The 44,629-nt window shown below is 65.5% G+C and carries 16 protein-coding genes and 2 pseudogenes; 7 read left to right on the top strand and 11 right to left on the bottom strand.

What is annotated here, in order from left to right:
- Positions 1 to 76 precede the first annotated feature (76 nt).
- Positions 77 to 664: a hypothetical protein gene (locus ACIBG0_RS39720; protein WP_397040395.1), complete on the bottom strand. Its 588-nt coding sequence runs from the start codon at positions 662 to 664 to the stop codon at positions 77 to 79.
- A 558-nt stretch (positions 665 to 1,222) separates the two neighbouring features.
- Positions 1,223 to 2,080 carry a DUF4253 domain-containing protein gene (locus tag ACIBG0_RS39715; protein WP_397040393.1) on the bottom strand — a complete coding sequence of 286 codons (858 nt, stop codon included), beginning with the start codon at positions 2,078 to 2,080 and terminating at the stop codon, positions 1,223 to 1,225.
- A gap of 983 nt (positions 2,081 to 3,063) precedes the next feature.
- Between ACIBG0_RS39715 and ACIBG0_RS39710 the strand changes: the two genes are divergently transcribed.
- Positions 3,064 to 3,438: a nuclear transport factor 2 family protein gene (locus tag ACIBG0_RS39710; protein WP_397040391.1), complete on the top strand. Its 375-nt coding sequence runs from the start codon at positions 3,064 to 3,066 to the stop codon at positions 3,436 to 3,438.
- 369 nt (positions 3,439 to 3,807) lie between these two features.
- Positions 3,808 to 9,834 (top strand): MobF family relaxase, encoded by a 6,027-nt coding sequence (mobF, locus tag ACIBG0_RS39705; protein ID WP_397040388.1) that lies wholly within the window; start codon positions 3,808 to 3,810, stop codon positions 9,832 to 9,834.
- Between the two features lie 193 nt (positions 9,835 to 10,027).
- On the opposite strand, the gene ACIBG0_RS39700 is transcribed toward mobF, so the two are convergent.
- From ACIBG0_RS39700 to ACIBG0_RS39685, 4 genes and pseudogenes are all read right to left on the bottom strand, one after another.
- Complete coding sequence (locus tag ACIBG0_RS39700; protein ID WP_397040386.1) at positions 10,028 to 11,131, bottom strand: hypothetical protein; 1,104 nt, start codon at positions 11,129 to 11,131, stop codon at positions 10,028 to 10,030.
- Positions 11,132 to 11,236: 105 nt separating this feature from the next.
- On the bottom strand, positions 11,237 to 12,160 hold the full coding sequence (locus tag ACIBG0_RS39695; RefSeq protein WP_397040384.1) for an IS3 family transposase: 924 nt from the start codon (positions 12,158 to 12,160) through the stop codon (positions 11,237 to 11,239).
- Positions 12,094 to 12,405: a transposase gene (locus tag ACIBG0_RS39690; protein WP_397040382.1), complete on the bottom strand. Its 312-nt coding sequence runs from the start codon at positions 12,403 to 12,405 to the stop codon at positions 12,094 to 12,096. The genes ACIBG0_RS39695 and ACIBG0_RS39690 overlap by 67 nt, the downstream gene beginning before the upstream one ends.
- 86 nt (positions 12,406 to 12,491) lie before the next feature.
- Positions 12,492 to 12,851: pseudogene (locus ACIBG0_RS39685) on the bottom strand (integrase core domain-containing protein); the annotation flags it as partial.
- A 44-nt stretch (positions 12,852 to 12,895) separates the two neighbouring features.
- Here ACIBG0_RS39685 and ACIBG0_RS39680 point away from each other — a divergent pair.
- From ACIBG0_RS39680 to ACIBG0_RS39660, 5 genes and pseudogenes are all read left to right on the top strand, one after another.
- Positions 12,896 to 13,165, top strand: a pseudogene (locus tag ACIBG0_RS39680) (transposase); the annotation flags it as partial.
- A gap of 635 nt (positions 13,166 to 13,800) precedes the next feature.
- Positions 13,801 to 14,451, top strand: coding sequence for a hypothetical protein (locus tag ACIBG0_RS39675; RefSeq protein WP_397040379.1), 651 nt, complete (start codon positions 13,801 to 13,803; stop codon positions 14,449 to 14,451).
- A gap of 32 nt (positions 14,452 to 14,483) precedes the next feature.
- Entirely contained in the window at positions 14,484 to 35,600 is a 21,117-nt protein-coding gene (locus ACIBG0_RS39670; protein ID WP_397040377.1) for a UvrD-helicase domain-containing protein, read from the top strand.
- 127 nt (positions 35,601 to 35,727) lie between these two features.
- A complete protein-coding gene (locus tag ACIBG0_RS39665) occupies positions 35,728 to 36,021 on the top strand; it encodes a hypothetical protein (protein ID WP_397040375.1) in 294 nt (97 codons plus the stop codon).
- Between the two features lie 262 nt (positions 36,022 to 36,283).
- Positions 36,284 to 37,801 carry a S8 family peptidase gene (locus ACIBG0_RS39660; RefSeq protein WP_397040373.1) on the top strand — a complete coding sequence of 506 codons (1,518 nt, stop codon included), beginning with the start codon at positions 36,284 to 36,286 and terminating at the stop codon, positions 37,799 to 37,801.
- 467 nt (positions 37,802 to 38,268) lie between these two features.
- On the opposite strand, the gene ACIBG0_RS39655 is transcribed toward ACIBG0_RS39660, so the two are convergent.
- The 5 genes from ACIBG0_RS39655 to ACIBG0_RS39635 form a co-directional block, all read right to left on the bottom strand.
- Positions 38,269 to 40,944: a LuxR C-terminal-related transcriptional regulator gene (locus ACIBG0_RS39655; RefSeq protein ID WP_397040371.1), complete on the bottom strand. Its 2,676-nt coding sequence runs from the start codon at positions 40,942 to 40,944 to the stop codon at positions 38,269 to 38,271.
- Positions 40,941 to 41,132, bottom strand: coding sequence for a hypothetical protein (locus ACIBG0_RS39650; RefSeq protein ID WP_397040368.1), 192 nt, complete (start codon positions 41,130 to 41,132; stop codon positions 40,941 to 40,943). The genes ACIBG0_RS39655 and ACIBG0_RS39650 overlap by 4 nt, the downstream gene beginning before the upstream one ends.
- 224 nt (positions 41,133 to 41,356) lie before the next feature.
- Positions 41,357 to 41,767 carry a hypothetical protein gene (locus ACIBG0_RS39645; protein ID WP_397040366.1) on the bottom strand — a complete coding sequence of 137 codons (411 nt, stop codon included), beginning with the start codon at positions 41,765 to 41,767 and terminating at the stop codon, positions 41,357 to 41,359.
- Positions 41,768 to 42,263: 496 nt separating this feature from the next.
- Complete coding sequence (locus tag ACIBG0_RS39640) at positions 42,264 to 42,497, bottom strand: hypothetical protein (protein WP_397040364.1); 234 nt, start codon at positions 42,495 to 42,497, stop codon at positions 42,264 to 42,266.
- A 399-nt stretch (positions 42,498 to 42,896) separates the two neighbouring features.
- Positions 42,897 to 44,309 carry a radical SAM protein gene (locus ACIBG0_RS39635; RefSeq protein WP_397040362.1) on the bottom strand — a complete coding sequence of 471 codons (1,413 nt, stop codon included), beginning with the start codon at positions 44,307 to 44,309 and terminating at the stop codon, positions 42,897 to 42,899.
- Positions 44,310 to 44,629 lie beyond the last annotated feature (320 nt).

Raw genomic sequence — 44,629 nt, 5'->3', positions numbered from 1 at the left:
CAGAGATCCAGATGTCCGCCGATCCGGAGAAATCATGTCCGCCAGCCCGGAGCCAAATGTCCGCCCAGCCGGATTATCACGTGTCCGCTAGCACGGGAGTCGGATCCCATGTGTCATCGGCCACCGTGGGCCGCTGCTTGATCAGTCGAGACACCCGCGCGGCCGACAGCGTTGTCGCGGCGGCGATATCAGCAATACTCATACCCCGACTCCGTAACTGGTACAAAGCGTGGCCCTGTTGACCGCGGGCCCCTGCGGTGGTGGCCGCCCGCCGCGCCGCCGCCGCGAGCGCGGCTGCACGCTGGGCCGCGGCCGCCTGGTCGAGAGCGTCACCGAACGCCGCGATGCTCGACTGCTCCGTCACAACGTCTCGGCGCCCCTTCCTGCCGGTCGCATTTGTCGCCCCCTGATCGAGCGCGCTTCGGAACTCGGAGACGGCCGTGGTGAAGTCGCGGTCGTACTGCCGCGCTGCGCGTGTCAGATCGGCCGTCAACGTTTCGTCTGCGGTGTCGATAACGCGTTGACACTCGACGAAGGCGGCCAAGTCGGTTTCGTCGGCCTGCATGTGTGCCCGCTGCTCGGCCAACTGTTGCGCGTGTCGTTGCGCGAGGAGAGCTTTGGCGCTCTGCCGAGCCGCCACCGCGGGCTTCCTGGTCCCTGCCATCACGGTTCCTCCTCCGCTCACATCGTCTGGAATCCACCGTACGCGCGGAATACAACACAATCAGGCAACGATGCGACCCACCGAAAACCCTTCACCCGCTAGAGATTCATGCACAGTAAGTGCCGCATGTCGGTCCCGGACGAAGGTGGCGGGCATCCGCGTGGCCGAGCCGCGGTTGGCCAGGTCTTGCTAATGGCCCGGACGCCGGGCTGTTCGGAGATACGTGGCGAAGTCCGTGCCAGGTGGTGCAGATACCGGTCTGTCGTGCAGACGCGAGTTCCGTTCGGCCAGATCAACTCTCACTCTTCGCCATCTATGTCTGTACTTCGCCAACCTCTCGCCAACTATCTTCGAACTTCGCCACCTATCTCCGAATACACAAGCAGCTGTCTGTTCCGCGCGAACCCTTCGGATCGAGCCACACCTGATCTGCGGCGCGCAGGGTTGACCGATCCGTTCGGCGGCGCGGGTGTTCGGATCTACTTTGCGGATTTCGGCAGACTGACGATGACTGTCGTACGCCACTGACCACGTTTCTCGACGAGGCACTGATCCGGATCAGTACCAATGGAAAATCCAGAACTTGTTGTTGATGAGCGTTTCGGCATATTCCGCGAGGACCGTACCCGAGCAGGGCACTATCTCGTTGTTGATGAGCGCGACGGTCGTTGACCAGGTGTCTTCCGGGCAGAACGCGTAGTGCTCTGCCGCGACACGAAGGGCCTCGTCGCGTTTACCGGGTGGCGCGGACACACTCAGGTGCAGGCTGCCATCGTCGATCGCCACGACGCGGGTCCCATAACGCCGCTCCCAATCCCGCAACACCGCCGAAATCTCGGCGATGTCAGTGGTGTGGTTGGCAACCTCCCGCCAGCCGATCGCGGCAACGGAATCGGCGGAACTCGCTGCGACCAAACCGAGTCGCCACCGCGACGGGTCGTCGTAGAGCAGTGTGGCGCCGAAGGTTTCAGCATGGCGGCCAGGATCGGACCGCTGCAGCGTAGCCGGTGCTCGACCGGCGGGCCAGTGCGCGCCGAACGGAGCCGTATCGACGGGGCCGGGTACGACGTAGCGGTACCACCACTCCTGCAGCACGGCCTCCGGATCGTGGTCCGCAGGAGAAGTCACACCCTCGAACGAAACTTCGCCCGTGGCCCACGGATCGCCTTCGCCATCGAGGCCCAGCAGCAGCGGCCAGAACCCGGTCTGCTCATGCTCGGCCAGCAACCGCTTCCAGAGGAAATAGTCGGCCGGACCGTCGCTGAGCCAGAACGCCGGCTCGCCAGCGCCCTTGTCCGACACCACCAACCGCCCCGGTTGCAGGGCAACGGGAAGGGTTCGACCTGTTCCATCACCACCCGGCAGCAGCGGATGCAGGTCCCAGGGCAGCGAGTAGGGCGGCGGGAACCCATCCATACGCGGTACCTCAACCATCTGTTTCGTATCAAGCACGAGAAACGCCCCACTTCGCCCGGCCGGGCAGTCACCCGCAGCCACCGACCCGCACGCCGAATCGGCGGGTCATGCCTCGGGTACTGGAGGTGGAGGGAGTCCCACTTCGTATGCCGTCACCACACGGCCGAGATGGCGGCTCAACACTTCGAGCAGCAGAGCAGGAGCAGGCGGCCTGGGTGGGGCTCCGTTCATCCAGCGTCTGACAGTCGTGACGTCGTAAACCGCTGGCAGACCCTGCTCTGCGGCCATAGTCCTCAGCATTTGCGCGAGCTGTGCAGGCGACAACCCCCCAGCCTGCATGAGCTTTTGAAGCCGGGCATTGGGCATACGTGGCACAGACACCTCATTCGCCGATCGGGACTCTTGAAAAGTACCGCCACAGCCTCGTTCGGCGCTTCCATCACGGGGGAACCCGTTGAGGATCGCGTCAGGAGCGGCAAACAAGCGTTTCCGGGGTGTGCGTGCTGTGTGCGGTGGAGCTTCCGCCGTGGCCCAGCAGGCTGGATGAGCACCAGCTGATCGACCGCCGGATACAGGCTGGGAGTGACTCGGAGCTACCTCACGCTCGAAGGCCCGGCGGAGTGGTCGTGACCACGAGCGGCGAGGATGACCTCCCCGAACCTGTCGCCCGGCCGCACGACTGCGGTTTTCCCAGCCCAACCTGCTGACACCCTCGTGCGGTCTCGCATATAGCCCCCGCCAACTATCGCCGAACACCGCAAGGTACGTCCGAACAGGACAACAACTGTCCGTTCCGGTCGAACTTTGCGGACGTCGAGTAGCTGACCTGCGACCCGAAAGGTTGCGCGGATGGTTCAGGCCGCCGAAGTGTTGGGACCTACTTTGCGGATTTTGGGGGACATCGGTGCCGGGTCTCGAAGACGAACGACGACACGACGGCGTCATTCGTCCCGGCGCGGGGAACTCGGGTTACCGTCCCCAGTATGGACATCGCCCTTGAGCCGCCCATGGCGGTGGTGCTCCAATACGTCGATGCCTTCAACAACGGTGACTCGAAGGCGATGGCTGCGCTGTGCGCTGACCCGATGCAGATACTCGACGGTATGTCGCCGCATGTGTGGCAGGGACCGACAGCCAGCGAGGGCTGGTGGAGGGACGTGCGTAGGGAGGGCGAGCACGCAGGAGCGTCGGACTACCATATTGCGCTCGGCGAGCCACGGCACGTCGACGTCACCGGCGACCACGCGTATGTCGTTGTTCCCGCCACCATGACGGTCACTCTGCAGGGCAAGCAGGCAACGCAACCCGTTCAACCTTCACCGTCGCGCTCGGCAAGGTGGGGACAGTGTGGCGGCTGACGGCCTGGGCTTGGACAAAAGGTGCCTGACAGGTCGGCTCGACGACGCTCGGGGTCATGTGTATCCCGTCGACGTCTCCTCCTGTAGGTCAGCTCGAACTCCCCTGCGGCGACGGTGCGCCGCCGAAAGATCATGCTCGGGCTCGGCACGGCCACGCAGACTGCCCGCCACAGCGGTCCCATGCCCTCAGAACCCGCAACCTACGTCCGAACTCCGCAACATCCCCCGAAAACTAACTCCGAACACCGAAAGGTTCACCCGAACAGGACAACACAAGCAGCAGCCCGTCAACTAGTCCTTCTTTTGCATACCCCCACTCACAACATATCTCTTGCATTCTGGCCGTTCACTTCCGGTACCGTCGAAAGAGTGGGAGGCAACCTCCACAAACTCAGCGCGGGTGACGGCTACACCTACCTCACCAAACAAGTAGCCGCGATGGACTCCAGCGAGCGCGGAACCGCCACCTTATCGGACTACTACTCGATGAAGGGCGAAAACCCCGGCCACTGGCTGGGATCCGGATTGGCTGCCTTCGACGACATCAATGTCGGCGACGTCGTCACCGAAGCACAGATGAAGGCATTGTTCGGCCTCGGACGCCACCCCAACGCCGACGCCATCGAAGCCGCCAAGATCGAAGAACTTGTCCCGCAGCACTTCCAGCGCTATCGCGCCCGCGGTTTGAGTGCTCGCACCGCGGCGGCTCGCGCTGCCGAACGCGCCGCCACCGAAGCGCTCGCATACAGTCGCCTCGGCTGCCCGTTCAAGGTGTACTCACAGGCGTCAGAATTTCGGCAGGCCCTGGCCTCCGCGTTCAGCGACCACAACATCGAGCGCGGCCTGAAGTGGAACACCGCGTTGCCCAAGGAGATACGCGCCACGATCCGCACCGACCTCGGGCGGACCATGTTCACCGAAGAGTTCGCCCGCCCACCGTTGGACGAGCGTGAACTGTCGTCGTGGATCGCCCGCAATTCTCGCCAACGCACCCAAGCCTGCGCCGGCTACGACTGGACCCTCTACCCCGAAGACAAATCCATCTCCGCGCTCTGGGCATTGGCGAAGAAACCGACCTCCGACATCATCGCGCAAGCCCACCTCGACGCCACCGCCTACACCGTGGCCTTCTTCGAACAGCACGCGGTGTTCACCCGCACCGGCACCAACGGCGTCGCCCAAGTCGACGTCACCGGTGTGGTCGCGACCCTGTTCACCCACCGCGACTCCCGCGCGGGTGACCCATATCTGCACTCCCACATCGCGATATCCAACAAGGTGCAAACCCTCGACGGGCGATGGCTGGCCCTGGACGGACGCACGCTCTACAAGTTCGCGGTGTGGGCCAGCGAGGTGTACAACACGCGCATCGAAACCCTGCTGCGGCAACGACTCGGGCTGCGATTCGTCGAGCGCCCCAACAAGAATCCGACCAAGCGCGGCACCCGGGCAGTCGTCGGGATCTCGGAGTCGCTGTGTGAGTTGTGGTCTTCCCGCAATGCCGCGATCGAGGTCCGCCGCGGTGAACTCGTCCGCGAATTCCAGCAGAAGTATGGGCGTGAACCGTCACCGCGAGAGGCCTACGAACTCGCCGACCTCGCCTCGGTGCAAACCCGGCAGGTCAAACACGAACCTCGCTCCGAAGCCGAGCAGCTCGCCACCTGGCACGCCGAAGCGGTCGCGCATCTGGGCTCCGAACGCGCGGTGTCGGACATGGTTCATGCCGCTCTGCACCCCAACATCGCTGATGACGATGCTGCGACGATGACACCCGAGCAGCTCGATGCCTGGGTCGCGGTGGCAGCCGACGCGGTAGTCGAACAGGTTTCCGAGCAACGCGCGACGTGGCAGATCAATCACATTGGCGCCGAAGCCCAGCGGCTGGTGCGCGCGGCGAACCTGGACCCCGACGTGGTCGCCGACGTCGCTGATCGGGTTATCGACGCCGCCCTCGCTCCGGCGCGCAGTATCGCTCTGGAGTTACCTGATCGGTTCGACGAACCCGCCGTGTTGCGTCGCCGCGACGGGACCTCGGTGTATTTCACCGCTGGTGCCCAGTCCTACACCAGCGCACCGATCCTGGAAGCCGAGCAACGCATCCTCAACGCCGCCGCGCGGCGCGACGGCCGCCACACCGGGGAGGTCACTGTCGGTGTGGCGTTGCTCGAGTACGAGGCCAACCATCCCGACAAACCGCTCAATCCCAGACAGATCGCGCTGATCCGTGACTTCGCCACCTCCGGAGCCCGCGTGCAGCTTGCTCTGGCTCCCGCCGGGACCGGTAAGACGACCGCGATGAAGGTATTCGCTCGCGCCTGGCAGGAGGAAGGCGGCACCGTACTGGGTTTGGCGCCCACAGCCAACGCGGCAGCGGTGTTGCGCGAGGAAATCGGCACCACCTGCGACACCATCGACAAACTCCTCTACAGCCTGCGCCTAGCCGAAGTCGCCGCCAAGCGCGGGATCACCGTGAAAATCCCCAACTGGGTCCGCGACATCGACGAAACCACCATGGTTGTCATCGATGAAGCCGCGCTGGCTTCGACCGCCCAGCTCGACCAGACCATCGAATACGTGCTCTCGCGCGGCGGCAGTGTCCGCATGATCTGCGATGACAAACAACTCGCCGCGATCTCGGCCGGGGGCATCGTGCGCGCCATCGCCGACGAACACGGTGCGTTGACTCTCGAGCACGTCACCAGATTCCGCGACGCGCACGGCAATCCCCGCCACGACGAAGCTGCCGCGTCGCTGGCGTTGCGGGAGGGCGACCCTGCCGCGCTCGGGTTCTATCTCGACCACGGGCGGGTGCACGCTGGCGACTGGGTCTCGGTCGCCGACGATGCCTACAACGCGTGGGCCGCCGACTGCGCGGCGGGACTGGACTCGGTGATGATGGCCCCCACCCACGCCATCACCCGCGAACTCAACCTGCGTGCCCGCGCCGACCGCCTCACGCTGTGGGCCACCAGCGGACCCGAAATCCCGTTACACGACGACACTGTCGTCTCGGCAGGGGACATCATCCGCACCACCGCCAACGCTCGGCGCTTGACGCTGTCGGCCAGCGACTGGGTCCGCAACGGATCGCGGTGGCGCGTCGACCACGTCCACCCCGACGGGGCGCTGTCGGTCACGCACCTGCACACCGGCCTGTCCACGGTGCTGCCGCCGGACTATGTCGCCACCGAGGTCATCCTCGGCTACGCCTGCACGATCATGACCTCCCAAGGCATCACCGCCGACACCAGCCACACCGTGCTCACCGGAAACGAAACCTGCAACGACCTCTACATGGCCTTGACCCGAGGGGCGCGCCGCAACGACGTGTACGTACCGAGCGCGCTCACCGGCGACGAACACACCCTCATCAGCGACGCCGCGATGAACCCTGCCACCGCCGTGGACATGCTCACCCGCAGCCTGGGCCGCGACGGCTCCCAGAAATCCGCGACCACCCTCACCCGTGAACTCGCCGAGCCCCGGCACCGGCTCGGCCCGGCGGTGGACGCCTACATCCATGCTGTGGGCGCGGCCGCTGAATCCCTGCTCGGCCCAAACGAACTCGCGCGCATCGACACCGCCGCCGAAGCGCTGCGTCCCGGGCTCACCGATCAACCGGCATGGGCGACACTGCGCGGGCACCTGGCCGCCATCGCGATCACCGGCACCGACGCCGTAGCCGAGTTGCGCCTTGCCTACCGCAGACGCGAAGTCGACACCGCACGCGACGTCGCCGCCGTGCTGGATTGGCGCCTCGACGACACCGGCAACCACTCCACCGGCCGCGGACCCCTGCCATGGTTGACCGGCATCCCGCCCCCACTCCAACAGCACCCCGTGTTCGGGCCCTACCTGACCGCCCGCGCCGATCTCATCAGCCACCTCGCCGAACAACTCACCGCCGAAGCAAAGGATTGGACCGCAGCAACCGCACCCTTGTGGGCGCGCCCCCTGGTCACACCGGAACGCACGCTTCTGGCCGATATCGCGGTGTGGCGGGCAGCAGCAGCGGTCCCCGAGCCCGATCGGCATCCGACCGGCCCGGATCGCTACGCCATCCGGGAACGCCGCTACCAGAAACACCTCGACCGGCGCGTCGCCGCACTGCTGGGCAGCCCGCACCGCGCCGCGGCACGCTGGGCGTCGTTGGCCGAGCGGATCGACCCCCGCCTGACCGCTGACCCGTACTGGCCGGTGCTCGCCGACCGGCTCACCGCCGCCGCACGCGCCGGACAGGATGCCGCCGCCCTGGCCGAAACCACCGCCGCCGCACAGCCTTTGCCCGACGAACATCCCGCTGCCGCGCTGTGGTGGCGACTATCGCACCTGCTGGCCCCTGCAGTTCTGTCCGACCCCGCCGCGCTGCGCCCCGATTGGTTTCCCACCCTGCAACGGCTACTCGGGCCCGAGACAGCCGAACACGTAGTCACTGATCCCGCCTGGCCTGCTCTGCTCGCCGCCGTCGAAGATGCCGAGCAGCGTTGGCTGCCCGCCGACATTCTCGAACTCGCCACCGAAACGTTGCTCGACCACGGTGACGGCCCGCTACTACCCGAGCAACTCACCGCCGCCCTCACCGCACGCATCACCACCCTGCACACCGCGCCCATTCCCATCGCCCCCGACCTCACCGCAGCAGAGCCACCACCGGAACCCGAGCAGCTACCACCCGACCCCGCCGACAACCCACCACCACTGCGGCCGTTCGACGAACACGCGATCACCACCAGCGAGACCACCGACGAGGACTATCTCGCCGCACTACTGGCCGAGGAGCCACCCGAGCAACCCATCGACGTCCTCGACACACCACCGGGGCCCAGCCTCGAAGACCTGATCAGCGGTGAAGTCCTCATCGACTGGGACCTCACCGCACCCGCAGACCCCACACCCATCCCCTACGCCGACCTGCCCATCGAACAGCGCGTCGCCCGCCTCCGCGCCGACCTCGACACCGCACGCCGCCGCTCGATGCAACTGTGGTCGGCATACCTGGCCGGTCAAGCACAGGCCCAACGGGCGGCCGAACCGATGCTGCGCGCGCTGCGCCGCAGTGCCGATACCCAGAACAGCTACCGGATCGCGGCGACCGAAGCCCACCACCGATGGCGCAGCGCAGAACACACCGCCACCGCTTCCGAACACGCCTACGCCATCGCCCAAAACGACGCAGCCGCCGCACGATCCGAGGGTGACGACCTCACCGCGATGTCATTGGAACTGCACGCAACCCTGCTCGGTATGGAAGCCGAGGGCACTCGCGCTGAGGCCGACACAGCCAAAACCAACGCCGAACGCGCCCAACAAGCCTGGCAAGACTTCGCCGCCTCCCACAACACCACCCGCACCACCCTCGAATACCTCGACACCGCCCACGCGACCGCCGAAGACCTCGACCTCGACTCCGTGCTCGACGCCCGTGCCGAAGTCGAACTACTCGAAGGCCAACTCCTGCGCGCGGAAAACACCGCCAACCACACCGATGACCACCTCAACGAGGATCAACTCCCCACCACGTCCGACACACCGGTGGCCACCCTCACCCGCCCCAGTGCCAAGACCCGGCGACGGGTACGCGACACCGCCGCCGAGATCGCAGAACGCCTGCGCGGCAACCGACTACAGATGCTCGCCACAGCCCACCTCACCCACGAAATCAACACCGCGCGCGAAAAGCTCCGCCGCGCCCGACACCACACCGACACCACACTGTCCCCCAACACCGTCGCCGACCAAACCCACGCCACCCACCAGCGCCTGCACGCCCAAGCCGACGCCATCACCACCGCACGCAACGCCCGCACCACTGCCAACGCCGCCCAGCATCGACTTCAACACGCCCGGACCGAACTCGCAGACCTCAGCGCCCGCCGCTTCAACCACAACGTGCGCGGCCGCGCCCGACGACAACTCGACAACGACATCTCCACAGCCGAAGCAGCCGTTGCCATGTTGGACACCGAATACCAGGACGCCGAAGCCCACGCCACCCGTACCCACAACACCGCACTCGATCTCGGAGCCACCCCCGAACGTTGGGACGACATCCTCACCCGCACCAACGACCCCGACACCCTCGCCCAAGAACTCGCCGCCGCTATCTACGAAGACACCCAACGCCAACATCGCAACCAACAACGCCACGACGACACCCAACGCCGCATCACCGAACTCACCACCGCACTGAACGCCGCCCTCGCCGAGCAACAACGCCGCGACGAACTCGACGAACACACACACGACGAAGAAGAGCGCATCCGCGCCGAAATCGCACCAACCGACACCACACCCCTCCCACCCGGAACACCCTCGCGCACAACGCGTTCCCCACGCCGCCGCGACCGCAGAACCACCCGCGACACGTCACCGCGCCGCCACGGCCCGGCGATGTAGCGGCACTACGCGCCCGCCATCCTGGGAACTGATCGATTGACCTGCTGTCGACCGGTTCGCAAGCACCCCAATCGAAGTCATCCCCGGCTAGTAATTGTGACGACAACCGATAGCTGTCACTAATCCCGTCGACCACCACCTTGTCGGCCCACTCGGCTGTTGAGCTGTCGTGCATCCGGACGCCGACGGTGGATCAGTCGAGCAGTTCCAGGGCTTTTCTCAGTCGAGCAGTGATTTTGTGGGGCCCGCGACCTGGTGGAAAGTGGTCCAAATAGCGTTGTAGGACAGCGACTTCGGCTTCCAGGTCGTCAAGCTTGCGGAAAACGATGGCGGCGTGCTCGGTGATCCAAGCGGTCGGTGTGGTTTCGATGATCGCGGATGCTGCGGCCTCGGCGTCCAACAGGCGCTCGAGCAGTCGAATCGCGGCCTTGTTCTTCCCGGCGCGCTTGAGAGTCCGAACCTTCTCGAACCACGCCCGGAAGTCTTTGCCGTCTACGAGGCCAGCGACCCTGGCGCGCTCGAATCGTTCACGTTCTTCGCGCTCGGCGGCATCGCGTTGGTCGGGCCACAGAAACGATTCGCGTCTGTGTTGCAGGCCGGTTTCGCTGCCGGGTTCGGCGACGGTGACACCGACGACGATGTGCCCGCGATCCAACCGACGGAGTTTGGCGTAGCCACGATCCTGGCCGGATTCGACGCGCCGGACCGCGTCCTCACATTCGTCGCCGTACCCCGCGTTGACGGTTGCGATGTGTATCTGCGACCCGAAGACATTGACCTCCGAAGTGCCCTCGCGCAACTGGAGTCGGCACTCGGTGATCAGCTGGTCGGCCTGCTGCAGCACGGTGTGTCGCTGCGGTTGGAACTCCTCACCCCACAGTGCGCGAGCCCATTCGATTTCGAAAAACTGCGAGCCACGCAACTCCGGGGGCAGTGACAGCCATGCCCTCAGATGGCTCGGCCAGGTTCCCCTCAATTCGAGGCGTCGATCTTCGCCCGCCGGGTACATCCTCGCTCTCATCTTGACAGCGAACCCGAGCGAGTTGGCCTGCATGATCAGCGGATGCATCTCCCCTGCGATGTCGTAGTCGAGGTAGCCGACGAGTTCACCGTGCAGGACCAAGCCCACCGCTGTCTGGTCGTCGAACACCGCGGCGGGAGTCGGGACGGCTTCGATGTCAAAGACGACGCCGTCGGGCATTGCATCGAGTACACCGTGGTCGTCGATTTCGGCGAAGATATCGAGTTCGGTGTCCGCGTCCGGCGATATCGAACCGTCGAGCCACAAGTCGTTCACCTGATAATGATGGCCTGTTATGGGCCCTGCCCCAACCCGTATGCCGCCCTGACGGGACCCCGTGATTCGGTCAACCTGATGTGGCCCCCTGCCGGTAGGCCGCCGTTATGAGAGTTGAGGGCTGGGTTGGATGTCGTGCCAGAGCATCTCATACTCGGCGGGGCTGATGTGGCCGAGATAGCTGTGACGCCGCTGCACGTTGTAGAAGTTGTCGATGTAGTCAGCCATCGCGATGGTCAATTCCAGTGTGGTGGACCACTTTCGAGTGTCGAGGAGCTCGGTTTGCATGCGTCCCCAGAACGACTCCATGACGGCGTTATCGAAGCAATCTCCCACGGTTCCGAACGATTCCAGCAGGTTCCACCGTCGCAGGTTCTCGCCGAATGCCCACGATGTGAATTGAGTGCCGTGATCGGTGTGCAGAATGGTCACCCCATAACGTGCGCGTTCCCGAACGGCCATGTTCACTGCGTTGTTGACCAATGCGGTATCCGCGATCGTCGAAAACGTCCGAGCAACAATCATTTTGCTGAACGCATCCAGGATTGCGCAGCAGTACACTTTGCCGTCACGAGCGGGATGTTCGGTGATGTCTGTGAACCACAACTGGTTCGGACGATCCGCAGTGAACCGCCGTTGCACCAGGTCGGACGGCGTACTGATACCCATCAGACTAGGTTTGCGGCGGCGCTTCCGCGGTAGCCCCGACAAGCCACGTTCCCGCATGATCGCCTCCACCAGTTTCAGATTCACGATCATGTCGTGTTCGGCTAGCAGAGCCGCGCGGATTCGCCGCTTCCCGTATATTCCGCGGGAGCGGCGGTGGATCTCCTCGATCGCATCTGCCACGACGATGCGCCGCACTTGGCGGGTCGGCATCGGGCGGCTGCGATGAAACTGAAAGGTCGATCGGTTCAACCCGGTGATCCGGCACGCCGACCGACTCGAATGGCCAAGTGCGATCAATCCTTCGACGATCGCGATTTTCCTTTTGGGGAGATCACCACCCCTTCGTCGAAAAGCGCGCACGCGTCACGGGTCAACACCAGCTCGGCCTCCAACTGGGCGATGCGTTTGTGGGCCGTTGCCAGCTCGTCGGCGTCCGTGCTGGGCACTCCGTCCCGAACTCCCGCATCAACCAGCGCCTGGGCCTTCCACCGGAACAATGTGGCCGGCGAAATGCCTGTCTCCGAGGCGATCTCGGCGACGGGTTCCCCGCTGCGCAACCGCGCAGACACCTGACGACGCACAGACGACGAATACGACTTCGGCACAGTGACCTCCCGATGATCACTCTGCCTCAGCTCTCACAAGCGCGGACCAGTTCCAAGGGGCCACATCAACCGGGTGTGAGAGCCGGTTATCGGTGGATGCAGGTTGCAGCGTATCGGGCCGGGGTCTGGTAGCCCAGCGCAGAATGTCTTCGGTGGTGGTTGTATTCGTCCTTCCAGTCGCTGATTACGACCCTTGCCTGGGTGAGGGACCAGAAGCTGTTGATGTTGAGGCATTCATCGCGCAGGCGACCGTTGAATGATTCGATGTAGCCGTTGCGCCAGGGTTGGCCGGGCGGGATGAACGCCAAACCGACGCGTTCACCCGCCCAGTCGGCCATCGCCTGGCAGGCCAGTTCGGGGCCGTTGTCGCAGCGCAGCGCGCCTGGGTAGCCGCGGTCGACGGCGATGCGGTCGAGTTCGTTGATGAGTCGGTCGGCGGGGATTGTGAGAGCCTTGCGGCCCACATAGTGGGCAGGAAGGCTCGAAGACCATGGCGACACGCAAGAGGCACACCCCTGAGCAGGTCGTGCGCAAGCTGAGCGAGGCCGATCGACTGTTGGGCGAGGGCAAGGAGGTAGCCGATGTGTGCCGGACTCTACAGATCACCGAGGCCACCTACTACCGCTGGCGCAACCAGTTCGGCGGCCTGAAAGCCGACGACGCCAAACGGTTGAAAGACCTCGAACGCGAAAACTCCACCCTGAAAAGGCTTCTCGCCGAAGCCGAGCTGGAGAAGGCGGCGTTGAAGGAGATCGCCAAGGACGCATGGATCGTCTGGATCCAAGCCAGCCTCGATCAACGCTTCCCGATCGACGGATTCCATTCCCATGCAAGGTTCGACGCGATCGCGGCATCGTCGGTTGCTGCGGCGACCCCGGTGTCCGCTGCCTGTCCTGAACGGCCAGTCAACTCTCCGAGCGGCGAGATCGGCCAATGCCCGAGATCGCTACGAGGCGTTCGTCTTTCGAGTGACGTTCACCCACTGGTGAGCTGGCGTCGCGACTCGTGCACTCGTCGCGTTCGCGCTTCGACCCAAGAAACAGTTCTGTCGCTACGCGAGCCCTGTGTCACATGCTGGCGCGGGTCGCTGACCGCTGATACCGTCGAAAGCCAACCCCCATCACCTGAGTTCACGGTGGTGGATGAGGCGTCGACGATTCCATCGTTGTTGCGCCGCACGATTGCCTCTCCCGCGGACGCAGCGACCCCACTTCGCGTTTCCCGCAGCGGCGGATCAGTTGGTCTGTCATGTGGTTGCCGCTACGTATTCGACGGTTCTATAGGAGATCGGTGATGCCCACACCACGACCGAGGCAGTGCCTCACGATGCCAAGGGGTTACCGTTGGCGGACACCGAACCCACACTCTTCCCACTCGGCGGAAGCGAATCCGGTCATGGACATGCAGAGCCCGTTGCGCGCGCACGTGGAGAATCGCTATCAGGGCGAACTCCCCCGGGATTGGAGCCCGACTCAGCGCGAGGAGTACCTGAGCGAACGCGTGCAGGAGATCGCTGGCCGGATCGAGGAGTCGACCCAGGTGCTGTTGGAGCACAACGTGGCTCAGTTCAGCGTCGATTGGAACCGCGAACCGACCGAGCAGGAGAAGATCGGGCTGGCCAACAACGCCCGACTGCAGGCTACCGAGATCGCTTTGCACGAACTCTACGACGGTTTCGACTTCCCCGAGGAGCAGACCGGGCCGGACGCGGAGCCGAGCCAACTCGACCGCGAGTTGCTGATCGGGGCCCGGATGGACGCGCAGTGGACGGCGCTGCCGCCGATGCAGCGGTGGATGACTCCGTGGGCGGAGGACCCCGACAGCGACCTGATCGGGCTGGCCCGGAAGTTGTGGCGCGGACACGACGTCGACACGAAGGTGGCAGCAGCCCACCTGCTGCACGCGCGCCGCAGCGCGGACCTGCCGATCCCGACCTCCACGGAGGATCCGCTGCTGGCTCAGATCCACCAGGAACTCGTGGATGGGCTCGAGCGAGAGAAGCGCAGGCTCCTGCAACTCCGGATCGCCAACACCAACCCGAGTTAGGTTCTCGATCCCAGCGGCCGTCGTTCGCCGGGGTGGCCGAGCGTCCTCCGCTGACGCAGGTCCAACCCGGCGAACTGCTGGTGATAAAAGCCGATCACCATGCATTGCTCGTGCGGGTAGTGCAAACGCCGCACGGGCTCGATACCCCGCTGGTTGTGGAGGAAATCGCCACCGGAACCCACCATGAATACGGGTGGGCCGCGATGCCTTCGGACTGTCGAAGTCTGTCGGCGACCGAGCATCATGCAGTATCCACCAGCGGTCCACAGATCACCACGATCGCCGATCTGGCCGTCGGCGACGTTCTCATCAACACGCCCCTGTCGTATCAGGAACCCGAAATCGTTCGTGTCGTGGAAATCTCCACCACCGAACCGGTTGCCGATGTTGTCGTCGGTCGCGTCGTACTCGAACGCGTCGATACGGGGGACCGCTACGCCCGATCCGGCACCACTCTGGGCCCGCACTGGCGACACACCAGCCTCCCCGGCAGCCACGCCTCACGAACCCTGCTGTTGGACAACGCATTCGGTCGCACTGCGACCGACGGCTTCGTAGACGACCGCGAGTACGACGCGTTCTCCAAGACAGGCTCACTGCGCCGCGCCCGCCCGCCCGATGTCGCTGGCGGGGCGAGCGTGGAGGCCGACGGGCGCGCCGGAGCAGGCGCGCTCACTGCGTGGAAGGAGTTGGGGGCCACACTCTTCGAACCCGCAAGAATGCTGCATGTTCCCGACCCGGACCGGCATCCCGATGTCGCGGCCGCGTTGGCGCGCACACGATCGGCGCGGACGGCCGAGCAGATCCGCGAGGCGTTCCTGGATGGTTGGTTCGAGGCCAGCACCGCACTCACCGATCCGCTGTGGGCATCGCTGCGTGGCAACATTGCCGCCGACCCCGACATCGTCTCCACAGTGCGCCGCATCGGCCGCGACCCTGAAACACTGTCGCGCACCGAGGAATTCGTTGCGCTCGTCGCCGACAAGATCGCCGCCATCCCCGACACCGACCTCGCGCAGGTTGCCGTGCGCGACGCACGGCGCCGCTACAGCAGGTCCGGCGAACACCCGGTCGCGACCGGACTGGCCTTCGAGATCGCCGAAGCCGCGGTTGCCCGCGCCCGCCGTGACTGGCGACATCCCTTCGTCACCGACACCGACCTGCGCCGGTGGCGTGAATGGGCAAACACCCAACTGGCTTCGGACCCGCTGGTGTCGACCTGGTTCGGGCAGCCACTGGACTCGCGGCGTGACCACGTGCTGGGAGAGGTCGTCACCACGGTGCTGGCGGATCTGCCCGAGCACCTGCCCCACCTCGGAATCGATCCAGCCGACCGCGATACCCGTACCTGGTTGCGCGCCGACATCTACCAGCGCATTCAGCCTGCGCTCGCGCGTTCCGAGCCTGATTCGCTGTGGCGCGAAACCGCTCGGGGTTGGCGGCCGGGCAGCAGCGACGTCGAGGTCGTGCATCGCCGTGGCGCGTGGTGGGTGCTCACCCACGGCGGCGCACACGCGGACTGCTGGGGCAGCGACCACCGCGCCGCACTCGCGCAAGCCCTACTCGTGGCGGATTTGGGCGATAATATCCGGCCAGGTGACCGCGCGATCCATGCTCGCGTGCACGCGATCCGCACCGCACTCACCGACAGGGCTCGCCCCGCATTGGCGGGGCACGAATTCATCCACGCCGCCGCCCGCTCACCGGTGCTCAACCCCGACACCACCTCCGAGCGGGCGGGCGATGCCGCGATCGGATCGGCCTACACCCGCGAAGCTGTCCGCACCATTACCGAGGCCATCGGCGAGGCCGAACCTGTCTTGCTCACCCATGCCCGCGCCCTAGGCCTGGATCCCGAACAGTTCCTGCGCGATACCGCCGCCGCCGAGGTCCTCACCGACCTGCACCGCGCCTACCACCCATCGGGTGTTGCGGACAGCGACATCCAGCAGCCGCTGTTCGACCTCGCCCCGCTGGGTTCGGACCTGCACGCCGGAACCCCGTCCACCCTCGTGATCGGCGACCCCGACGGCGCACACATCACCCTGGTCCACCATGACCTGTGGATCCCCGACCCGACAGGACCATCGGTCGATCTGCGGGAGCCGACACTCACCGACGCCATCGCCGCCGCACGCCGCATCCTCGCCACCGCCGCCCCGCGTCCGGAAACACCCACCCCGCCAACCTCTTTCGCTGTTGGCGGGTCGACACCGGACCCCGGCGCGGTCGAAGCAGCACCGGAGCCGCCCCCACGCTCCGGACCGCCGACGACGCTGCCGACAGCCCCGCCGGTTCCGCCTGCCGAGCCCGCGCGCACAGCGCCGGTCATCGGTGTGCCCTACCTCGGGTTGTCCGATATCGATCGGGCAGTAATCCGTACTCAGATCCAGGATTGGGGCCACAACTATCACAGCGTCGGCAGTCCGGTCGACACCGATCGGCTCGCCTACCGCATCGCGACCTCGGGGTTGTTCGACCACCTGCCCGCCACCTACGGGCTGCGGCGGGTCGTAGCTGCCACCGCTGAGGCGCTGGCCGCTCAACCCGAAGCCCTCACCTGGCGCTGGTCCACACGCTCGCGCAACACCCAAAACCGCCACAGCAGCGCCGCTCAACTACGCGCCCAAGCGCTGACCCACCGCGACGCGGGCGAATACCGCGAGGCGCTGGCCACCCTGCGTCAAGCTCACCTCACCGACCCGCTGTGGCGCGACGACGACGGCACGAGCTACGACGACCTGGCCTCCACAATCCAGGTCCTGCAACAGAAATCGAGTACAGGCACCGAGGGCCCGGACGCCTACACCGAGGCATGGCCGCCGCATCCATTCCGCGATGAGGCGAGCGTGCGGGCCTGGCGCGACTGGGCCGCCGCTGAATTGGCAGCCAACCCGTTGATCGCCCTTCGCCGCGACCACGGGATCAACACCCATCACGCCCGGCTTCTCGACGAACTAACCGACCGCCTCATCGACGAATTGCCCCAGCGTCGCCCCGATCTGGCCCTGCACAACGGTGGCCCCGACATCGGTGACTGGCTCGCCGCCGATATCCACCACAACATCGTGCCCACCCTGCTGCCCAACGCCGAGGGGGTGTGGACCGCCACCCGCGACGGCTGGGGCATCGAGTCCCACGGCATCGAAATTTGTTGGGCCGCCGACAGCTGGGTAGTCCGCACATCCCCGACGAACTCCGAGAAGCAGGACTGGGGAGATGATCACCGCGCGGCGATGGGCCACGCCCTGCACACGGCCGGATACGCCGACCTCATCCCCCCGGACGCCGCCGACGTCCGCGCCCACGTAAAAGCTGCCCGTCACGCGTTCGCCGAGCACGCGCGGGCCATGCTGCTCGGTCACGAAATGCTGCACGCCGTGGTGCGATCGGCGGCACTCATGCCTAAAGACGTCGACACCGGCTCGATGCGCGAAGCGCGATGGTCGGCACTGTCCATTACCGCGATCCACGACTCTGTCACCGAAATCACCACCAGCGCACCAGAACTCGTGCGCGCGGTAACCGACCGCGGCATCGACGCCGACGCACTGGTGTGGGATGACGTCGTCATCGATGTCCTGCGCGAGCTGCGCCGCCGGCACCTGGCCAACGCTCCAGCCTCGGGCGATCCGGTTCCCGGAGCGGACCTGCATGTCCTGTCGGTTAACGACATCATCACCGTCGGAGATCCCGATGGCGAGCACATCGTGCTCGGCCGCCGTATACAGCCGCGTCGTGCAGGTCAAAGGGCTGGCGACTACTGGTGGGTCGACATCAGTACCGTGAACTCTCCTATCGGCGAACAACATTTGCGCGCGGCCATCGACCACGCCCGCACAATCCTCGCCAGAAGAACCACCGACATTTCCGCGTCCTCTACCGACAACGGCACAGCCTCGGTCCCCGCCGTCTCGCAGCACCACTCTTCCGTCCCCGACACCGAGGTCGACTCCCGCCCGATTAAAGCCCCGCGTCCGGCGCTGCCCACCGACACTCCTGAATCCACCACCGCCACCCCCGAATCCGCGCCGCGACCACAGGACTCCGGCGCGACACCACCGCACGACTCCGCGCTCACCTTGTTCGAGTCCGACCGACCGCTCGACGACGCGCCCGCGACACCACCCACCGCACAGCTCGCTGATACTGGCTCGCACTCCGATGCGGTGGTCACCACGCCCGATCTGCCACCGGCAGCCCAGCCGTCGGTGCGGGACAGCAGCCGTCCTGCCACGCTCCCGCCCTCAGCTTCGGTTGGGCCGCAACGTGACTCGGCCGGGGCTGGTAGTGGGCGGTTGCGGCATGAGTCGGTGTGGTCGCGGCTACTGCGCCCGGTTCCCGCGCTGATCCCGCAGGACTTGGCTGACGCGCACGCGCTGGTAGACACCGCGATCAGCAATCATTGGCAGGTCAGCGGCCGTTTCCTGCCCCATGACAGCGACGGTGTGATCTATCGGTTGACGCTGTCGGGCCAGGTGGGGCAACGCATCGAGGACATCACCCTGCGATGGCGCCACCGCAGCCAAGGATGGGTGTTCGAACCTGAAGAGCCCACCGGCAGCAGCGACGACCACGCCTCCGGGTCCGACGCGAGCACCGATCGCACAGACCTCGAAGCCATCACTCGCGTCGTCGCCGCACCGGCCGCGCGGCTGCCGCATGACGCCGCCGAGTCGCTGGATGCCATTGTCGCCACCGTTCTCACCACGCCCGCGCTCGCGGTGCGCGGCCTCGACAGCTACGACACCTATTGCGCCCGGGTCGCGGCACCGGTCTACGCGGCGATCGACGCCGCCTGCGATGACCTCCTCACCGACATCGCCCCGGACGCCGACGCGGTATCGGCCCAGCAGGGCGCGGTGCTGGGGCTTCGCGCCAATGCGTGGGCGCGGCGCGAATTGGCGGGCGCGATCGCCGAACGTGCCTGGATCGGCCACGATTTCACCGACGTCGAACTCGCCCGTGTCCACCGCGCGGTCGAAGACCACACCCATGACCTGTACAGGCCGCGCATGGGAATCGGTGAAGAAGGCGCGGTCCGCTACACCGCGGAAACCTATGTCGAAAGACAATTCGACCGCAGCCTGCGCACCAGTCTGTGGCAGGCGGTCGCCGCGCACGTCGCGACCCATCGCGACGAAGTACTCGTCTGCACCGATGCTCAACTCAGCGCCCGCCAAGCCGCCCGCACCGCGATCGGGGATCGGCTTCGCGCGCACGCCCAAACCGCGCTCGTCGCCGCAGACCCCGAACCCGCGCTGCGCGCGCTGGCCGATGCCGACCGGATCGAATCCGGTTCCGCGGCCACCGAACGCCTGCGCGCTGCCGCGCTCGACCACTTCGGCCCTGAAACCGATGCACCGTTAGCCGCGGTTCCAGCAACCGCTGCGCCGATCGTGGACACCGCGACCGCGCTCGGGTGGCGCTACCACTATCTGACCGTGCCGCAACACAGCGTCGTGTTGGGGCTGCGCTACCGAAAAGACAGCGGCGAACGCTATCACCTGCGTCTAGTCTGGGACGACACCAACCGCGGCCTGATCTACAACCCGACCGCCTCCCGCGCCAGCCGCATCGGCGAGGGACCCGAACCGATCAGCGTGCGCCCAGGCCCACTGCAACTCACGAATGTCCGCCGTATCGTGGCCTCTCTGGCCGGACAAGCCATCACAACTTTGACCCCGCCGCCGCAGCCGGTCGCCCTGTCCAACGATCAGCGGCATCTGCTGTGGGCAATCTGCGCTGACGCCACCGTGGCTGTGCTGGCCGCCGCCCTCGCCGACCCCGAGGCCGCCATGGCCGATCTGTTCACCGATCGTGTGTTCTCCACGCACTCCGATGTGATCGAGCAGCGACCGGTCTGGGGTGATCCTGCCTCCTGGGAGATCAGCGCCGAATCCGGCGTACTGCACCTTCGAGGCGTCACCGATCTCGCGCCGGTGAGCATCACCCGCGACACCCTGACCGGATTCGCCCTGCAACTGCCCGCCGAGGTTCGCGGACGCCTGGACCACCACGCCGATCTGCGGATCCTGCGCCAGATCCTGCGCTACGACATCCTCGACATCGACGGCCCCACCCGCACCCCCGAACCCGCACCAGCCGAGCACACCCCCACCGTAAAAATCGACCCCGCACCGCCCGCTACATCTGTCGCGTCCCACGTTGCCGAGATCGACACCGGCAGAACACCAGTCACTGCCGACCACGTGGCACCAGCACCGGCCGAGGACCCCGACTCGTTTGCAGTGATCGCCGACGAATACTTGCTGCTGCGTGCCGCCGCACACCACTTGATCCGAGCCGACCGATCCGGAACCCGCTACGTGATTGGGCCCGCCGATAAGGCCGCTGTCGCGGTCGCCGACGCAGCGGTCATCGAACACCTCACTGACCAAGGCCATCTGGACCGTGACCAGGCCGCCGGCCGCCCGATATGCACGCCGGCCGGACAGAACCGTGGAGAGCGCCTGCGGCGGGTCCACCGCAGCGACCCCGCTCTCGGAGACCGAGTCCTGGACCTGGGTTCCGGCGAGGTCGCAGTGGTGTGTGACCACCTCGACCTCGACGACACCACGCGCTGGGCCGAAATCGTCGTGGCCTCACCCGAATCACCACACGGCACGGTCCACACCGTCGACCCGCTGGACCTTGCTGTCATCGAACCCGCCGCAGTCACCGCCGCCGAGGCCCGCGCCCTCTACCGCCTCGCCACTGGCACCGCCACGACACCCGAACCGCAGCACACCCCCGGCACCGAGACCGACAAATCTGCCGACGAATCCGCCTCTGCCACAACAACCTCAGCACACAACCGACCGCGACCCGACTCCGATTCCGCCCCACCGCCGACCACCGAAACACCAGAGGCTGGCTCCGACACCGCCGTCTCCGGGACGATCACAGAACAGCCCGGTGACGCACCGTCGCTGGCGCCGGGTCACCAAACCGACTCCACCCCAGTGCCTTCCAGGTACCACGTTGCACCCGCTGCGCTCCGCGTTGAAGCCGACGAACCGCCCAGCACCGTGCCTGCGGCCATCGGCGATATGGCCGCGACCGATGCCAGCCCTTCGCCGCTTTTCAACGACGCGGGAGCAGATAATGCGCACCGCGGGCACCCGTCGCCAAATGCCGCTGTCGACCAGACCAACACCGTCGCATCCACATTCGACAGTCCCGCATCCCACCCCCTCGCCGGAGGTGTTGCGGCGCTGCCGATGCCCACGCATCGCGCACCGAGCCCGCGACGCCCCGACTCGGCCCCGTTTCCTCAACACCCTCCACCCACGGAGATCCTGAAACTGACCGCCGCCGCCCGCGCCCGTGGATGGCAAAGCTATGGCGATGTGCGGGGATACGGCCGCGAATGGCACCCGCCCCACTGGTGGGCGACCTTCTTGGCCAGGACCTCACAAGGTATGCGGCGTGTCAGCCTCCAATTCGATCGCCAGCCCGACGAGAACACCTACACTTACAACCCGCAAAAGTCCTTCGTTGCAGACGAAATCTTCACTCCACCACTGGGCATCTACGGCTGGCAGTTGATCGAAGCAGGGCAACTGATCCACGACCGCCCCCGTACCCCGGGTCCTCGCGCCGAGGTTCACTACGCCCCCGACCTCGACGAGCTGGCCCACGAGATCTGGGAATCCGGGCGCACCAGCATCTACCACCAACCCAGCACCGTCACCCCGCCACAGCCCCCGCAAGCCAGCGCCGCTCAGCGAGCCACGCTGAGCGATATCGTCACCGCGCACGGCCTCGCCGATCCTGCGCTGAACCAATCCGCCAGCAACAGCGGCGCGCAGACTCGGCAGGTGCGCGAATTCGTGCACCGCACGCTGCACCGATACATCGACACCCCCACCGATCCGGTGCCAGGCGAGACTACCGCCGCCGCACACCATGTCGCTGCACAGGTGCTGGCCGAATTCGCCTCAGTCGATGAGATGGCTTCAGTGCTGGCTGCGAAACTTGACACCACCGGCAGGAACGAACGCGATCAACTGCTGGTCACCGCAGTCTCCGGCTGCGCCGACACCGCGCTGCGGCGCAGTGTCGAACTCGGCCTCGACCTGACCCACGAGCGGATTTCGGTTGTCGACCGTGTCGGAGTGAATCCGCTCTACCGCATCGAATCCGGTGGGATGGCTTTCTTGTCCACGCTGTCGCGCGCGCAGGGCTTGCACAGCGTGTGGGTGGCCGATGAGCACACCCTCGGCTGGCAAAGCAGCGGAGCCTACGATCCGTTCCTGCACCGCAGCTGGCCCTCGAACACTGCCGAGATCATGCCGCTGCTCCGCGGCCACGCTCAACGCGTGGCCGAACTCGCCGCGATGTCCGCCAAGATTCGGGCGCAACGCGAAATCGAAACGCCCCAGCCACATCCCGACGAGGGCAAGCAGCAACGTGTCGAGGGCACCGCATCCGCGCCCCGGCCCACCACATCCACCGATCCCGTTGACGATGCCTGGAGCCTGTTCGACACCATCGACGAAGCCTCGACCGTCGATCAGGCCCCCGCCGCCACAGAGCCCACGCCCGCAACCACCACGGCACCGTCACCGCGCACCCCGCCGATCACGCACACACCGGGCACAGCAGAAGAATTCAGCGACGATCAACTCCTGCTGCTGTATGCCGTCGCACCCGAAGCCATGGCCGCCGGGCTCGGCATCGACATCACCCGACTGTTCACCAACCCCATCTCCGGACCTCTGCGCGCCGACATCGTCGCGGCACGCCCACAGTGGACCGGCTTGTCCTACGACGTCGACACCATCGGCGTCCGGCTCACCACCGCGGGTAATACACCAGTCCCTGCTCCGGCGGCGAAGGTCACGCGGCGGGCGTTGGCCCGGTTCGCCGTTGCGCTGCCCGAGCAGATCCGTGCCCAACTCGCCGAACATCACACACTGTCCGACACCAACCGTGACCACCTACTGCGCCGAGCTCTGCGAATCGACACCATCACATCGCAATCCGGCCCCATCATTTCCTCAGCCGACAGCGCCTCAACCCCCCTCACTGCCGATGAATCGGCAAGCGCCGCAACCCAACCCACCATCGTGGCGACGACTCCCGCTGCCCCGGAGAGCGCAAGTTCGCGGCACCCCAGCGAAACCGCCCCCACTCCTACGGTCGCCGAACCCGAACCCGTTGCATCCCAGCGGCGTTCGAGGTCGTCGTCGGCTTCGACGTCTCGCGGCGGGCGAATCGCGGCGGAGTTGAGCGACGCGACGCTCGCCGTGGCGGCCTCACCTGCCGTCGCGGTCGCGGGAGAGAAGTTTCCGCCGACTCCCCAGCAACAAACCGTCTATGACCAGGTGCTGGCCGGGCGGGACGTCAAAGTGCAAGCCGGTGCCGGAGCGGGGAAAACCTCGACATTGGAAGGGCTGGCGCGGCGAATCGGCCTGCAGGATCCGACGGCACGAATCGCCTACATCGCATTCAACAAATCGGTGCAGGAAGAAGCCACCGAACGAATGCCCCCCAACGTCGAACCACGCACCGGGCACTCGATCGCCTATCAGTGGGCACCCAAGCCTGTCCAAGACCGCACCGACGACGAGGACGCGTTACGACGACCCGACGAGGTAGCCCGGCATCTGAGCATCACCCGGACACTGCCCTCCGGGCAGGCAGGACCGCTGTCGGTGCCGGAACAGGCCATGGCCGCGTTACGCACGGTCGACACCTACGCCACCAGCGCCGACGACCGAATCGGGCGCAGCCACTTGCCGGTGCGGATCCAGGAGATGCCCGCAGCGACGCAGGACCGCGTGGTGAAGCTGGCCGAACGGGTATGGGCGGATCTGACCTCCGAGGACGGGCAGCTGCGCTTGACCCTCGACCATGTGCGCAAGATGTGGGCGCTGTCGCGGCCGGACCTCACCGCCCCCGGGGCCGGGCTCAGACGGGCAGCGACAGTGCTGTTTTTGGATGAGGCCCAGGACACCCCGCCGGTGCTGGCCCGCGTTGTCGCCGAACAGCGAATGCGCAAGGTCATTGTCGGTGACCAGGACCAGGCGATCTACTCCTTCACCGGGGCCGTGGACTTCTTGCACACCGCCACCGCCGATATCGAGTTGCCGTTGACCAAGAGTTGGCGCTTCGGGCCGCAAGTCGCCGATATCGGCAACCGGTTTCTGCAGATGCTCGATTCGAACAAACGCATCGAAGGCGGCGGCGCGGATTCCCACATCACCGAACCAGCCACGCTGGACTGCGCCGACGCGATCCTGGTGCGCTCCAATGCCGGCGCGATCGCCGAGATCGCGCGGGAACTGGCTGCCGGAGGCATCGTCGGGGTGCCCAAGGGCACCAAAGCCGAGTTGACCTCGCTGGTAAACACAGCCCGCTTCCTGCAAGGCAAGACGACCGCTCCTCGCCGCATGCACGACGACCTCGCCCCGTTCCGCAGCTGGTCGGAAGTTCTCGCCGAAAGCCAGAACGGCGACGATCCCAAACTCGTCATGTTGGTCGGCATGGTCGAGCGCAACGGCATCGACGCACTCGACGCACTCGTGCGGCGAGTCCAGGAACACAGCGACGAGGGGCTGGACGGGGTGAAATTCCGTGACACCGACCACGGATTGATCGCCGAGGGCAACACCTATCCGGTCCGCTCGATCCTCGGCCGCGCCGGATTCGATCGCCGCCCTGACCCCGAGGGCCGCCGCCAGACGAAAGGCAAAGACAAAGGCCAACCCCTACAGGTGTGGATCGCCACCGGCAGCGCCGGGCAACGCAAGGCCGTCCACGCACGCGCCCTGCAATTCGCGACACCGGATGTCATCGTCTCCACCGCTCACAAAGCCAAAGGGCTGGAATGGGATCAGGTCCGCATCGGCGACGATTTCAAAGGCCCCAAACGTCATCCGTCGACCGGCGAGCTGATCCTCCCGTCCGCGGAGGAACTTCGGCTGGCCTACGTCGCGGTCACCCGGGCCCGGCGAGTACTCGACCCTGGATCGCTGGCCTATGCCTTCGACCACACCAGCGTCAACGGCGGCACCCCACCACCGACACCCCCCCACCCTGCCCTCGACCCGCCCACGTCGTGCCAGCCCGCTAACCCTCAACTCACGAATGCGATTTCCCCCCCAACGGTTTCACCGCCGGAGCCGTCCACGGCGACTGCTGAAGACACCAACGCAGACCAGATCGCGACGACGATCACTACCCGAACTCTAGACACACTCTCCGATACGCCCCGCATGCCGCCGGGTCGCGCCGAGACCGCCAGCGCCCCTGTCGATTTCGCACAGGCCGATAATCCGCCGCAGGGCAGCCAGCCGTTGCCCAGATTGGTCGACCTCACCGAGCCGGTGCCGATCAACGACGCCGGCGGACACTACCGCAACAGCACCCGAAATGCTCTGCCTCGCCTGGAAACTGGCACCACTACTGCGAATTCTGCGGCAGGACAGTCGAATCCATCGACGTCCGACGCTGACGACTCTCCGCACCCGCGCATTGTCATCGTGCACACCAGCACCGCAACGCTGGTCCATGGCACCACCAGCGATGACTACGAACTACACAAACGTCTGAAAGCGTTTAGTTTCAGGTTCTCGGGCAGCATCGGCGACAACGGAGCCTGGTATCTACCACGCCGCTGGGGTCACCGCGTGCGCAGCAATCGCGTCCGCCAACTCGAGGAAGCGCTAGACCACACGACCATCACCTACCGTACCCAGAGCACCGACTACGTCGCCGACCCGGAACTCCCGGTCATCTCGGCGAACCCTCCCGAGCCACCAGAATCTCACCCACCCAACGCACTGGCCCCAACGCGCGACAACCGTGACGACCCACCCACCACGTCCGTGCACACCGAGGTCGACGCCGCTGCCGCAGGTGGTCAGCTCGAGCCCGGCGCACCAGCTGACATGACGGGCCAGCCCCGCCGCTCCCGGACCGATTTCCCGTCAACGACTCTCAATGAGCCCGCAACACTGGATCCGGTCGCCACGATCGTCTCCACCCCCGTGGCCGCCGAATCGATTGGGAGCCAAGACACCTCGCCGTTTTTTGCGTCGAACCTCGCCGACCCCGAACCCGCCGACACGATGGTCATCGACGGTGGCGCGCCCGGGTTTCCCCTGCCGCCTGCCGAGGCCACCACGATCGCCGAACGCGCTACCCGAAGCCGATGGCGGGTACACCACACCGCCCCCAGCCCGGACACACCGCGCGACTACTACCGGCTGACCTTGGAGGCACACACCGTGCGCGGGCACCGCCGCTATGTCCTGCGCTGGCGTGTGCAGGATGGCAATCCGATCTACGACCAGTCCCGCTCGCTGGCAGGGCATTTCGCCGACGCCCGAGACGACGACGGGCGCCGGCCCACACTCGAAGAAGTCCGCAACGACGTGGGCTTCGCCGCGATCGAGCTCACCACCGCGAATCCGCTCCCCGCCGATGACATCGTCGACGGCACCGATTTCGAGGCGCTGATCGGCGCGCCGCTCGCTGAGGAAATTCCACAGGCCTTGCTTGCTCCGCTGCGCAGTGAGCATGCCGCCAAGACCGCGTTGCTGGCCGCCGAGGCAAACGGCGACACAGACTGGCGGACGGCCTTGACCGCCCAACGGACTTTCACCGAGGCACGCATTGCCCGGTTGACCGCCGAACTCGATGTCGACCCGTCCACCTGGACACGTGGCGGAGACCGCCGAGCGCTCCTGCGTGAACTCGACGGCGCCCGCCAAGATTTCGCTGCCGCCCTACGTGAATACCCTGAGTTGTCTGAGCTGGAACGTCAACAACTCCAGCAAGATATCGCCCTGCTCGGTGCCTCGGCGCGCACCGAGCCGCGCGAACCCGTCCCCGCCGCGTTGATGGAGTTGGTCAACGCTGAGATCGATGCGCTGTCGGCGCTGCGCGGCGCACCCGACCCCGACGACCGGCCCGCGCTGGTGCCTCTGCAGATCGCGCACTGCCAAGCGCAGATAGCTCGCCTGTCCGCGACGCTGAGCACCCCCGAATACGACGGCCCACAGTCACCGGAGGAACTGCGCACCGAACTCGACCGCGCACTGGCCGACCTCGGCGCGCACCGGGCGGTCGAGCAGATCCGTTGGCAGGCACGCGATCTCATCGCCGCGCGCCGAACACCCGCACAGTCCGGCGACGCCGATCCCCGCGCGGTCCTCGACGCCATCGACGCGGCGGTCTGGTCGATCGCCGACGCACCCGACCAGGCGGGGGAGGTTCGCGCCCAGCTCGAACTCGGCCTGTTCCGGCTGCATACCTCCGACCAGGACCGCACCCAACTCCTGGCGCACCTGGACCACTACATCACCGCGCGCACCCAACCCGCGCCGCCGCCCGGACTCCTCGACGCGCAACCAGACGCAAACACTTCCGCAACCAGCACTGGCGATCACCACAGCGGATCCGCCGCAGCGCCCACGCCTTCGGAGCAAGAGATCCGCGCAGAGGTCGAGCGGCTCGAGACGCTGATTTTCGAACGCGCGAGCGCGTCGGAATGGATGACGACGATCGCGACTGGTCCAAACCGCTATGACCAGTACCTTGACGCGGCGATCGAGGCGGCCACCGACATCATCGTCGAGGTCGTGGACGAGGATCTCGGCACCGCCCCGGACTCGACCGTGGCGCCAGCATGGTCGCACATCGCGGGTCGCGGAAACATGGAAGCACTCGCCCTGCGAGTCGCCGACACCGTATGGCGCACACACCATCCCGTCACCGTCGACGAACCCGATGCCGCACCAGTAGGGCTATCCACCGCGCGCAACGACGAACCCACCCGACCCGACTCCGGACATGACAACGGGCCCTCGGATGCGGCAGCGCTGTCAGCGTTGATCGAGCACGCCGCAGGCGCCGGCCCACTCGCACAGCTGTGCGCAGCCGGCGATGCCGACCTTTACCGCGGCTTCGCCCTGCCCGCCGCGTCGCAAATCTTGCAGCGGCTATTACACGAAGACCCCAAATCCACGACCACAAGCGCGGATACCATCGACACGCTCGTGCGTGGCGGCGCCCGCGCGCTGGCAGCGGGCGTACCAGAGGATGGCACCGTTGCCGAATCCCTGGCGAGATCGGTGTGGCAACACGCGACCGGCTCCGCTTACACCGCCCCATTCGATGACGAATTCAACCCCGCGTTCGAATCTTTCGACGGGTTGATCGACGCCTACGTCGACCAGGACGACGGCACCCGCTACACCTTCGAAATCGCCGCCGCCGGGCGTGTTTTCGCAATCGGCACCCCGCAATCGGGAAGCAGCGAATACCGGATTCTCGCCCAGGCCGACGAAGCCGAACGCGAACAGGGTGGAGGAGAAACAGATCTCGAGCTGCCGACAGCGGACTCGCCAGCACAGATTCTGAGCGTGATCCGCGAGTTCCACCGCGATGTCGCCGAAGACGATGCCGCTTGGATCGCTGAGCGGACCGAGCCGCCGGAGGCGACGAGACTGGCCGAGGAAGCCAGTGCACGCGGATGGGACATCGAGGAGGACTTCCACCAGCCCCATCCCCGCGATCGCCGTTACGAGCTATTGCTGGCCAGCCCCAAAGCCATCGCCCCGACCATCCGGTACCGGCTGCGTTTCGACCTCGCGGGCCCCTTCGGGGCGTTCGTGTACAACCCGGGCCGATCCAGCCGAACCATCGGCACCGCCAAGACCCTCGGCATGAGCCTGGCCCAGATCAGCGCCGAGATCGCACCACCGAGCCGCCAACACTCCACTACACAAGCACCACCACCCCAGTCACGCACGAGAACCGCAACACCAACCCAGCTCCCGCACGTGCGGACCCCGGTAGCAGCCGAACCCGATACCGCACAGGCACTACGCCCCGCACCCGCTACTGCGTCCACCGACGCCGATCACGACACTGCGCGACCATCACAGGTACACGCCGTTAGGGCGGGCGGGCCGAACAGTGAACAGGCGAGGCCGTCTGCGCCTGCCGAGGGCTCGCCCGCCGTGCCTGTCACCGAGTTGAGCGCGGTACAGCGCGCGATCATCACCTGCATTACCGACGACTACGCCGCGCTCTACAAAGGCCGCGGCGGTGCTCGCGAGGCTGCACGCTACGTCGCCGAAGTCGCGGTGCGCAAACTGCCCCCCGGGCACACCATCGAGGCGGTCGAGGCCGTGGCTCGCGCGCGGATCGCCGAGCGCGGCAAAGAGATTCTGAAGGCCACCCAAGCACAGGTCAGGCAACGGCAGCGCGATCGCACCGAGACCGCGGCCCGGTTGCGCAATGTCGAGGCGATCGCAGCGTACCGGCGCGGCGAATTCACCGAGGCGATCGCACTGATCGATCGTGCGGAGCTGGCCGATCCATTCTGGGTCGACGACGCGGGCGCGGGCTATGAGCCTCTGCGCCAACGCATCCTCGAAGCCCAACGCGACGCGCAGACACAAGACGCCGACGACGATTACACACCTGTGGTGACCGTTCCGGTCATCGTGGCACAACCCGACGGCCCCGCCGCCGCGGGTGGCTCAGCGGAGTTGGTGAGCGGGACTGATCGGGTGCCGGTCGCACGGAACTGGGTACATCCTGGCGTCGTCACCGTACCCAGCGGTAAGCGTGGTCGCGCCCGCGCCAACATGGACACCATCGAGATCCTCGCCCGTTTGGACGCCGAGGATCGTCCCGCGAGCGCCACCGAACAGCCGCAATTGGCGGCGTATTCGGGATGGGGCGCAGTCCCAGAGATCTTCGACCCCCGCAAAACGGATTGGGACGCCGACCGCGAACGCCTGCGCGAATTGCTCGACGCCGACGCCTTCGACACGGCCGCGGAGTCGACACTTAATGCCCACTACACCGACCCCGCCGTCGCGAAAGCGATGTGGACGGCCGTGATCGAGGCTGGGTTCTCTGGTGGCCGCGTTCTCGAACCCGGTGGTGGGACGGGAACATTCGTCGGCTTGGCGCCGACGGACGCGCAGATGGTTGTGGTGGAGAACGAGCCGATCTCCGCGCGCGTGACCCACCGGCTCTACCCGGATGCGTTGGTGCGACTGGAAGGGTTCGAACACACCCACCTTCCGCCGTCGTCGTTCGTCGCTGCGATCGGCAATGTGCCCTTCGGCAAGTGGGAGGTTCGCGACCCGAAGTACAACCCGCGCGGTCACATGATCCACAACGCGTTCATCCTCAAGGCGTTGGCGATGACCGCGCCCGGTGGCTATGTCGCGGTGATCAGCTCGGCGTGGACGATGGACGCGGTCAACGACATGGCACGCACGGACATGCTCGCCCTCGCGGACTTCGTTGGCGCGGTCCGGCTTCCGGGCGCGGCATTCACCCGCGTCGCGGGAACCCCGGTCGTGACCGACATCATCGTGCTGCGCAAACGCGAACCACCGCCCGACCCGACCAAGCCCCCAGAACAACCCGACGCCGTGGTGGCCCGAAACCTGCAGTTCCAACGCTCGGTCGAGCGCGAATTCATCGACACCGTCACCGGCGAGAACACCAGTTTGCCGATCAACACGTGGTTCACCGAGAACCCGCAGTACGTGCTCGGGGAGGTCTCGGCCGGGCACGGAATGTATCGCGGTGGCTCGCTCAACGTCACCCACGAGGACCTGTCGCTGTTGCCGAAGCAGGTCGGTGCCGCGCTGACCGAGATCGTGCGGACCGCCAGCAGGCAAGGCCTGGCGCTGACTGCCCGCGCGGGTGACCTCGCCGAGCATCCGGAACCGTCCTCGGGGCTGGCGGTGGGTGACCCCGACCAGATGCTGACTCACCCGATCGGCATGATGCGCCACCGCGACGGCGGGTTCGAGGCGGTCACCGAATTCGGTACCTGGGAGCCGGTCAACGTCTACCGGACCCGGGCACGCGAGACACGTGAGTTGCTGCATCTGCGCGACCTGGCACACCAGCTCGTCAGCGCCCAGCGCGAGAACCTCGGCCCGCACGAACGCGCGCAGGCCCGCGCCCGGCTCAACCGAGCCTATGACGACTACCTCTCCCGGTACGGGCCGATCAACCGCTTCACCTGGCAAGGTGGGCGTGAGCGCAGCCAACAGGAACGCGACAAGCGCTACGCCGAACTGGAAATCAAATGGCGCAACAAACATTCCGACGACGACGGTCACCCCTACGTCGGCGCGTTGCCCGCCGAAGTGGTCGAGGAACTCGACGACAAAGCCTGGACCGCGGTGCCGCGGTCGAAGAAACGCCAGCATCTGGAAGGGGCGATCGGGCGCGACCCGACGATGGCCTCGGTGCTGGCCCTCGAGCATTTCGACGAACGCACCGGCCGCGCCCTCAAAGCCAATATTTTCACCAAGGACGTTGTCACCACACCACGCACCGTCACCTCCACCGACAATGCCGCCGAGGCGCTGTCGATCAGTCTGGGTGCCGGGCGCGGAGTGGATTTGGGGTTCATCGCCGAGCTGTTGAAGGTCGATGAAGCCAGCGCGCGTAAACGCCTGCAAGGGCAGGTCTTCGCCGACCCCGACCGACCCGACACATTGGTCCCGGCCGCGAAGTACCTCAGTGGCGATGTGCGCGCCAAACTCACCCATGCGCGCTTGGCCGCGGCTGCCGACCCGGCCTTCGCTGAGAACGTGGCCGCGCTCGAGTCGGTCGCGCCTGAATGGCGCGAAGCCCCCCGGATCAAGGTGCAGCCCGGGACCGTGTGGATTCCGACCGAGGACTACGCCGACTTCGTCACGGAGATCTTCGGGCTGGCCGATGTCAAGGCCTCACGCGTCAGCGGTGTCATGCGTTTCGAGAGCAGTTCCAAGGCCAGCGAGCGGGAACGGTCCTGGAGTACCCGCCACCGCAGCGCGCTCGAACTCCTGGAAGCACTGTGTAACAGCAAAAACATCGTCGTCCACCACACGGCCAAGGAGATGGAGGCCGGTGCTCCGCTGGTCAACACGAAGGCCACCGCACAGGCTCAAGCTCAAGCCGACCGGATCCGTGTGGAATTCCGGCGCTGGCTCTGGGCTGATGAGCAGCGCCGCGAACGTCTGGTCGCGCTGTTCAACAACACGTTGAACTGCTGGGTCGAGCCCCGCCACGACGGGCGGTTCCTGGAGCTGGCCGGCTTGTCCTCGGAGATCACGCCCTACCGATATCAGCTCGACGGCGCAGCGCGCGGGATCTCCGAACCGACCACTCAGCTCGACCATGTCGTCGGTGCGGGCAAGACCGGCACGATGTTGATGATCGCGTGGGAGCTACGTCGGCGCGGACTGGTGAATCAGCCGTGGCTCGTGGTCCCCAACCACATTGTCGAAGACGTCGTCCTGTACGCCGGTCTGTGGTTTCCGACCGCGAAGATCCTGTCCGCACCGCAAGGGCTCACCGCCGCCGAGCGGCGTCGTTTCGTCGCCCAAACTGCTACCAGCGATTGGGATTTCGTCATCGTCGGAATGTCGACCTTCGAGAAGATCGGTGTCAAACCCGCACGACGCGCCCGCTATATCAAAGACCAGCTCGCCGAACTCGACGCCGTCCTGGCCTCGGTCGACAACGACGACGGAACTCCCGACCGCAGCTTCAAAGACCTCATGCGGGCCAGGAAGCATCTGCAGAAGAGGCTGGAAAAGCTCACCGAGGCAGCGAAAGACATTGGGCTGACCCTCGAAGACAGCGGTTTGGACTATGTGCTGATCGACGAATTCCACCTGTACAAGAACAAGGCCCGCTACTCTCCGGTGCCCGAACTCGCGCTGTCGCCGGGCTCCGGGCGCGCGGAGAACATCGCGCTGGTGCTGAAAATGCTCGAGGACCGCGCCGCCGCAGCGGTCCTGGCGCGCGGTGCGACACCGGTATTCGACAACATGCGCATCGCCACCGCGGCCACCGGCACCCGGATCGCCAACGCTCTGGCCGAGGAATGGGTCCACCAGCAATACCTGCGCCCGGACCTGCTCAGAGAACGCGGGCTACTCGACGTCACCGACTGGGGCTCGGTGTTCACCACGACGAAATCGGTCATCACCACCAACGCCGCCGGCACCAGCGTGAAAGCGGAAGAGAAGATCGCCAGCTACGCCAACCTGCCCCAAATGCTGGCACTGACACGGATCTACACCGACGTCGTCACCCGAAAACAGGTCCCCGCCAAGCTCCCCGCGATGCGAGGCGGCCAACGACTGATCGTCACGACCGTACCGTCGCAGGAGATCAAGGACTTCATCGCTGATCTCGACTACCGCATGTCCGAACTCGATCCGGACAAATCGTGGAAGGACAACCCGCTCAAGATCCTCAGCGACGGCCGCAACGCAGCACTGGATGCCCAACTCGTCGGCCTCGACGCCGAACTCACCCAAACCCGCGCCTACGTCGTCGCGCGAGAGATGCTCACCCGGCACCACGCCACCAAGAACAACCGCTACCGCGCCCCCAACGGTGACCTGCACCCCGTGCCCGGTGCGCTGCAGATCGGTTTCTGCGATCGCGGCACCCCAACCAGTGACACCAAGGATCGTTCCCTCTACGCCACCCTCAAGAATCTGTTGATCGCAGGTCTGCCCGAGCTCGGCCTGAACGGGATGCCCGCAGACAAGATCGCGTTCATCCACGACGCGCGCAAACCATCCGAGAAACGCCAGCTCAGCGACGACTGCCGCAACGGCCACATCGCAATCCTGCTCGGCAGCACCGAAAAAATGGGCACGGGGATGAACATCCAAACCCGCGCGATCGCTGAACACCACATCGACGTCCCCTGGCGCCCCGACTTCCTCGAACAGCGCGAAGGCCGCGTGATCCGCCAACAAAACCAAAACGACGAAGTCGACATCATCGTCTACGCCGCCGAAGGCACCATCGACGCATTCATGTGGTCCAAAGTCCAGACCAAGGCGGAGTTCATCGAGCAAGCCCGCACCGGCAAGGTCGACGTGGACGAGATCGAGCAAAGCGACGATGCCGACATAGTCCAGGCGGCCGCCATGACCAAAGCCGTCTCCACCGGTGACCCCCGCTTCGTCCAAATGGCCGAACTGGAGCAGAAAGTACGCCAACTCAGTGTTCTGGAAGAAGCACACGCCGAAACCCGCGCACGCGCCCAATGGCGCATCAAGTCACTGCCCGCCGACATCCGCCGCACCAAACGGCTCGTCGACACCGCAACCCCGCACCTCGCAGCCGCCGCCGCGTGGGCGAACCAGCCCGGCATCATCGTCGTCGGCGGACAAAACTTCACCGACCGCGGAAAAGCCAACAAAGCGCTACTACACGCCGCACGCTGCGCCTTCCTCGAGGCCGACGCCGCCTACAAACAACGCCATCTCATCGCCGAGCCGCAGGCCATCGCCAACCTCGACGGGCATCCGATCCTGGCCAGCCTGGATGTGGCATACGGCATTCTGCGCCTGAAGATCGGTGAACTGCCCGTCAGCACCTCGATCGAACGCGCCGATCTGTTCCCCCAAGCCAAGACCGGTACCGGAGAAACCAACGACCCCGACAAGGCAACACGAGCAGCAAAGACACCCGATGACGCGGCCACCGCACGCGGATTGACCGCGCGAATCACCAACGCCTACAACGGACTCGACACCAAAGTCATCCAGTTGCGCGCCGACCTCGAACAGATGAACGCCGACCTCGCATACTCCAAGAACATCATCGGTGCGCCGTTCGACCGCGCCGACGAATTCGTCGCAGCCAAGGTAGAACTGACTCAACTGCGCCTCGATTTGGATGCCGCCGAGAACTCTCCCGAAGCGATCGCCGCCCGCGAAGCCCGCGACGAACGACTCTGCACCCAGGGACGGCTACCCGGCTGGTCGCTGTACCTCAACCCCACCGAAGCGACAGTCAAGAACTCCTCCTTCGCCACCAAAGACCAATACGTCGCCGCCGTCCGCGCCAACATGGCCGAACGCGCCGCCCTCTACGCCGCAGGCAACACCACCGCACTCGCCGCAGGCACCAACGACCCCATCACCGACGACCCGGTCCCCGAGCCAGCACCAGAATCAGAACATCAACCCGGCGATGCCTCCGCCTCATCGACATCCCCACCACCACAACAGGATCCGGCACCCACGGCACCCACAACGCCGACCACACCCCGGGCACCCGCAACCATCACCGCCGCCGACCGCCGCCGTCAACTGCAACGGCAGCCACGCACCTCCTCTCACGCCCCCAAACTCTGATCAGTTGTGCATATTGTGAATATTCTGTATGTTTTCTTGCGCGGAATCTGCCGCCCCGAGATGGACGGCAGTACGCTCAACCCACACCGATCTCTTCGGGAGACGGTGACACAGCGGAGGGGGATTCATGACGATTCAGTTGCTCGCGGCCTTGGCGCTCGTGGTACTCGTGCTCGGAGCGTTCTTCCCTGTCCTTGCACGCTGGGGCGGATTCCTCATCGCGCTGGACTCGCTTCTGGCGCTGGTCTTCGAACTCGGCCACGGCCCCCTGATCTCGCTGATGTGGCTGATCATCGGTGTGGCATTGTGGCTGTTCGGTCATTGGATCGAGGCATACCGCACCGGCTACTGGCGGTCGTGGCTGGCCGGTCAGACCTTCCGGCTTCCTGGGCTGCGAGCCTTGCGTCCCGCCATGGAGTAACCGGCCGCTTCCATCCTGGCGACTGCTGTCCCCGATGCCAGCACCACCGCGATTATGGTCTCCCCATACTTACCGATCATGGAACTGGAGGGGGCGACAGTTTGAAGGGATTTGCGGCGACCGCGCCTGTGTCCCTCCGAGCTGTCAGCGGCCGAAATCGAGTAGTCGTCTACTCGGGTTTGCGCGTGTCCACCGTGCGTAATCTCAGCTCACTGGGCAGTTGTATTGCCCACCACGAGTCCCGTTCAGAGAGGACGTTTCGATGACCAGTGCTGACATGTCGCCGGTCGATGTAGTTGTGAAGACTCGCCCGGGCGCCGCCCTGGCTGAGCGTTACAACGCGTCATCGCGGCCATACGTCGATCCCGCCCTGCTGGCGAGCCGGTCAGTTCGTGACCGAACTGCCGACGCCCTGATCCGCTATCGCGTCATATCGGTCGAATCCCGCTCGGCAGGCGAGGAACTGACCGCCGAGCTAGCCCGACTTCCGGAGGTCGAGACCGTCTATGTTGCCGGTGGGCCCGCGCCGCCACCCGTCGTTGCCGTCGATGATCCACGCAATGTTCGTCAGCGCTACGAAGGCGCCGCACCCATAGGCATCGACGCACGCTGGGCGTGGGCGCAGGGCATCAACGGATCTGGGATCACGTTCGTCGACCTGGAGCAAGGATGGACGCTCACCCATGAGGACCTCGCCGCGGCGAACATCAACATCCTGTCGGGCGTGAACACCGCCTGGCACGGTCACGGGACCGCCGTGCTCGGCGAAGTCGTCGGTGTCGACAACACCGTCGGCGTCGTCGGCATCGCCCCCAGCGCGTACGCATCGGTGGTGTCACAGTGGCGGTCCGACGGCTCCTACAACACCGCAGAGGCGATCGTCAGCACGGCCAACTGGATACAGCCAGGCGATGTGCTGTTGCTGGAGGCCCAGACCACATATTCAACGACCGGCAACACCTATGTCCCCGTCGAAGTTGAGGAAGCGGTCTTCGACGCGATTGCCTATGCGACAGCCCGCGGGATCGTCGTCGTTGAGGCAGCAGGAAACGGTGGATACGACCTCGACACGTTCCGCGACACCACCGGCGCCGCCGTACTCGACCGGTCCAACGATGACTTCAAGGACTCAGGAGCCATCATGGTCGGCTCGGCGACGTCGACGACCCCGCACACGCGGCTATCCAGCTCCAACTACGGAAGCCGCATCGACTGCTACGCCTGGGGACGCAACATCACAACAACCGGCGACGGCCAGACCGGAACCGGTGATACGACATACACCGACAGCTTCAGCGGCACCTCCGGCGCCTCACCCATGATCGCTGGCGCCGCACTGCTCGTACAGTCCTACCTCAAGAATGCAAACCACTCACTGTCCAGCCCGGCAGACATGCGCTCCATGCTCAGCGACCCAGCCTGGGGCACAACGAGCAACACGCCGGCAACGGACCGGATAGGTGCCATGCCCGACGTCCGCGCGATCGTGACAGCCCTGCGCCGCGCACCCAAGATCGACAACCCGATCATGGGCTGGGTCGGTGGAATCCTGTTCGGGGTCATCGACGACACGCCTGGAGTGTGGTGGGGCCCGCATGGTCCGCGCCCGGTGGACCCCGGCTGGGCCCAACACCTTTCGCCTCAATCGAAGAACGTCCTCATTGGGGTGGCCGTCCACGAGATCGCCCGCCGGATCGAGACTCCGGCCTTGCGTAACATGCTCGCCCAGACGAGTCAGGACTTCCTCGAACAAGCAGCGGCTCCTACAAACCAGGGATGACGGCACCTCAGCGCTGGCTTCGTCCACGAATTCGGACGGCAGGTGTCCCATTGCGGGCGCGCTCGTCACATGATGTTCGGGCGCGTCGTCCGCGAATTTTGATGGCATGACAAGACGGTCGCATCCACCCGGCCGCCACCGACCTTCCTCGCCTAGCTGGCTGGCAAGCCGCTGCTTGTGTTCCGGTCGGCCGCCGGTGGTGCCGTCGAGATTCGTGGACATCGACTTGTGCGACACGCCTGTGCCGCTGCCGTTCATCGACAATCGCCGTCCGGATTGCTGCACGTAGCCACGGCGCGGTCACGAACCCGCTGATTGCGGCTGCGCTCTATCTTATTCAGGCGGGTCGTGTGTCAGGCAGCCGATACTGGGAACCGGAGCTTTCGGTCACTAAGCCTGCCTCGCGGGTTGAGGTCCATCCCCGCCGGATACGATACTGCGCTGCAACCACAGATGGCTGGGATGGGTTAGTGGGGAGTGGTGTCGAGGGCGGCGGTGAGTCCATCGCGAGTGTTGATACCGGTCTTCTGGGATGCGCGGAACAGGTGGCCTTCGACGGTGCGGAGGGACATGACGAGCCGGTCGGCGATCTGGCGGTTCGTTAGCCCGGCTGCTACGAGGGCGATTACTTCGCGTTGCCGCGCGGTCAGCGGATCACTGGTGGTGTTCGCGCGCAGGGCGGGGGTGTCCGCGCCGGTCGCTGCCGCGAGCCGGTGGGCGGTGGCGGTGGCGGTGAGCGCGGCACCACGGCATCCGTTGCGGCGGAACAGGATCGCAGCCTGCGATGCGGCGTCGGCCGCCGCGATCCGGTCACCGAATTCCTCGTACAGCCGTGCTGCCTCTGCTAGCCCGGCGGGGTCGCTATCTCGCAGTGCCGTTGCATGCTTGGCCGCTGCGGTCACGCGTGGTCCTTGTACGACGGCGGTGAGTTCGGTGAGTCGTTTGGCGTGGGCGGGGTCACCGAATTGGGTGGCGGTTTGTCGTGCGATGACTTCGTGGGAGTACTGGTGGTCTGCCTGGGCTGTGGCGGCGGTCTCGGTTGCCAGGGTGGTTGCGTGGCTGGTGATCCCGGCGGCGGCGCTGGCCCAGGCGCGCGCGAGCAAATGGGTGTGGCTCAGACGGACCCCGCCAGGGTTCCTGTCGAGCGGTTGATAGCGGGCTAACAGCGTTTCGGCCGTGTCAGCGTCGCCTGTCATCGCAGTGGCGATGGCCAATGTCAGTATCGCCACCCGTGAACTCAACAGTGACTCCGATGCCGGTGTGATGGCGAGGGCTTCACGGCATCGTGCCTGCGTGGTGTCCAGGTCACCAAGGGCGAGTGCGACCAGTGCCCAGCCGAAGGCTCGGTAGGTGAAAGCATTGGGGAAATCGCCAGGGGCTCGGGTGAGACGCTCGGCCACTTCGGTCGCCGCGTCGAGGTAGCCAGCGGTGCGGTAACCGTCGAGCTGATAGATCCCGATGACGAAGGTGAAAGTGGCCGCGGCTATCCCGTCTTGCGTGAGGTCGTAGGCGCGTTCTGCCGGGGCGGTCATCTCCTCACAGCGGCCCAGAGCCGCGTTGGCGGCCATGAGCGCGGCGAGCGCGATCAGTTCGAAGAACTCATTGAACCAGCCGTCCCCGGTCAACGCGGCGGTGGCAGCTTCGGCTCCCGCGATGAGCTGGGTATGTGTGGTCGCGGCCCATCCAGCGACCGCGTCGTAGGGACGGCGCAGCCCGCAAGCAGTGGTGGCAGATTCGATCGCGGCCAGCTCACGCTCTGCCGCTGGAAGGTCTTTGGCGGTCAGGATCGATGCGCGGTTCAGTGTCAGTAGCACCCGTTCACGCTCGGAGTCGGCGTCGCGGCGCAGTACTGCGATCACCGCCAATGCCTCGTCGAAGCGGGCGCAGTCGACCAACGTACTCGCGTGCAAAAATAGTGCGGCGCGCCCGCCGTCTGCTTGGACCGCGCGTCGCGCCAGCCACTCCGCGGTGATCGGATCGGCCAGCTTCAAGGCGGCCTTTGCTGCTTTTCCGCACATTTCGGCGTTCGGCGTCCGATCCGACTGCGACATCAGCACCGCGCGACGCACGGTTTGAATGAGACTGGTTGTGGCACCTGAGCTTTCCAGCGCGTTCACGACGTGACCGCGCAGTGTCCGCAGCCGTGCCGGTGTGGTGTGGGCGCGTCGCACGTCCCCGATCAGCGGGTGAGTCAGCCGCGCAAGCGCCGGATCCGCCTCGAGGTCGAAGCTGACCAGTCCGGCCCGTTGCGTCTGCTCGACAGCGGCCGGATCGGTGAGCGCGCACAGCACATCGACCTCCAACGGGTCAGCCACCGCCAACACATCGACCACGGACAACACGGGCTCAGGTTGGCGGGCGATGCTGGCATCCACCAGATCGGCCAACGGCACTGACACCCCTGGGCGGCCATCCCACACCCACACCCCCGCTCGCCGGTCAAGTCGCTCGGCCGCGCGCTCGCCGTCGATCAGATGCCGCAGATACAGCACGTTCCCGCGGGTATATCGCCACAATGCGGTCGCGGTCGAGGACTCGACCGGCCCACCCAGCACCGCCGCGGCCAGCTGTGCGGTCACCTCGCGCGAGAAAGGTTGCAGATCAAGCCGGTCCAGCAACTGGTCCTTCCACAGTCCCGACACCGCATCCGGCGGCATCTCGCCGCTACGCACCGCCAGCAGCACACTCGCTCGCCGCAAACGCACCACCTGATTGATCACCAGCGCGGACTGCTCATCCAGCAGATGCGCGTCATCGACCACCACCAGCACCCGACCACTCGCTGCAGGCGCCGACACAGCACCGACCACATCGCGGATCCGGCGCAGCGGATCGACCTCGATGGTTTCGGCTAACTCGGCGAAAACTCCCAACGGCACCGATCCCGCCGACCGAGTCGCAACGAACCATCGACACTCACGCCCCCGCGCCCGCCACCGATCCACCACCTCGGACACCAGCCGCGTCTTTCCGACCCCCGCAAACCCGGCCAACAGCACACCGCAGGAAGCCGCTGTCGTTGATTCCAACAGCCAGTCCAGTTCTTCGACACGGCCGACCAGCGGCGACTGGGCCACCACCCCTTCAGCGTATGCGGCCACGGTAGGCGGCGGCAGGGTCGAGTTCAGCGTCGATGTGTTCATCGCTGATCGCGGCCCCTGATCGCTGCGAGCTTCGCCTCGGCCATCCGCAGCAGCGGTCCCACCGCATCGGACTCGATGCCGAGGACCTCCGCGATCACCTCGTCTGTGACACCGGCGGCCCGCAATCGCAACGCCTCCGCATACGGAAACGGCAACCGGTCCAATGCGTCATTCTCGTCATCACCCACAACACTCACCGTTCCTCACGAATATCCGTCGAGGTGCAGTAACGCGCTACCCCAATCCATCGCCGCCTCCAAACTGGAGAACGGCAGGAAAGCAACCATTGCCGGAGCAACCGTGAGCACGCGATACGGCCGACAGAGGCAACGTCCACGGCACTCGACGATGTCCGGGCGGTGCGGCTGAGGTCACCCCGCCCGGACATCCGACCTCTAATCGCGTGGCGGGATCACCGCAAGGTCGGGTCGGTGGCCAACCCGCTGCTGCCCGCGCTGATGAACACCGAATCAATGGCGTCCAACGCGGGATTCGCCAAATCCACATCCACCGGAAGGTCCCGGTTTACCGTGGTACCTGGGCACACCACGTGCGCTGTCCCGGGCCCCGGTGCAACCTGTGGGATCACAACGCTCTGCCTTCCGCCGAGCGCGACCTGGAACGTGACCGGCGGTGCGCCTTTCACCGACACTGTGCAATTCAACGGCATCGGTTCTGTTGAGATGACGGTCACCTTCACCCGCTCCCTCCCCCCGATCGGGTCCGGTGTCACCACCTCTGCCGATGCGATGCTCGGCAATGCCGCGACGGCCCCAGCTGCCGCCAATGAAGCCAACCCTGTGCGAATCATGTTGCGTCGCATGATATTTCTCCTGTCCGTTCTTCCTGGGGAAATCGCCCCCAGTTGCGGTAGCCAGCGAATGCCGGTCGAGTTCGAGTGTTGGCCCGGACAACAGCAGTCGAAGAAGTAGTCGGCTACCCCAATCGGCCTTCGGATCTCCGCAGCGACACCGCACCGCATGATCCGTGGAGAACCACCCGGTCCGCGATGGCAGAGACCAGCGCGAGCAACCGGCTGATGCGATGGAGCGGATTCGTGGCGAATCTGCGCCCCGCGCAACCCACGCGTCGACACCCCCGAATCCGTAGCAGAACAGCGCTTTCCGCGTCATGTCATCAAGGGCGGCTCGCTTCTGTGTGCGGCGTGCGCGTGCTGAGGTGCGCTTCAAATGGGGTACGGCGCTACTCGCCGCGTTCGCCGGGCGCGGAGTGAGAGTGGTGGGACCGACACAGAACGGAGAGAACCATGAACTTCGCCTGCGCAGACTGACCGAACTCCGCGGATCGGATCCTGATCCTCAACACTGCAGAGTGATCAATTCCTTCTGTTGGACCTGAGCGACAAAGAAGTCGCTGCGGATGCCGGCGCAACGATGCGGCGGCACCCGCCTGAGTCCGAGCACCTCGAATTTGATGAGACCGCGCTGCCAGTGGTGCGCCGAGTCGCCGCACAGGGCGCTCAGTCCGCGACTTTCGCGTACATGCAGTACTTCGTGTAGCCGCTCTTCGGTTCGGCGGTGCTTCGACTCCATGACGCCGGATCGGAGTTGCCGGATCGGGCAATTCAGCCCCGTCGGGGTGGCGGCCGGTATCAATTCCGGATCCCGCTCGGCCGCCTCTACGATCCGGTCGGTTCTATCGCCTATCTGTTGGCAACCCTGTCGCGGTCCAAACTTGGTATCTTCAAGATCACGCCTGCACACGTCACCGCTGGTCCGAGTGCGACAACTGGCCATGTTGAAGCTCGGCCTGGGGTAAACCAAACCCGAGGCACAATTCAGTTGTCGCTGTGATCTCGGTGTGCTTGCACCACTGTTCAACTTCCTGCAGCAGTCGCCCGGTCTTCCCATGGTTGTCTGCGGCGGAATATCTTCTGGCACCAGTGCTCGTCGGGGAGGACCAGGTTGTTCAAGAGAACACCAACTTCACGGTCATTCGCGAAACTGGTCGGCCGTGGATAAGACGCAACCGTCTGAGGTTCTCTCACCCAGGCCGTCAGCAATCATTCGCGGCAGGTTTGTGCGCCAGTAGCGGCCTTCAATGTCCACGTCCGACGAGTCGCCATCCAAGTGCCGCTTTGGACATCCACCCCAGCAGATAGGTAGGAAGGAGCAGTTGGAGCAGGTCGGCAACTCGGTCGGGTCGAACCTTTCCCACCAGCCCCGGTCAATGAATTCTTGCGGCTGGAGCAATAGGTTCTGACGACCGCCGAACCGACCAACAGCACGGTGGGTCTCACCTACTTGCAGACCGCACCGGTATTCCAGACCATCCGCGCCCACCACAGCCGAGTCGGACGCCAGCGCGCCACAAACTGAGGTTCTGGGCTGAGGGAAACCTGCGATGACGTTTTCCTCATCCAGCGCTTCGGCAGGTAGTGTACGTCTGGCCAAAGCCTGTAATTCGTCGAAACGCTCCGGACTAAGCTCATGGGGTCGCAGGAAGGCTGAACGATCCGAGTACGCTGACAGCTTGGCGACGAATAGTACACACCGGAATGGGGCAGCAAACCAGCCCTCTTCCTTTGCAAACTCAATAAACCCGGCGAGGTCATCGGCGTTGCCGTGGTCGGCGTTGAAGCGGATGTCAACTCGGGTGTGTTGGAGAAGACGGCCGACCAGCGCGGCGGCCTTCGTGAATGACGCCTGGCCATCGTCCGACTGGTAGCCAGGCCGGTACCGGCGGCGGCGGTTATGGTTCGCCGCGAGCCCGTCGAAGGAGATTTGCACCTGACGGATCTGGTGCTGCTTTACGAACGAGCCGACGTCATTCGGCCAGTGGGTGCCATTAGAGATCACTGAAGCGTGATATGCGACTTTCTGTGTCCGGCACAGGGACTGCAGCGCTTCTGACGCTTGTTCCAAGAACGACAGGTTCATCAGCGGCTCACCGCCGTACCAGTCAACGTGCAGGCTTTGTTTGTGGTTCCGCTTGAGCCGATCGTTAGCGATCGCAACCAACTTGTCGACATCTTGCACCGTTAAGGCGTCCGAGGATCGCGACTCGTAGCAGTAATAGCAGCCTAGGTTGCAGTCCATGGTTGTGGTCACCAAGAGGACTACAGGTGCATGGCCCCGTGCAGCCCAGTATCGCGCCCGTACTCCAGCGAGTTCATCGAAAGCCGCGTCTATGAGGAATCCGCCGCGGCGCAGCGTGGCTGTCAATTGCTGGCCGAGCGACTCTTCCGAAATCCACGTACGAGCTCCGCTCAACAGCGCTGAGAGTTCGTCAGCATCGCCGCCATCCATCCGCAGCACGCTGCCGGTGCTGGCGTTGAACAGTGCGTACCCGGTGGACAGAGGGATCCGGAATGTGTACCGCGACGTAGCGAACTCAGCGCCCATGATCGCTTACTCCACCTCGATTAGAGCGATACATGTACCGTGGCCGCCACATAGTCGCGATGAACGTGCGGCCGGGGTGTCAGCTGCTTCCGCTACTGCGTTGAGATCGCGGTCGACAATTGGCACAGCAACCACCTCGAACCGCTTGTTGGGTGGCAACTGCATCGAAGGTTCGAGCTCATCGCTGGCAACCAGTCGGATACGTTTATTCTCTGCTGGCTTACTTGGCCTGTCCCCGGTGAATGAGTCCGTCCAGTTTTAGGGTCCTTGTTGGCCCTGGTTGGGGCTGGAAGGGACACTGAAGGACATGGCAGGACGGA

It is taken from the genome of Nocardia sp. NPDC050630, from assembly GCF_044457245.1.
In the GTDB taxonomy this organism is placed as follows: domain Bacteria; phylum Actinomycetota; class Actinomycetes; order Mycobacteriales; family Mycobacteriaceae; genus Nocardia.
The sequence above is the reverse complement of the archived record's forward strand: the minus strand, read 5'-3'. Positions and strand labels throughout refer to the sequence as shown.

Excerpts from the sequence above, each read along its gene's own strand:
- ACIBG0_RS39720 (WP_397040395.1), bottom strand. The coding sequence starts at position 664 with ATGGCAGGGACCAGGAAGCCCGCGGTGGCGGCTCGGCAGAGCGCCAAA.
- ACIBG0_RS39715 (WP_397040393.1), bottom strand. The coding sequence starts at position 2,080 with ATGGATGGGTTCCCGCCGCCCTACTCGCTGCCCTGGGACCTGCATCCG.
- ACIBG0_RS39710 (WP_397040391.1), top strand. The coding sequence starts at position 3,064 with ATGGACATCGCCCTTGAGCCGCCCATGGCGGTGGTGCTCCAATACGTC.
- ACIBG0_RS39675 (WP_397040379.1), top strand. The coding sequence starts at position 13,801 with ATGGACATGCAGAGCCCGTTGCGCGCGCACGTGGAGAATCGCTATCAG.
- ACIBG0_RS39665 (WP_397040375.1), top strand. The coding sequence starts at position 35,728 with ATGACGATTCAGTTGCTCGCGGCCTTGGCGCTCGTGGTACTCGTGCTC.
- ACIBG0_RS39660 (WP_397040373.1), top strand. The coding sequence starts at position 36,284 with ATGACCAGTGCTGACATGTCGCCGGTCGATGTAGTTGTGAAGACTCGC.
- ACIBG0_RS39655 (WP_397040371.1), bottom strand. The coding sequence starts at position 40,944 with ATGAACACATCGACGCTGAACTCGACCCTGCCGCCGCCTACCGTGGCC.
- ACIBG0_RS39645 (WP_397040366.1), bottom strand. The coding sequence starts at position 41,767 with ATGCGACGCAACATGATTCGCACAGGGTTGGCTTCATTGGCGGCAGCT.
- ACIBG0_RS39640 (WP_397040364.1), bottom strand. The coding sequence starts at position 42,497 with ATGGAGTCGAAGCACCGCCGAACCGAAGAGCGGCTACACGAAGTACTG.
- ACIBG0_RS39635 (WP_397040362.1), bottom strand. The coding sequence starts at position 44,309 with ATGGGCGCTGAGTTCGCTACGTCGCGGTACACATTCCGGATCCCTCTG.